At 63.8% G+C, this 57,231-nt stretch carries 51 protein-coding genes, 1 rRNA gene, 1 pseudogene and 1 riboswitch; of the genes and pseudogenes, 25 read left to right on the top strand and 28 right to left on the bottom strand.

What is annotated here, in order from left to right; genetic code table 11:
- Positions 1–282: 282 nt before the first annotated feature.
- From AC1DK4_RS29080 to AC1DK4_RS29070, 3 genes are all read right to left on the bottom strand, one after another.
- Complete coding sequence (locus tag AC1DK4_RS29080; RefSeq protein ID WP_441620859.1) at positions 283–1,281, bottom strand: AraC family transcriptional regulator; 999 nt, start codon at positions 1,279–1,281, stop codon at positions 283–285.
- A gap of 305 nt (positions 1,282–1,586) precedes the next feature.
- Complete coding sequence (locus AC1DK4_RS29075; protein WP_441620861.1) at positions 1,587–2,246, bottom strand: TetR/AcrR family transcriptional regulator; 660 nt, start codon at positions 2,244–2,246, stop codon at positions 1,587–1,589.
- Between the two features lie 61 nt (positions 2,247–2,307).
- Entirely contained in the window at positions 2,308–2,841 is a 534-nt protein-coding gene (locus AC1DK4_RS29070) for a lecithin retinol acyltransferase family protein (protein ID WP_441620863.1), read from the bottom strand.
- Between the two features lie 452 nt (positions 2,842–3,293).
- Positions 3,294–3,411, top strand: a riboswitch (guanidine-I (ykkC/yxkD leader).
- Positions 3,412–3,468: 57 nt separating this feature from the next.
- On the opposite strand from AC1DK4_RS29070, the gene AC1DK4_RS29065 reads away from it, so the two are divergent.
- The 14 genes from AC1DK4_RS29065 (at position 3,469) to AC1DK4_RS29000 (ending at position 20,086) form a co-directional block, all read left to right on the top strand.
- Complete coding sequence (locus AC1DK4_RS29065; RefSeq protein ID WP_441620865.1) at positions 3,469–4,482, top strand: ABC transporter substrate-binding protein; 1,014 nt, start codon at positions 3,469–3,471, stop codon at positions 4,480–4,482.
- Positions 4,483–4,489: 7 nt separating this feature from the next.
- Positions 4,490–5,392, top strand: a complete 903-nt coding sequence (locus AC1DK4_RS29060) for an ABC transporter permease (RefSeq protein WP_441620867.1) — start codon at positions 4,490–4,492, stop codon at positions 5,390–5,392.
- A 4-nt stretch (positions 5,393–5,396) separates the two neighbouring features.
- Positions 5,397–6,293, top strand: a complete 897-nt coding sequence (locus AC1DK4_RS29055; RefSeq protein ID WP_441620869.1) for an ABC transporter ATP-binding protein — start codon at positions 5,397–5,399, stop codon at positions 6,291–6,293.
- A 23-nt stretch (positions 6,294–6,316) separates the two neighbouring features.
- The gene (locus tag AC1DK4_RS29050; protein WP_441620871.1) at positions 6,317–7,123 is read left to right on the top strand and encodes an urea amidolyase associated protein UAAP1; all 807 of its coding nucleotides are present in this window, start codon (positions 6,317–6,319) and stop codon (positions 7,121–7,123) included.
- Positions 7,124–7,141: 18 nt separating this feature from the next.
- Positions 7,142–7,828: an urea amidolyase associated protein UAAP2 gene (locus tag AC1DK4_RS29045; RefSeq protein ID WP_441620873.1), complete on the top strand. Its 687-nt coding sequence runs from the start codon at positions 7,142–7,144 to the stop codon at positions 7,826–7,828.
- 113 nt (positions 7,829–7,941) lie between these two features.
- Entirely contained in the window at positions 7,942–11,610 is a 3,669-nt protein-coding gene (gene uca, locus AC1DK4_RS29040) for an urea carboxylase (RefSeq protein WP_441620875.1), read from the top strand.
- The gene (gene atzF, locus AC1DK4_RS29035) at positions 11,607–13,445 is read left to right on the top strand and encodes an allophanate hydrolase (protein ID WP_441620877.1); all 1,839 of its coding nucleotides are present in this window, start codon (positions 11,607–11,609) and stop codon (positions 13,443–13,445) included. The genes uca and atzF overlap by 4 nt, the downstream gene beginning before the upstream one ends.
- Positions 13,446–13,518: 73 nt before the next feature.
- Positions 13,519–14,505, top strand: coding sequence for a TorF family putative porin (locus AC1DK4_RS29030; RefSeq protein ID WP_441620879.1), 987 nt, complete (start codon positions 13,519–13,521; stop codon positions 14,503–14,505).
- A 388-nt stretch (positions 14,506–14,893) separates the two neighbouring features.
- A complete protein-coding gene (locus tag AC1DK4_RS29025) occupies positions 14,894–15,613 on the top strand; it encodes a c-type cytochrome (protein WP_441620881.1) in 720 nt (239 codons plus the stop codon).
- Between the two features lie 5 nt (positions 15,614–15,618).
- Positions 15,619–16,905 (top strand): c-type cytochrome, encoded by a 1,287-nt coding sequence (locus AC1DK4_RS29020; protein WP_441620883.1) that lies wholly within the window; start codon positions 15,619–15,621, stop codon positions 16,903–16,905.
- 8 nt (positions 16,906–16,913) lie between these two features.
- Positions 16,914–17,090 carry a hypothetical protein gene (locus AC1DK4_RS29015; RefSeq protein ID WP_441620885.1) on the top strand — a complete coding sequence of 59 codons (177 nt, stop codon included), beginning with the start codon at positions 16,914–16,916 and terminating at the stop codon, positions 17,088–17,090.
- Complete coding sequence (locus AC1DK4_RS29010) at positions 17,087–17,671, top strand: cupredoxin domain-containing protein (RefSeq protein ID WP_441620887.1); 585 nt, start codon at positions 17,087–17,089, stop codon at positions 17,669–17,671. Before AC1DK4_RS29015 ends, AC1DK4_RS29010 begins: the two co-directional genes overlap by 4 nt.
- On the top strand, positions 17,658–19,277 hold the full coding sequence (locus AC1DK4_RS29005) for a cbb3-type cytochrome c oxidase subunit I (RefSeq protein ID WP_441620889.1): 1,620 nt from the start codon (positions 17,658–17,660) through the stop codon (positions 19,275–19,277). Before AC1DK4_RS29010 ends, AC1DK4_RS29005 begins: the two co-directional genes overlap by 14 nt.
- Entirely contained in the window at positions 19,274–20,086 is an 813-nt protein-coding gene (locus AC1DK4_RS29000; protein ID WP_441620891.1) for a c-type cytochrome, read from the top strand. The genes AC1DK4_RS29005 and AC1DK4_RS29000 overlap by 4 nt, the downstream gene beginning before the upstream one ends.
- A gap of 157 nt (positions 20,087–20,243) precedes the next feature.
- Here the strand turns inward: AC1DK4_RS29000 and AC1DK4_RS28995 are convergent, their stop codons facing one another.
- Positions 20,244–20,366, bottom strand: a complete 123-nt coding sequence (locus AC1DK4_RS28995) for a cold-shock protein (protein ID WP_441620893.1) — start codon at positions 20,364–20,366, stop codon at positions 20,244–20,246.
- Positions 20,367–20,382: 16 nt separating this feature from the next.
- Positions 20,383–20,724 carry a hypothetical protein gene (locus tag AC1DK4_RS28990; protein WP_441620895.1) on the bottom strand — a complete coding sequence of 114 codons (342 nt, stop codon included), beginning with the start codon at positions 20,722–20,724 and terminating at the stop codon, positions 20,383–20,385.
- A gap of 620 nt (positions 20,725–21,344) precedes the next feature.
- Between AC1DK4_RS28990 and AC1DK4_RS28985 the strand changes: the two genes are divergently transcribed.
- On the top strand, positions 21,345–22,574 hold the full coding sequence (locus AC1DK4_RS28985; RefSeq protein ID WP_477131932.1) for a radical SAM protein: 1,230 nt from the start codon (positions 21,345–21,347) through the stop codon (positions 22,572–22,574).
- Between the two features lie 507 nt (positions 22,575–23,081).
- Here AC1DK4_RS28985 and AC1DK4_RS28980 read toward each other — a convergent pair.
- The 6 genes from AC1DK4_RS28980 to AC1DK4_RS28955 all read right to left on the bottom strand — a co-directional run bounded on the left by AC1DK4_RS28980 (position 23,082) and on the right by AC1DK4_RS28955 (position 30,529).
- Complete coding sequence (locus tag AC1DK4_RS28980) at positions 23,082–25,724, bottom strand: bifunctional diguanylate cyclase/phosphodiesterase (protein ID WP_441620899.1); 2,643 nt, start codon at positions 25,722–25,724, stop codon at positions 23,082–23,084.
- Positions 25,725–26,155: 431 nt separating this feature from the next.
- Positions 26,156–27,112 (bottom strand): 2-hydroxyacid dehydrogenase, encoded by a 957-nt coding sequence (locus AC1DK4_RS28975; RefSeq protein ID WP_441620901.1) that lies wholly within the window; start codon positions 27,110–27,112, stop codon positions 26,156–26,158.
- Positions 27,113–27,191: 79 nt separating this feature from the next.
- Positions 27,192–27,653: a type II 3-dehydroquinate dehydratase gene (locus AC1DK4_RS28970; RefSeq protein WP_441620903.1), complete on the bottom strand. Its 462-nt coding sequence runs from the start codon at positions 27,651–27,653 to the stop codon at positions 27,192–27,194.
- Positions 27,654–27,672: 19 nt separating this feature from the next.
- Positions 27,673–28,293, bottom strand: coding sequence for a glutathione S-transferase (locus AC1DK4_RS28965; RefSeq protein ID WP_441620905.1), 621 nt, complete (start codon positions 28,291–28,293; stop codon positions 27,673–27,675).
- A 16-nt stretch (positions 28,294–28,309) separates the two neighbouring features.
- The gene (locus AC1DK4_RS28960) at positions 28,310–29,308 is read right to left on the bottom strand and encodes an NAD(P)H-quinone oxidoreductase (RefSeq protein ID WP_441620907.1); all 999 of its coding nucleotides are present in this window, start codon (positions 29,306–29,308) and stop codon (positions 28,310–28,312) included.
- Positions 29,309–29,380: 72 nt separating this feature from the next.
- On the bottom strand, positions 29,381–30,529 hold the full coding sequence (locus AC1DK4_RS28955; RefSeq protein WP_441620909.1) for an ABC transporter ATP-binding protein: 1,149 nt from the start codon (positions 30,527–30,529) through the stop codon (positions 29,381–29,383).
- Positions 30,530–30,945: 416 nt separating this feature from the next.
- On the opposite strand from AC1DK4_RS28955, the gene AC1DK4_RS28950 reads away from it, so the two are divergent.
- Entirely contained in the window at positions 30,946–32,199 is a 1,254-nt protein-coding gene (locus AC1DK4_RS28950; RefSeq protein ID WP_441620911.1) for a flavin-containing monooxygenase, read from the top strand.
- Positions 32,200–32,307: 108 nt separating this feature from the next.
- Positions 32,308–33,450, top strand: a complete 1,143-nt coding sequence (locus AC1DK4_RS28945) for an alpha-hydroxy acid oxidase (RefSeq protein WP_441620913.1) — start codon at positions 32,308–32,310, stop codon at positions 33,448–33,450.
- Between the two features lie 163 nt (positions 33,451–33,613).
- On the opposite strand, the gene argE is transcribed toward AC1DK4_RS28945, so the two are convergent.
- From argE to AC1DK4_RS28925, 4 genes are all read right to left on the bottom strand, one after another.
- Positions 33,614–34,789 (bottom strand): acetylornithine deacetylase, encoded by a 1,176-nt coding sequence (argE, locus tag AC1DK4_RS28940; protein WP_441620915.1) that lies wholly within the window; start codon positions 34,787–34,789, stop codon positions 33,614–33,616.
- A gap of 83 nt (positions 34,790–34,872) precedes the next feature.
- Positions 34,873–35,832, bottom strand: coding sequence for a LysR family transcriptional regulator (locus AC1DK4_RS28935; protein WP_441620917.1), 960 nt, complete (start codon positions 35,830–35,832; stop codon positions 34,873–34,875).
- 110 nt (positions 35,833–35,942) lie between these two features.
- Positions 35,943–36,614 carry a DUF1028 domain-containing protein gene (locus AC1DK4_RS28930; protein WP_441620919.1) on the bottom strand — a complete coding sequence of 224 codons (672 nt, stop codon included), beginning with the start codon at positions 36,612–36,614 and terminating at the stop codon, positions 35,943–35,945.
- Between the two features lie 6 nt (positions 36,615–36,620).
- Positions 36,621–37,034, bottom strand: coding sequence for a RidA family protein (locus AC1DK4_RS28925; protein ID WP_441620921.1), 414 nt, complete (start codon positions 37,032–37,034; stop codon positions 36,621–36,623).
- A 519-nt stretch (positions 37,035–37,553) separates the two neighbouring features.
- Between AC1DK4_RS28925 and AC1DK4_RS28920 the strand changes: the two genes are divergently transcribed.
- The 3 genes from AC1DK4_RS28920 to AC1DK4_RS28910 all read left to right on the top strand — a co-directional run bounded on the left by AC1DK4_RS28920 (position 37,554) and on the right by AC1DK4_RS28910 (position 40,346).
- A complete protein-coding gene (locus AC1DK4_RS28920; protein ID WP_441620923.1) occupies positions 37,554–38,579 on the top strand; it encodes an ABC transporter substrate-binding protein in 1,026 nt (341 codons plus the stop codon).
- A 93-nt stretch (positions 38,580–38,672) separates the two neighbouring features.
- Positions 38,673–39,521 carry an ABC transporter permease gene (locus AC1DK4_RS28915; protein WP_441620925.1) on the top strand — a complete coding sequence of 283 codons (849 nt, stop codon included), beginning with the start codon at positions 38,673–38,675 and terminating at the stop codon, positions 39,519–39,521.
- A gap of 3 nt (positions 39,522–39,524) precedes the next feature.
- The gene (locus AC1DK4_RS28910; RefSeq protein WP_441620927.1) at positions 39,525–40,346 is read left to right on the top strand and encodes an ABC transporter permease; all 822 of its coding nucleotides are present in this window, start codon (positions 39,525–39,527) and stop codon (positions 40,344–40,346) included.
- Here the strand turns inward: AC1DK4_RS28910 and AC1DK4_RS28905 are convergent.
- The 10 genes and pseudogenes from AC1DK4_RS28905 to AC1DK4_RS28860 form a co-directional block, all read right to left on the bottom strand.
- Complete coding sequence (locus AC1DK4_RS28905; protein WP_441620929.1) at positions 40,298–40,579, bottom strand: hypothetical protein; 282 nt, start codon at positions 40,577–40,579, stop codon at positions 40,298–40,300. The genes AC1DK4_RS28910 and AC1DK4_RS28905 overlap by 49 nt on opposite strands.
- Positions 40,580–40,731: 152 nt before the next feature.
- Complete coding sequence (locus AC1DK4_RS28900) at positions 40,732–41,553, bottom strand: putative hydro-lyase (RefSeq protein ID WP_441620930.1); 822 nt, start codon at positions 41,551–41,553, stop codon at positions 40,732–40,734.
- Between the two features lie 26 nt (positions 41,554–41,579).
- A complete protein-coding gene (locus AC1DK4_RS28895) occupies positions 41,580–42,923 on the bottom strand; it encodes an MFS transporter (RefSeq protein WP_441620932.1) in 1,344 nt (447 codons plus the stop codon).
- 536 nt (positions 42,924–43,459) lie between these two features.
- Positions 43,460–43,699 (bottom strand): acyl-CoA carboxylase biotin carboxyl carrier protein subunit, encoded by a 240-nt coding sequence (locus AC1DK4_RS28890; RefSeq protein ID WP_441620934.1) that lies wholly within the window; start codon positions 43,697–43,699, stop codon positions 43,460–43,462.
- A gap of 17 nt (positions 43,700–43,716) precedes the next feature.
- Entirely contained in the window at positions 43,717–44,481 is a 765-nt protein-coding gene (locus tag AC1DK4_RS28885; protein ID WP_441620936.1) for a LamB/YcsF family protein, read from the bottom strand.
- A complete protein-coding gene (locus AC1DK4_RS28880) occupies positions 44,474–45,436 on the bottom strand; it encodes a 5-oxoprolinase subunit C family protein (protein WP_441620938.1) in 963 nt (320 codons plus the stop codon). The genes AC1DK4_RS28885 and AC1DK4_RS28880 overlap by 8 nt, the downstream gene beginning before the upstream one ends.
- A complete protein-coding gene (pxpB, locus tag AC1DK4_RS28875; protein WP_441620940.1) occupies positions 45,433–46,194 on the bottom strand; it encodes a 5-oxoprolinase subunit PxpB in 762 nt (253 codons plus the stop codon). The genes AC1DK4_RS28880 and pxpB overlap by 4 nt, the downstream gene beginning before the upstream one ends.
- Positions 46,191–46,556, bottom strand: coding sequence for a hypothetical protein (locus tag AC1DK4_RS28870; RefSeq protein WP_477117201.1), 366 nt, complete (start codon positions 46,554–46,556; stop codon positions 46,191–46,193). The genes pxpB and AC1DK4_RS28870 overlap by 4 nt, the downstream gene beginning before the upstream one ends.
- 147 nt (positions 46,557–46,703) lie before the next feature.
- Positions 46,704–47,602: pseudogene (locus AC1DK4_RS28865) on the bottom strand (ATP-binding protein); the annotation flags it as partial.
- A gap of 125 nt (positions 47,603–47,727) precedes the next feature.
- On the bottom strand, positions 47,728–48,162 hold the full coding sequence (locus tag AC1DK4_RS28860; RefSeq protein ID WP_253930999.1) for a VOC family protein: 435 nt from the start codon (positions 48,160–48,162) through the stop codon (positions 47,728–47,730).
- Between the two features lie 166 nt (positions 48,163–48,328).
- On the opposite strand from AC1DK4_RS28860, the gene AC1DK4_RS28855 reads away from it, so the two are divergent.
- Positions 48,329–49,207 carry a LysR family transcriptional regulator gene (locus AC1DK4_RS28855; protein WP_441620942.1) on the top strand — a complete coding sequence of 293 codons (879 nt, stop codon included), beginning with the start codon at positions 48,329–48,331 and terminating at the stop codon, positions 49,205–49,207.
- A gap of 594 nt (positions 49,208–49,801) precedes the next feature.
- Here the strand turns inward: AC1DK4_RS28855 and AC1DK4_RS28850 are convergent.
- Positions 49,802–50,719: a LysR family transcriptional regulator gene (locus tag AC1DK4_RS28850; RefSeq protein WP_441620944.1), complete on the bottom strand. Its 918-nt coding sequence runs from the start codon at positions 50,717–50,719 to the stop codon at positions 49,802–49,804.
- A gap of 168 nt (positions 50,720–50,887) precedes the next feature.
- On the opposite strand from AC1DK4_RS28850, the gene AC1DK4_RS28845 reads away from it, so the two are divergent.
- The 4 genes from AC1DK4_RS28845 to AC1DK4_RS28830 are packed head-to-tail and all read left to right on the top strand — an operon-like array spanning position 50,888 to position 54,892.
- Positions 50,888–51,853 carry a tripartite tricarboxylate transporter substrate binding protein gene (locus tag AC1DK4_RS28845; RefSeq protein WP_441620962.1) on the top strand — a complete coding sequence of 322 codons (966 nt, stop codon included), beginning with the start codon at positions 50,888–50,890 and terminating at the stop codon, positions 51,851–51,853.
- Positions 51,854–51,891: 38 nt separating this feature from the next.
- Positions 51,892–52,902, top strand: a complete 1,011-nt coding sequence (locus AC1DK4_RS28840; RefSeq protein WP_441620946.1) for a Bug family tripartite tricarboxylate transporter substrate binding protein — start codon at positions 51,892–51,894, stop codon at positions 52,900–52,902.
- Positions 52,903–52,956: 54 nt separating this feature from the next.
- Positions 52,957–54,018 (top strand): isocitrate/isopropylmalate dehydrogenase family protein, encoded by a 1,062-nt coding sequence (locus AC1DK4_RS28835; RefSeq protein WP_441620948.1) that lies wholly within the window; start codon positions 52,957–52,959, stop codon positions 54,016–54,018.
- A 4-nt stretch (positions 54,019–54,022) separates the two neighbouring features.
- Positions 54,023–54,892 (top strand): amidohydrolase family protein, encoded by an 870-nt coding sequence (locus AC1DK4_RS28830; RefSeq protein WP_477131931.1) that lies wholly within the window; start codon positions 54,023–54,025, stop codon positions 54,890–54,892.
- Positions 54,893–55,555: 663 nt separating this feature from the next.
- Here the strand turns inward: AC1DK4_RS28830 and AC1DK4_RS28825 are convergent.
- Both AC1DK4_RS28825 and rrf read right to left on the bottom strand, forming a co-directional pair.
- Positions 55,556–56,320, bottom strand: coding sequence for a flagellar brake protein (locus AC1DK4_RS28825; protein ID WP_441620952.1), 765 nt, complete (start codon positions 56,318–56,320; stop codon positions 55,556–55,558).
- A gap of 821 nt (positions 56,321–57,141) precedes the next feature.
- Positions 57,142–57,231: ribosomal RNA gene (rrf, locus tag AC1DK4_RS28820) — 5S ribosomal RNA — on the bottom strand; the annotation flags it as partial.

The raw sequence follows: 57,231 nt of genomic DNA, 5'->3' as shown, positions 1-57,231 counted from the left end.
CCGTCGGGGCCAGGCAACCGTACTTTGAAGATGGGAAGAATGGCGGCCGCGCGGACTCATCGAGTCGGGAAAGATATGCCGCGGGAAGTTGCTATTGCGCTGGAGCAGGGCCAGCTTGCTGTGTCGACCTGGAGCCCGATGCCGCGGGCGGGCTACGTTCTGTTGCCACGTACGGTGCTCGCCGTACTACTGCTGTTGTGACCCGTAGCCGCCGGCCGAGAATGACGTCAACTTTGTGTCCCCCCCAGCTAGCCTGTGGGGGATCAGATTCGGCATACCGAACTAGCGACGTATCTTCCTGCTGATGGTCTCAGACGGCGTTTCGGAGAATTCGCGCTTGTAGTCGGCGGAGAATCGGCCAAAGTGGTTGAACCCTACGCCCAAGGCGATGGAAGATACGTTCTGCCTGGAAAGATCAGACAGCAATTCCGTGCGTGCCTGTCGCAAACGAAAGTGCTTCAGATAGGCAATGGGGGTAAATCCAAAATACTTGCGGAAGCTCTCGAACAACTTTAGCCGCGATACACCGGCGACTGCTTCGATATCCTCGAGATGTATCGTCTCTCTGAAGTTGGTTTCGATAAAGATCTTGGCGCGCGCGACGTATCCCGGGATCCTTGCACCCAGGGCCCTTCCGATCTGATCCGAATAGTTGCTTGGCTGGGCGATCAGGAGGCCCTTCAGCAGGGCCATCTCGATATCTCGGCTAAAAGTGCCGCAGCCGTATAGCTCTCTCGCGCATTCGACCTCACTGATGTAATGCTTGACCATCCTCCACCAGGCGCCGGCACTTCCCTCATTGCCCTTGATGCATGGCTCAAAGACCAGCAGTGCTTCAGTATGCTGTCCGAGAATCTCTTCGAGCACCCTCTCCAATGACTCTCGGGATATCGTGACAAGGATCTTCTTGCAGTTCCCGGTAATGTCCATCTGCAATGGCTGTTCTGGCGATACCGCAACGCCGCAGTCGATGTTCGATAACAGCGAACCCTGGGGACCCCTCAACTCCTGCTCGCCGGAAACCGGGATGCTGATGCTGTACGTCTTGAGAATCTCCCTGGCGCCAACATCCACGGTGATGTCCGTACCGTGCTCGATATACCCAACCGTGGTCGACATGCCCTTTAGCACTTGTCCGCTGTAACGAAACCTGAAACGATCAGGTGTCGGGATATGAACCGAATGCGGCCCGCAAAGCGCTTCTGAGAACGACCATGCTGCCTTGAGGTCTAGCTCGGCAGCCAGGATGGTGTCGTCGGCATAAAACTGGCTTTCCATCATGAACTCTGTGTACTAAATCAGTGGCGCGAAGCATGGGATGGGTTCGGCTAACCGCAACGCAAGTTCCATTCCTTTCTTCCGGCCAGCTAACTGCGCAAATATGGACCCACCAAGGGATGCTCTGCATGGCTCGTGCGCCTCAACTGAGGCCGACCGCACTATCGGGTTGCCTGCATACACCCGCCACACCAAGTTGCAGCGGGCTCCGCACTCAGATATGGAATACTTTATGTATAAAGTATTAGCGTACCCACTCTGCAACTTCTGGAGCATCAGCGTTTACCCGTGTCGTGAACGCCGACAAATCACGTAGTGGCCTTGCTCATTGCCCTCCACAACACCTTCGTCGCCTGCCGCAACGCCTCCTGGTCCGGCAGCCCCGGCCCTCCTCGCCGGCAAAAGATCATCAATCCCTGAGCGTGCGCTTCTATCAGCGTCGCTCGAATGGCGCACTCTTCCGCCGGCAAGGACGGGTTGATCGCCGCGATCAGATCGTGCCAGATCTGCTGGAACTGTTTGTTCCCCTCCCCCACAAGTTCCTTCACCGAAGGGTCGTGCTCGGCAAGCGTCCAGCACTCGAGAACAAATGGCGTTACGTTGGAACTTGCGGCAAGAACCTCATCAAAGAATTCATCGATGATCGTATTCAACCGATCTTCAGGCGATTGCAGCTTATTGGAACTCAGCTTCGCGTAACGTTCGATGTAACGACCGTACATTTCGCGGATCGTTGCCGTCAGCAATTGTTCTCGTGTGGCGAAATAGTGCTGCAATGTACTAAGCCGGATTCCGACTTCCCCAGCTACCCGGTTGATGCTGTAACCGCCATACCCCTCTTCCGCAAATACCTTGATCGAAGCCTCAATCAACTCCGGAACGCGACTTGCGCGATTCCCTCGCAGTCTTGTCCGCGCTTCCGTTTTCTTCCCATAAATATCCGCTGAAGTAAACTCGATCTTTTTCACTTTATTTCGTCAAAATAGATTTCCATTTATCCATTCCACCCGGCCTTGCCTGCAGATCAGTTCAAACGGCCGAACGCCGGGTCATTTCCCCCGTCTCCGCAGGACGAGGGATTAGCCAGGTCCTGGCGAGAGCCTTGATCAAACCAATTCCAGTACGCAACGCAGCTCGGGGGTCACGCAAACAGTTCTCAACCTGTGAGCTACGGCTCTGGCCATAAATACACCATGTACAAAAGTGCTCACAATTGTTCGTAATCAGATTGTATTGATGCTCGCCAAGGCGGGAACAGGCTCGCTCTACGGTTTCCATCGGTGAAAAGGCTGGAAGCGCCTGGAATTCGATCTGGAGATCCTGACCGGACGCGAACTCGCCAACGCTTACTGCCTCCACCTGGCCACTGAGCCACTTCTCACAAAATCCAGAGTAATGAACGACTTTTCCACCACCGACATAAATGCCGTGATGCCGATAGCCGTCCCGAGTCGTGCTTACGTGAGCACCCGGGAACAGAATCGGGTTGCCTGAACATGCAGGCAATCCAACAAGGCGGTCGATACGATGGCCCGTGGTACATCTGGAAATATCGTAGCGCATAGGTCTCTCCCCGCCGCATCAGAGGAGCGACTATCGTGTGAATCACTGCAAGTCGCCTGCTTGCATAATAGGTTGACATACCTATAAATCAACGGTATTTACCCTATATATGTTACGTTTTAAGCATTTATATCTAATTTTATAGGTTATGCAACCCATTTTTCAATAGGCTAGCGAACCGATAGACTCCCAAATGCGCACAACCAGGCATCTTGCTCAGGCGGGGCCGTCGCAGCTTTCCCCCGCCGGATTGCGCCCTTGCACTGTAAGCGGCCCCACCCGCACCCAAGCAGTGCATGCCGTGCGCATTTCCGCACCAGGGCATGGCATCGCACGCCGCTGCGTGGCGCAACAAGGCGGTTGCGAATCACTTTCTCATCCCCGGTTCCGTTCCCAGGCACTGGCATGGCGTTTGCTTATTCTCGGTCAGGGAGGCGACCTAGCGTCGCTCACCGAAGGGTAGCTAGGGTTCCGGTCGTGCCATGCGCACGATGCCTGGTCCGAGAGCAACCGGCCTCAGGCGCGCTAGTTCGCGCCCAGGCTCCACGGCGGGACAAAAGCCCGGGAGGTTCACTTCGTTGAGAGGTGGCTTCCCTGCCATTTGTCACCGCCGATCGGAGCCGAACCATGCCTGCATTTCCTTTCTCACGTCCTTCGCGACGCCCGTTCCGGCGTACGTGCGCCGGCCTGCTGAGCGCTGCGCTGCTTGCCATTGGCCTCGCCGGTGCACGGCCGGCCATGGCCGAAATCAAGGTCGGTGTGTCCGACTGGCCGGGATGGGTTGCCTGGTACGTCGCCGAGCAAAAGGGCTTCTTCAAGAAGCATGGCGCGGACGTGAAGCTGGTCTGGTTCGCCAACTACACCGACTCGATCGCGGCGCTCTCCTCGGGGCAACTCGACGCCAACTCCCAGACCTGGTCGGACACCCTCGGGCCGCTGGCCAAGGGCCTGCCGCTCAAGGCCGTGCTGGTCAACGACAACTCCTCGGGCAACGATGCGCTGGTGGTCAGCGGCAAGATCAAGTCCTTCGCCGATCTCAAGGGCAAGACCGTTGCGCTGGAGCAGTACAGCATCTCGCACTTCGTGCTGGTCACGGCGCTGGCCAGGAACGGCCTCAAGCCCTCCGACGTCAAGATCACCAACCTCTCGGCCGGCGACGCTGCCGCAGCCTTCATGACCGGCCGCGTGGACGCGGCGGTGGTCTGGAACCCGTGGATCGACCAGATCACCCGCAGCGGCAAGGGCCGCGCGCTGTTCACCTCCAAGGACATGCCGGGCCTGATCCCGGACCTGCTGGTCGCGCAAGAGAAAGCGATCCGCGCCAAGCGCCGCGACCTGGTCGGCATGATCCGCGCCTGGTTCGACACCGAGAAGTTCATCCGCGAGCAACCCGCCGAGGCGGCGCGGATCATGGCCAAGGTGGTCAGCATGAAGCCCGATGAGTACAGCGTCTTCCTGCCCGGCACGAAGTTCTTCGATGTCGCCGCGAACCACGGCGCGCTGGACCCGGCGCAAGCCACCTCGTTGCAGGCCGTCACGCCGACCATTGCGGCATTCCTGCTGGAGAACAAGCTGATCGACGGCAAGCCGGACCCGGCGCGCGGCGTCGATGCCAGCCTGCTGGCCGATGCGCTGAAGTGAGACAGACATGAGCGAGAACACAGCACGCCTGCCCTCCACCGCGCGCGCGGCGCACGTACTGCCCCCATCGGCGGCCACGGCCAACGCCACGCCAGCCACGCCTTCATTCCACGCCAAGCGCCAGCCCTGGTGGGGCATACGCAGCGCCATCCCGGCGCACCGCACGGCGGCGCTGGTCAGCCTTGGCCTGCTGCTGCCGCTGGTGGCCTGGGCCTGGCTGGCCGCCAGCGGCTGGGTCGAGCCGGTCTTCATGCCCGGCCCTCTGCAGGTGCTGCAACGGCTGCACGGCTGGTATGCCGACGAGGGCCTGGCCGGCGACATCGGCATCAGCACGCTGCGCGTGCTCTCGGGCTGGGCCTTGTCCGCGGTGATCGCCCTGCCACTGGGCCTGGCGATCGGCACGTTCCGCAGCGTGCAGGCCTTGCTGGAGCCGCTGACCGATTTCGTGCGCTATATGCCGGCGGTGGCCTTTATCCCGCTGGTGATGGTGTGGGTTGGCATCGATGAGGGCGCCAAGATCGCCATCATCTTCATCGGCACGTTCTTCCAGATGGTGCTGATGGTGGCCGAGGACGTGCGCCGCGTGCCGATGGCGCAGATCGAAGCGGCCCAGACCATGGGCGCAAGCCGCGGCGAAGTGATCCGGCTGGTCATCGTCCCCGCCGCCAAGCCAGCCTTGCTCGATACGCTGCGCATCACCATGGGCTGGGCCTGGACCTACCTGGTTGTGGCCGAGCTGGTAGCGGCCAGCTCGGGCCTGGGCTTCTCGATCCTGAAGGCGCAGCGCTTCTTGCAGACCGACAAGATCTTCGCCGGCATCCTGCTGATCGGCGTGATCGGCCTGGCGATCGACCAGTTGCTGCGCTGGACGCACCGGCGCGCGTTTCCCTACCTGCACGCGAGGCGCTAAAGCCATGTCCATGACGCTCTCCCCCAAGCTGCGCGTGCGCGGCGTATGGAAATTCTTCGGCCGCGGCAAGACGCACGATGGCACGCCTGACAGCACGCCCCCGGCCGCATTGCAGGACATCCACCTGGATATCGCCAACAACGAGTTCGTCACGCTGGTGGGCGCATCCGGCTGCGGCAAGTCCACGCTGCTGCGCTCGCTCGCCGGCCTGGAGCCGCACAGCGCGGGCGAGCTGCTGTGCGACGGCAAGCCGATCGAAGGCCCGGGCCCGCAGCGCGCGATGGTGTTCCAGCACTACAGCCTCTACCCGTGGCTGACGGTGATCGAGAACATCCGCTTCTGCCGCGAGCTGAAGGTCAACACCAGCAGCCGGACCAGCGCCGATGTGGAAGCCGCCTCCGGGCGGGCCGATGCCTTGCTGCGCCTGATGGGGCTATGCCACGTCAAGGATGCCTACCCCGGCCAGCTGTCGGGCGGCATGCAGCAGCGCGTGGCCATTGCGCGTGCGCTGATGAGCCGCCCGCCGGTGCTGCTGATGGACGAGCCCTTCGGCGCACTGGATGCGCAAACCCGCGAGGTCATGCACGACCTGATCCTGCACGTGCACCGGCTGGAGCAAAGCACCATCGTGTTCGTCACGCACGATGTGGAAGAGGCGATCTACCTCGGGCAACGCGTGGTCCTGATGGCGCCGCGCCCCGGACGCATCGACACCGTCTACGAGGTGCCGCTGCCGGCCGCGCGCACGCAGGAGATGAAGCTCTCCTCCGAATTCCTGAACCTCAAGCGCGAGGTGCTCGCGCGCATCCGCGCCACCTCCGGCATGCAGACGGATTTCGAATTGCTCGAGCAGCTCTCGCATGCCGCATCCACCGACCTCGCACCCGAGCCGCAGGCCTGAGTTGCCACCCGGAGACCAACAGAATGGAAACCCCTGAACACGCCTTTGCGAACCCGTCCGTGCATGCCGCGGTGGATGTCATCGACCACTGGCGCCGCTTTGCCCCCGACCTGCCCGCCAGCCAGGTGGCCTGGAGCGAAGTCCTGCCCGGCGGCTGCCACTGGAGCTGGCGCTTGTCGCGCGGCATGGCCCTGCGCTTTGCCGCCCTGGACGCGCGCGCCAACTGCTCCGTGGTGCTCTACGCCGCGCATGACCGGCTGGAGCGCTACAGCATGCCCGACACCTGCAAGGCGCTGCACACCGCGCATTTCACGCGCGGCCATGTGCTGATGAGCGATATGGGCCGCGCCATGGCCTCGATCACGCACGACACACTGGGCTGGCACGACCCGTTCGGCGGCTTGCTGGACGCCGCGCGCCTGCATGAGAAGTACGGCGAGCAGCGTTTCGGGCAACACCGCAACGCCATGTACCGCGCGGGCCGCGATGGCCTGCTGATCGAAATCGGCAAGTACGGCCTCGGCGCGCGCGACCTGATCGCGCCGGTCAACCTGTTCAGCAAGATCGCCGTGGACGCGCACGGCAACTTCGCCTTCGATGCCAGCCTGGCGGTGCAAGGCAGCTCGGTGGAACTGCGCTGCGACATGGACCTGATCGTGGCCGTCTCCACCGCCCCGCATCCGCTGGACCCGCGCCCCGGCTACGCGCCCGGCAGGGTGGGCGTCGCGGCCTGGCGCAACGGCCCGGCCCCGGCCGACGACTTCTGCCGCGGCTACCGCCCCGAATGCGCGCGCGCCTTGCACAACGCCGATGTGTTCGCGCTGTCCTGAAGACCACGAGGAACCGATATGACCAACGCTGCCACCGCTACCCTGCGCACGAGTTCGCTGGACCCCGCGCACGCGACGCTGCGCCACCGCCAGCCGGCGGGTGAGCCCTGGCTCACCGAAATCCGCGCCGGGCAGACCGTGCGCATCGTCGACCTGGAAGGCAACCAGGCCGCCGACGTGCTGTTCTACAACCGGCATGACGTGGCCGAGCATTACAGCGCCACCGATACGCTGCTGCGCCAGGGCGGCATCTACCTCAGCAGTGGCTCGGTGCTGGTGTCAAGCGCTGGCCGGCCGATGCTGACCATCGTGGCCGACACCTGCGGGCGCCACGACACCCTGGGCGGCGCCTGCGCGGCCGAAAGCAACACCGTGCGCTACGCGCTGCAGAAGAAGTTCATGCACTCCTGCCGCGACAACTACCTGCTGGCGATGGCGCATGCCGACGTGGGCCTGAGCAAGCGCGACCTGGTGCCCAACATCAACTTCTTCATGAACGTGCCAGTCACGCCGGAAGGCGGCCTGTGCTTTGCCGATGGCATCTCCGGCCCGGGCAAGTATGTGGAGCTGCGCGCCGAGATGGACGTCTGGATGCTGGTGTCCAACTGCCCGCAGCTCAACAACCCGTGCAACGCGTACAACCCCACGCCGGTGGAGTTCATCGTGTGGGATGCCGCGATCACTGCCCGCGCGCGGATCGCGTAGCGCGCAGAACGTAGTACCAGCTTGCCCATTCCGCGCCCCAAGGGCGCCGCTGCGGGACGACCCGCAGCCGAGATGATTCCCGCAGGACGACCTGCCCCGAGGGAACCACCCGCATGTCCTCGCCATCTCAACGCTTCGACACCGTCCTGATCGCCAATCGCGGCGCCATCGCCTGCCGCATCATCCGTACCCTGCGCGCGCTTGGCCTGCGCTCGGTCGCCGTCTACTCCGAAGCCGACGTGGATTCGGCCCACGTTGCGCAAGCTGATGTGGCGGTCTGCATCGGCCCGGCGCCCGCGGCGCAGAGCTACCTCGATGCCGGGCGCATCCTGGCCGCCGCCCGCGAGACCGGCGCTGGCGCCATTCATCCCGGCTACGGCTTCCTGTCCGAGAACGCCGGCTTTGCCGAAGCCTGCGAAGCCGCCGGCATTGCCTTCATCGGCCCGACGCCCGCCCAGATGCGCGCATTTGGCCTCAAGCACACGGCCCGCGCGCTGGCCGAACAGCACCGCGTACCGTTGCTGCCGGGCAGCGGGCTGCTGCCCGGCCTGGCCGTCGCGCGTGCCGAAGCGCTGCGCATCGGCTATCCCGTCATGCTCAAGAGCACTGCCGGTGGTGGCGGCATCGGCATGCGGCTGATCCGCAGCGAGGCCGAGCTGGCGCCCGCCTTTGAAGCGGTGGAGCGCCTGGCGCGCGCCAACTTCAAGGATGCCGGGCTGTTCCTGGAGAAGTTTGTCGAGCGCGCCCGCCATATCGAGGTGCAGTTGTTCGGCGATGGCCAAGGCAAGGTGGTCACGCTCGGCGAGCGCGATTGCTCGGCGCAGCGCCGCAACCAGAAAGTCATCGAGGAAACACCCGCGCCAGGGCTGGATGCGGCCACGCGCAGCGCGCTGCTGGGCGCCGCCGAGCGGCTTGGCCAGGCGGTTGGCTACCGCTCCGCCGGCACGGTGGAATTCGTGCTCGACGCGGACACCGGCGCCTTTTACTTCCTGGAGGTCAACACGCGCCTGCAGGTGGAGCACGGCGTGACCGAACAGGTCACGGGCATCGACCTGGTCGCATGGATGGTGCGGCTGGCGCGTGGCGAGGACTTCGCGCTGGCAGCCCCCGCACCGCGCGGCGCCTCGATCCAGGTGCGCCTCTATGCAGAAGACCCCGCGCGCAACTTCCAGCCTAGCGCGGGCTTGCTGACTGAAGTGCGCTTTCCTGAAGACGCCCGGATCGACACCTGGATTGGCGCGGGCAGCGAGGTGCCGCCGCACTACGACCCCATGCTCGCCAAGCTGATCGTCACCGGCACCGACCGCGAAGACGCTGTGGCAAAGCTGCAGGCGGCGCTTGGCACGACGCGGCTGGCGGGCATCGAGACCAACCTGCGCTACCTGCGCGCGGTGGCAGCCAGCGACGAGTTCATCCACGGGCGCATCATCACGCGCTCGCTGGCGGATTTCACCTACCGGCCCAACGCGGTCGAAGTGCTGGACGGCGGCGTGCAGACCACGGTGCAGGACTGGCCTGGCCGCGCCGGCTACTGGGACGTGGGCGTGCCGCCGTCCGGCCCCATGGACGACCTGGCGTTCCGCCTGGCCAACCGCCTGGTCGGCAACCCAGGCACCGCCGCCGGGCTGGAATGCACGCTGAGCGGGCCGACGCTGCGCTTTCACCATGATGCGGTCATCGCGCTGTGCGGCGCGCCCATGCCAGCCACGCTGGATGGCGTGGCGCTGGCGCCCTGGCAATCGCACCGCGTGGCCGCGGGCAGCGTGCTGCGCCTGGGCGCGGTGGCCACCGGCGGCAGCCGCGCCTACCTGGCCGTGCGCGGCGGCATGGATGTGCCGCACTACCTCGGCAGCCGCTCCACCTTTACGCTGGGCCAGTTCGGCGGCCATGCCGGCCGTACACTGCGCACCGCCGACATGCTGCACATCGGCAGTGAAACCGCCGGCGAGCCGGTAGCAGCGCTGGCGCACGATCAGATCCCGGCCTATGCCGGCGGCAACCACGCCTGGGATATCGCGGTGCTGTACGGCCCGCACGGCGCACCGGACTTCTTCACCGGCGACGACATCGACGCGTTTTTCGGCACCGAATGGCAGGTGCACTACAACTCCAGCCGCACCGGCGTGCGCCTGATCGGCCCCAAGCCAATGTGGGCGCGCCGCGACGGCGGCGAGGCGGGGCTGCATCCCTCCAACATCCACGACAACGCCTACGCCATCGGCGCCATCGACTTCACCGGCGACATGCCGGTGATCCTCGGCCCGGATGGTCCCAGCCTGGGCGGCTTTGTCTGCCCGGCCGTGGTGATTGCCGCCGAGCGCTGGAAGCTCGGCCAGTTGCGCCCGGGCGACGCAGTGCGCTTTCATGGCGTGACGCAGGAGCAGGCCGCGCAGCGGCAGGCGGCGCAGGACCGCTGGGTGCGCGAGCTGAGCGCGCACCCGGCCTTCCTGCCCGACACAGGAGCCGGCGCCGGCGAACACGGCTCGCCGATCCTGCGCCAGCGCGCGGCCTCGGCCAGCCGCCCCGGCCTGGTCGTGCGCCAGGCGGGTGACCGCTACCTGCTGGTGGAGCTGGGCGAGCTGCAGCTCGACATTGCCTTGCGCATGCGCATCCATGCGCTGCATGCCGCGCTGCAAGCCCTGCGGCTCGACGGCGTGGTTGACCTGACACCAGGCATCCGCTCGCTGCAGGTGCATTTCGACCCGCGCCGGCTCGCGCGTGCCGCCCTGATCGACACCATCCTGGCCGCGGACGATGCGCTGGGCGATACCGACGACCTCGTCGTGCCATCGCGCACCGTGCATCTGCCGCTATCGTGGGACGACAGCGCCACGCGGCTGGCCATCGACAAATACATGCAATCGGTGCGCCCGGACGCGCCGTGGTGCCCTAGCAATATCGAGTTCATCCGCCGCATCAACGGGCTCGATTCGGTCGAGGCGGTGCAGCGCATCGTCTTCGATGCCAGCTACCTGGTGCTGGGGCTGGGCGACGTGTACCTGGGCGCGCCCGTGGCCACGCCGCTGGACCCGCGCCACCGGCTGGTCACCACCAAGTACAACCCGGCCCGCACCTGGACGCCGGAGAACGCGGTGGGCATCGGCGGCGCCTATATGTGCGTCTATGGCATGGAAGGGCCCGGCGGCTACCAGTTCGTTGGCCGCACGCTGCAGATGTGGAACCGCTGGCGCGACGCGCAAAGCGGCGCCGCCGACTTCGACGCGGGCAAGCCGTGGCTGCTGCGCTTCTTCGACCAGATCCGCTTCTATCCTGTCAGCGAAGACGATCTCACCAAGATCCGGCGCGACTTCCCCGCGGGTCGCTATCCGCTGCGCATCGAGCAAGGCACGTTTGGCATGCGCGACTACCGTCGCTTCCTGGACAAGCATGCAACGGATATCGCGGCGTTCAGGCAATGCCAGCAAGCCGCGTTCGGCGCGGAGCGGGAACGCTGGCGCGCGCTCGGGCAGGCCGAGTACGTGGACGAAACGCAGGCGCCCTCCGCCGCTGCGGCCCACGCCACCGAACTCCCGGAGCAAGCCCATGTGGTGTGCAGCCAGGTACCCGGCAGCGTGTGGCGCGTGCTGGTAAAGGAAGGCGACGCGGTGGCCGAGGGCGACACGCTGGCCATCGTGGAATCGATGAAGATGGAGTTTGCCATCACGGCGCCTTGCGCCGGCTACGCCTGGCGCGTGGCCTGCCGCGAAGGCGCGCCCGTGAGCGCCGGGCAGGAAGTCGTCATCGTGGTGCCGCAAAGCGTGGCAGCGAAGGAGGCAGCATGACGGTCCCCTTCTCGCTCGATATCGCCTCGCTGCAAGCGGCTTACCAACGCGGCGAACGCACGCCCACCGAGGTCATCGAAGCGGTGATTGCGGCGACAGAGCACGATCCGCATCACGCGTGGATCCATCGCCTCGACGCCACGGCCCTGCGTGCCCGGGCAAGGGAGCTGGAACAGAACGGGCCGGCCGGCCTGCCCTTGTACGGCATTCCGTTCGCGATCAAGGACAACATCGACCTGGCCGGCGTGCCGACCACGGCCGCCTGCCCGGACTACACCTATATGCCGGCCCGCAGTGCTTTCGTGGTGCAACGGCTGCTGGATGCCGGCGCCATTGCCGTGGGCAAGACCAACCTCGACCAGTTCGCCACCGGGCTCAACGGCACCCGCTCGCCCTATGGCGCCTGCCACAATGCCTTCGATCCCGAGCGCATCTCCGGCGGCTCCAGCTCCGGCTCCGCCGTGGCGGTGGCCCTGGGGCAGGTGAGCTTCGCGCTGGGCACCGACACGGCGGGCTCCGGCCGCGTGCCCGCCGCGTTCAATCACCTGGTGGGGCTCAAGCCGAGCTGCGGTCTGCTGTCGACCAGCGGCGTGGTGCCGGCCTGCCGCTCGCTCGATACGCCCTCGGTCTTCGCGCTGACCGCCGACGACGCGCACCGTGTGTTCGCGGTGGCGCAGGGCTTCGATGCCGACGACCCCTATGCGCGCCCGGTCCAGCCGCATGGTTTCGACTTCGGCGTCGCTGCTGCATTCCGCCTCGGCGTGCCGGCGCCGGGGCAGCTGCGCTTCTTCCAGCCAGGCTATGCCGACGCCTTCGCCCAAGCGTGCGCGCATGCCCGCGCGCTGGGCGCCGAGCTGGTCGAGATTGATTTCGCCCCGTTCCTCGAAGCCGCCCGGCTGCTGTACGAAGGCCCCTGGGTGGCCGAGCGCTACCAGGCCATCCGCGCCTTCGTCGATGCGCATCCGCATTCGCTGTACCCGGTCACGCAGCAGATCACGCTGGGCGGCGCCACACCGCTGGCCGCCGATGCCTTCGCCGCCATGTACCGGCTGCGCGCGCTGCAGCGCCAGAGCGAAGCCGCCTGGGCCCAGGCGGACGCCCTGCTGCTGCCCACCGTACCTGGGCATCCGACCATCGCCGCCATGCTGGCGGAGCCGGTCGCGCGCAACAGCGAGCTGGGCCTGTACACCAACTTCATGAACCTGCTGGACTGCGCCGGCATTGCCGTGCCCGCCGGCTTCCTCGCCGACGGTCTGCCCTTCGGCATCACGCTGGTCGCGCCGGCCCACCAGGACGTGCCGCTGCTGCATCTGGCGCGGCGCTGGCAATATGCCCTGCAAGGACGCGCGGCCACGATGGGCGCAACGGGCAGGACGTTGCCCGCCGCCGCCAGTGTGCCGCCCGCCGGGCGCAGCGGCCAGCTGCAAGTCGCCGTCTGCGGCGCCCACCTGCAAGGCCAGCCCCTGCACCACCAGCTGGCCGAGCGTGGCGCGCGCCTGCTGGCACGTACCCGCACGGCGCCGAGCTACCGCCTCTACGCGCTGGCCGGCGCCGGCGTGCAGCGGCCCGGCCTTGTACGCGTGGGGCAAGCCGAAGGTGCCGCCATCGAGGTCGAAGTATGGGAGATGCCCGAGGCCCGCTTCGGCAGCTTCGCCGCCGGCATTCCCGCGCCCCTCGGTATCGGCCGCACCGTACTGGCCGACGGCAGCAGCGTTCCAGGCTTTATCTGCGAACCGTGCGGCATAGCCGGCGCGACCGACATCACGGAATTTGGCGGYTGGCGGGCGTGGCGCGCCCACCAGGCAGCCATCGGCACGGAGCCGCCGCCGCACTGAGCCCCCCGCCGTTCTCTCCTGTTTGCCGTTTTTTGTTCCCATCCACCCACTGGTCCCAACCGTGAGTTCCACCATGTTCGCCCCTACTACAGGCACGCCCTCCCATCGTCCGTCGTCGCCGCGCGTGGTTCCCGCGTGGCTGGCCGCTTGCGCGCTGCTAGCCTGCGCAGCGCCGGTCACGGCCCAGGATAGCGGCCAAGCCGCCCAAGCCGCCGAGGCGAATGCGCCGGAAGCCGCACCTGCGGAGCCGGCCGGCCCTTACACGTTCACGGGCCATCTCGACGCCGTCTCCCGCTATGTCCTGCGCGGCGCCACCACCACCTACGGCAACGGCGCCCCACTGGGTAACGCCGGCGGCGACGCCCCGGAATCCTCGCGGCCAGCACTGCAATGGGGCGTGGACCTGGCGCATGAAAGCGGCTGGAGCATCGGCTACTGGGCGTCGATGATCAACTACTCGTACCAGCAACTGGGCAACTCCTACAGCGACCGCTCGATCACCAGCTTCCAGACCGCGAAGTCGATCGAGAACGATTTCTACGGGGCCTATAGCGGGAAGATCGTCGGGGACCTCGGCTACACGGTCGGGATGACGGCCTATTACTACATCAATGGCTCCCATGCCAATGCGCTGGAATCCAGGCTCGGCCTGAGCTATGGGCCGTTCAGCCTGAATGCGCAGACGCTGCTCAACGATGTGGTGTGGGGGAACAAGGGGGATACGTACTGGACGCTGGTCTATACCAAGACCTTGCCCTATGGCATTACCTTCACCGGCACGGTGGGGGCATACACGTACAAGAAGGAGGGAAAGTACCTTGGCACCACTGATACGCTCAGCGGGACTTCATGCGGGCCACATGGCGCGTTTGTCGTCAATGGATGCTTTGCGGGGAATACGCCGTACAGCGGAGCCTTCCGGCATCTCACACTGGCGCTTGCCGCGCCGATTCCCGGGACGCCGCTTAGCGCAGGGCTTCAGTGGATTATTGGGGGGTATAACCGGTTTGGGGTGCATCAGGAGAATCGGGTCTTGGCTTCGGTTAGTTATGGGTTTTGAGCGAATTGGGAAGCAGGACAACTGTCAAGTCGCAGTCAGTGCTTCTTTGGCTACCAAGTCTATCTACCGGGGGAGTGGGCTGAAGATACTTAGCGGCGCCGGTAGGCGGATTTCCCACCGACGTGAGGTTCCTGACGAAGGACGTCCCGGGAAGGGGGCTGTAAAGCCTCTCGGTCCCAAGACCAAGTTTGCCAGCGAGCCTGCGCTCCACGCGATAGGTCGCGAAGAGTACATTGACTTTAGCCATTGTGACCGCCTACGCTGTTAGCGCAGCAAACACAACGCAGCGCAACTCTCAGGCGGCAGGAATAGCTGGCGTGGCGGCGCCCGGCGCCCGCCTCTGCCAATGGTAGGTGTTTCGCCAAAGGGGTGACGACGTCACAATTCAATGCGAAGACCAAGACCGGCGGTTTTCCTCGCATGCCTGCTTTGCGCCCCCGGATGGGCGTTGGCACAGGCTACGGCCGAGGCTGTCCCTGCGTTCAAGCAGGTTGAGTCGCTGGAGGCCAGGGTGCAGGGATGCGTGACCTGTCATGGCCAGAGCGGACAAGGCACGAGCAACGGTTACTACCCACGTATCGCCGGAAAGCCCGCGGGCTATCTCTACAATCAACTGGTGGCCTTCCGGGACGGAACCCGCAAGTACCCGCCCATGAACTACCTGGTCGCATACCTGCCCGATGCCTACCTGCGGGAAATCGCCGACCACTTCGCCAAGCAAAGACCACCGTTCGCGGCCCAGGAGGCCGGAACCACGGATCCCGTCACGGTGGCACGAGGCCAGGCCCTGGTACGCACAGGCGATGCCAGCAAGAATGTCCCCGCGTGCGCGACGTGCCATGGGGCCGGGCTGACTGGCATGGAGCCGGGCATTCCAGGTTTGATCGGGCTACGCCCTACCTATATCGTGGCGCAGCTAACGCGCTGGCGCGTCGGCGACCGGCATGCCGCCGAGCCCGATTGCATGAAGCGCATTGCTACGCGGCTTTCCGATAGCGATATAACGGCGGTAGCAGCGTGGTTGTCGCAGCAGCCCGCGCCGAAGGATCTGTCTCCCGAGTCGTCCAACCTTGTGCGCATGCCTCTGGCGTGCGGCAGCCAGCGATAAGCCATATGCGAACGAGCGCGCGTATTGGGATCGGAGTTGCAGTCCTGCTGGCCGTAGCCGTGGTCGCCATGTACTGGTTCCGCCCCAGCAGGCTTCCTGAAAAAACGGACGCCCGGCCCATCAATGCGACAACTCAGATCATCGGCAGCGGAGAGTATCTCGCCCGCGCCGGCGACTGCGTGGCCTGCCATACGGCACCAAACGGCAAGCCGTTCGCGGGAGGCCGCGCGATGGCTACGCCTTTTGGCAGCCTCTATGTTCCTAACATTACGCCAGACGACGAAACCGGCATTGGCCAATGGACCGCCGACGACTTCTACCGGATGATGCACACCGGCGTCTCGCGTGACGGGGCGCTGTTGTATCCGGCCATGCCGTTCGCCTCCTATACCAAAGTGACACGGGCCGACTCGGATGCGATCTTCGCCTATCTTATGTCCGTCGCACCGGTAAAGCAGGCCAATCGCGCGCACGAGCTGCGCTTCCCCTTCAACAAGCGCGAACTTTTGATCGGCTGGAGAACGCTGTACTTCAAGGAGGGCGAGTACACCGCTGATTCCAAGCAATCCGCGCAATGGAACCGCGGCGCATATCTCGTACAGGGCCTGGGGCACTGCGCGATGTGCCATACGGCTATCAATATGTTGGGCGGTTCGAGCGAGTCGAAAGCATTCGAAGGCGGCATGATCCCCAACCAGAACTGGTATGCGCCTTCACTCACCTCCAACCAGGAGGCCGGGCTAGGAAACTGGTCCATCAAGGACATCACGGACCTCCTGCAAATTGGCGTTTCGCACCGGGCGACGGTGTATGGCCCGATGGCCGAGGTCGTCTACAACAGCCTTCAGTATCTTAGCGATGCCGACGTCGAGGCGATGGCGGTCTATCTCAAGGCATTGCCGCAACGGGATGCCGAACCGCCTCCCACCAGCCAGGCGCGCCTGGTCGATCCGGCTGTGATGGAACTGGGCCGCAAGGTGTACGCACTGCAATGCGCTGTCTGCCACGGCGCGGAAGGCAAAGGGCAGCCGCCGGCATTTCCCCCACTGGCGGGCAATCAGTCCCTCACCATGTTGTCGCCCGTCAATTCCATTCGCATGGTGCTCAACGGCGGCTATGCGCCCGGTACCGCGAAGAACCCGCGGCCTCATGGCATGCCCCCCTTCTCGCATATCCTGAACGATCAAGAGGCGTCTGCCGTAGTCACGTATATCCGTGTTGCTTGGGGCAATAGCGGTACGCCCGTGACACCGGCCCAGGCCAACGATCTTCGTACGCTGCTTCCTGAGTGAGGAAAGTGATGGCCGATCCCATTGAGAGTGAGGAAGCGAGACAACTGGACGTGGAAGTCGCTCGGATCGTCAGCCGCGGCCCGTCGGGGACGTTTGCGATAGCCGGCGTCGCGACCGCCATCGTGATTGCCATCTATTTCGGCTTCTATCTGTTTGTCTATCTGCCGCGAGGCGTGGTTCAGTGAGCGCCGATACCAACTCCCCGGCAAACGACGGCAGCCACCACGCGGAATTTGTCGCCGTCGCGGCAGAACGCCGCTGGGCCATCGTCGTTGGGATCATCATCGCCTCCCTGGTGGCAGTGATGATCATCACCAGCCTTCACTGGGCGGCCATGCCGCCGTCCAGGGTAGAGACCATCGACGTGAAGACCTTGCACATCCGGGGCGAATTCGTTGAAAGCAACTTGGGCACCGCAATGGACAATGACGGCAAGGTGATCGTCCGCGTCGTAGCCCAGCAGTACTCTTTCGTGCCGCAATGCATCGTCGTACCCGCAGACGTGCCCATTACCTTCCGTGCCACCAGCACCGACGTCGTACACGGCTTTATCGTCGGAACAACCAATGCCAACACGATGCTGATCCCGGGTTTCGTGTCGACGTTCACCACCAGGTTTCGCACTACGGGCGAGCAATTGATGCCGTGCCATGAATACTGCGGCACCGGACATGAAGCCATGTGGGGTCGCGTACAAGTGCTAGCGCGCGACGAGTTTCTCGCCAAGACGCGTACAGAAGAAAGGCTGACCTGTGTTCCTCGCTAGAAGACTCGTGCTGGCCCATTTCTGGGTCGCCTTCGTCGCCTTCCTCGGCGCGATCCTGCTTGGCGAATGGCAGATGTACATTCGCAGCCCGCTGCATGCGTGGATCAACAACCCGGAGCACTACTATCGATCGGTGACGGCACACGGCACCGTGATGGCTTACGTGCTGCCCACACTGGTAGCCATGGGCTTCGGCTATGCCATCACGGAACTTGCGCTGAAAAGGCCATTGATCGGCGTGCGATGGGCCTGGGGCGGCTTTTGGCTGGTGGTGGGCGGCACCGCGATGGCAGCCGTCACCATGGCGATTGGCAAGGCGTCGATCCTGTACACGTTCTACCCGCCCATGATTGGAAGCCCGTTCTACTATCTTGGCGTCGTGCTGGTGGTCGTGGGCTCCTGGATCTGGGTTGCGCTGATGGCCATCAACCTGAGGGCGTGGAAGAAAGACAATCCCGGCGCAACTGTTCCGCTGGCGATGTTTGGTAACGTCGCGGGTGCCTACCTGTGGGCCTGGACGTCGCTGGGCGCCGCCATCGAAGTGCTCGTGCTAATCCTTCCCGCATCGCTTGGCCTGACCGACACCATCAACGCGGGCCTGGCGCGGGTCTTTTTCTCGTGGACCCTGCATGCCATCGTCTACTTCTGGCTGATGCCGGCGTATATCGCGTTCTATACGATCGTGCCACGTGCGATTGGAGGAAGGCTGTATAGCGATACGATGGCGCGCGTCGCATTCGTCCTCTTCCTGGTGTTCTCGATGCCCATCGGTATCCACCATCTGTTCGCCGACCCACAAGTGGGTGCCGGGTTCAAGTTTGTGCACGCGGCGATGACCGCCATGGTGTCCGTGCCGACGCTGTTGACCGTGTTCACCATCGTCGCGTCGGTCGAGATTGCCGGAAGGCTGCGTGGCGGCAAAGGGCCGTTCGGCTGGGTCAAGGCGCTGCCTTGGGACAACCCCGTGATGTTGGCGGTGACCTTCTCCTTCATCATGCTTGGCTTCGGCGGTGCGGGGGGCCTGATCAACATGAGCTACCAGCTCAACGAGACCATCCACAACACGCAGTGGGTCACCGGCCACTTTCATCTCATCTTTGCCGGGGCAATCGTCATCATGTACATGGTGGTCGCGTATGACCTATGGCCACAACTGACGCAATGCGAACCGCTGTCAACAGGAATCATGAAGTTGCAACTGTGGCTATGGTTCGTTGGCATGCTAGTGTTGTCGCTGCCATGGCACCTGGTGGGGCTGCTTGGCATGCCGCGACGCATGGCTTACTACGACTACACGCATCCGGCTATCCACCCGCAAGCGTGGACAGTGACAGCATCGGCAGCGGGTGGCTTGTTGCTTGTCATTTCCGCATTTCTCTTTATCTTCGTCCTGGCGCGCGCGCGCAAAGGCACGGCAGGTCCCGCGCCCTATAGCTTCAGCGAGCCTGTCCACGCAGGCGCTCCGGCGCCGGTGGCATTGAACGGATTTGGCCTGTGGGTGGCGATGATGATCAGCCTCACCGTCGTCAACTACGGATACCCCATCGTGCAACTGGCGTCCCTGAAGGAAGCATCCGTGCCGGTGGTACCAATCGGGAGCCGATGATGCACGAAGGCGGCATGTATGCATGGCGCAACCCGTGGTTCCGTTGGAGCGTGGTGTTCCTTTCGGCCTTGACCGTCCTGTCGATACTCGTAGGCTTCGTGTGGCTGCCGTCCGTCCATGGCGACTTCACCGCCCAGGGAATCTGGGCCAGCATTTGCCGCGCGGCCGGCGTACCCGCCGCCTGGAGCAGCGGAGCAGCCGTGAAGGACGGACCCGGCTCGTCCAATGTCGTGCTCGAGCGCGACATGGCGCGGGCCGCCCCCAGCGATTCGATCGGCCGGGGCGCAACGCTCGCACTCAACTGCACCATGTGCCATGGCGCGCAAGGCATGAGCATCTCGAACGCGCCCAATCTTGCCGGGCAGTATCCCGAGGTGGTCATCAAGCAATTGCATGACTACAAGAGCGGCAAGCGCGCAAGTCCGATCATGGAGGCTCTGGCAACGCGTCTGCCCGACAAGGACATCGAAGACCTGGCCGCTTACTTTGCTTCCCTGCCCAAGGCAAGAACCTCCCCGACTACCTACGACGAGTCGCTCCCGTCGCTGGTCCGCGTCGGGGACCCGATGCGCAATATAGCGCCATGCATTTCCTGCCACGGCGGCGTCGACCAGAAGCTGGGCGCCCCGTGGCTGGAAGGCATGCCAAAGGAATACCTGGTAGGGCAACTCAAGGCCTTCGCGCAAGGCAATCGCCACAACGATCCAGAAGCACAGATGCGTAACATGGTGCGGGGGATGAGCGCGCAGGAGATGGAAGAGGTGTCGGCCTTTTACGCCCGCAAAGCAAGTCCGGTGGAAGGAAGATAGCTAGGCAGCTAGAGCCGAGGCGACGATCGTGAGCAGGGCCAGCAAACCCCTGAGGGATTCCGCTGCGAGTTGCCGTGCTACCCTACTCCAGACCCACAGCGGACCACGCATGGGCCCGATCTCTGCCCTGACAGGATGCGTTTGCGGCGCGGAAAATTCACGGCGGTTTGATGTTCGCTGCCTGTTTCCCCTTGGGACCTTGCTTGACTTCAAAACTGACCTTCTGGACCTCCTGAAGCGATTTGAAGCCGTTTCCCTGAACCTCGGAGACGAATACCATGACGCGATGAGCGCGCTTACGGGTTCACGTCCAGCGATACGCCGGCGCAGCGAATCACGCGCAGGTAGGCGACCGTATCCCCGACTGCGGCGGTGGCCTGCTCCGCAAGCGTCCATATGCGCGCAGACTTTTCGGCGCACGCCATCATCGTCTCGAGAGCATCCGAATCTGCAAACCCGTGAGCTGCCGCTGCCCCGAGTACGGCATCGAGAACGCGTCGGGCCGCAACTCGGGCAGCGATCGGCGCCATGGGAGCCCGATACGCAAGAAAGCCTGCCATCAGCAAAAATTCGGCCGGGCTAATGTGCTGGCCATTGCCAACAGGAACACCGTCCGTATCGACTCGATCTTGCGTCATGCATCGCCTCCCTCTTTGGAGCACTTAGCGCTGTGATCGCGCGGATCCGTGCATTCCGTAGCGGATTCGACGATGTGCCCGGTGCTGCACGCGGCTCCGGACGCCGCTTGATGCCTGAGGTGACGCCGCGGGCCGCGCAGAGTTAGTCTAGTACAGGATGAATCGCCAATGCCGGCAAACGCGGCGTCCGATCGCCGCGGGTGTTGCCTCTTAGGTGTGTGTTTCGGTAAGCTGGGCATCGACAGGCATCGACACCGGGTTTATACGACCTTCCACCTTCAACGTGATCGCGCTTTAACGACCGACGGTGAAAAGGCCAATTTTTCGCCATGCCGAGACCCCAAGTCGTAGTATTCTTGATCCGCCTCCTGCTCCCCAGCGATAGCCGCTGCCTCGCTACCCGGGTGAACTGTCGTGCTGCTCTGAAACGATGATGATGAGGCGAATCGCTGCGCTCCCGTTCCCATAGGCCCACAGGAGAGGACGACGTCCAAAGCAACTATCCAGTAATTGTCATCTTTTTGAAGGCTTCGAAACACTTCGCGAACATCGCCGATGCCTGGCGAGTCCGTGCGGGTGACTGATCCCGGCCACGCCGACTATTCTCTTCGAGGGCATTAATGAAAACGCTGTTTCTCCAGGCACCTTCATTTGAAGGCTTCGATGGCGGAGCGGGCTCACGCTTCCAGACGAAGCGCGAGATTCGATCATTCTGGTATCCGACGTGGCTCGTCCAGCCCGCTGCGCTGGTCGAGGATAGCCGCGTCGTGGATGCTCCCGCAGATGGCCTGTCGCTGGACACGACACTCGACATTGCTCAGGAATACGAACTGATCATCATTCACACGAGCTCTCCATCGTTCCAGAGTGACGTTCAATTCGCAGAGCACTTAAAACGGCGCAAGCCCCCGATCCTCATTGGGATGATCGGGGCAAAAGTCGCCGTCGATCCTCACGGCTCACTGACCGCGAGCGACGCACTCGACTTCGTGTGCCGTGAAGAATTCGACTTCACTTGTCGCGAGATCGCGCAGGGCCTCCCGTTCGAATCGATTCTAGGTCTGAGCTATCGTCTGCCCGACGGCGGGATCATGCACAACGACGCCCGACCCATTCTCGAAGACATGGACCAGTTACCGTTCGTTTCGCCCATCTATAAGCGCGACCTGACACCGGAGAACTACTTCAGCGGCTACCTCAAACATCCGTATCTGTCGCTCTACACGGGGCGAGGCTGCAAATCCAGGTGCACCTTTTGCCTCTGGTCGTGCAACGCAAAGGCGAACGTGCCCTATTCAACACTTAAGGTGATGAAAGAAAATGGGTTGCGGCTCTTGCTGGTCGGGTACGAATCCGGCGACGACCAGATTCTCGTGAACGTCAAGAAGGGCCTGCGGACCGATATGGCCCGCCGATTCAGTGACGATTGCCGCAAGCTCGGCATCAAGATCCACGGCACGTTCATTCTTGGGCTTCCCGGCGAGACGCACGAAACAATCCAGAAGACGATCAAATACGCGAAAGAGATCAATCCCCACACGATCCAGGTGTCACTCGCTGCGCCCTATCCGGGTACCGTCCTTCATAAGCAAGCGGTCGAAAACGGATGGTTGAATGAAGGCAAGGTCATCGCCCTCATCAATTCGGCAGGCACCCAGGCTTCCACTATCGGCTATCCGCACCTGTCGCGCGAAGAGATCTACCTTGGCGTTGAGGAGTTCTACAAGCGCTTTTATTTCAGACCAACCAAGATCTGGGAAATCGTCCGCGAAATGCTGGTGAGTTGGGAGATGATGAAACGGCGCCTGCAGGAAGGCGTAGAGTTCTTCAGATATCTCCGTGCGCGCTAGGCATGAGGCCCGGTGCACCTTTCATCACAACGGCGTCGCGCGCCCCCATGGGCCTCGACTCTGGCGAGTCAGCACTCAGGGCTATCGCAACAACGATCGAGGTACATATAAAAATACGACGGCTACCGGCTGCTGGCCGCCACCGGCACGACGGCGCTCCAGGGATCAGCCGAAGGCATGACGCCCCGGCCTTAGGCGCGCCGACACCTACCGAAGGTGCTCAGTCAAACGGCCAATAGCGACGCTTCGTACACTCCATTACCATCCCATCTGCATGACTTTGATGGACGGCCCCGCCGCTGCCGTTCCCCCACATCCTGCACCAAGCAGCGGCGGTCTTTTTGCTTGCGGGAATCATCAACTACTTCTCATCGACGCTGCTCCTGACCTCGTGCTCGAGATCGGCCAGCCGCTCCCTGCTCCGCCGTGCGCTCAAGGGCAGGCCACCACCGCCGCCTCCAGCCTGATGCAGGCCCCCGACCAAGGCACCGAAGGACACCGCTCGCCTCAGGTCACGGCGCTCACGAAGGCCTCGAACGCGCTGGCCTCCACCGGCGGACAGAAGAAGTGGCCTTGCCCGTAGTCGCAGCCGGCAGCCAGCAGGATGTCGCGCTGCGACTCGGTCTCGACGCCCTCGGCAATCACGCGGATGCGCAGAGCATGCGCCATGCTGATGATGGCGCGGCACAAGGCCACGTCGTCCGGGCCGCGCGTCAGCGAGCGAATGAAGGACTGGTCGATCTTGATGTAGTCAATGTCCAAGCGCCGAAGGTACGACAAGGACGAGTAGCCGGTGCCGAAGTCGTCGAGCGCGATCTCCATGCCGGCTGCCTGGAAGCGGGAGAGCTGGTCCATGACATCGGCGTTCTGCTCCATCAGCGAGCCTTCGGTGATCTCGATGACGAGGCTGCCCACCGGCACGTTCCTGCGCTCGATCATGCTGGACCAGGACTCGGGCCCGCTCGCGGGCGCGCAGAACTCCACTGGTGATTTATTGACCGAGATCTGGAAGCCCTTGCCCAGCAGCACCTGCCAGCGCGCAAGCTGGTCCAGCGCTTCCGTCAGCACCCAGCGGCCGATGTCGATGATGAGGCCGGATTCCTCCGCAACGGCAATGAAATCGGCCGGGCGGATCGGCCCGCGCACCGGATGGTCCCAGCGGATCAGGGCCTCGGCCTTGCAGACCTTGCCCGTGCGCAGATTGACAATGGGCTGGTAGTGCAGCGCGAACTGCCCGGACACCAGGGCCGTGCGCAGGTCCTGCGTGATGCGCAGGCGCTCCCTCTCCGCCTGCAGCAGCGCCTGGGTGAAGACCTTCCAGCGATTGCGGCCCTCCTGCTTGGCGGCAAACATCGCCCGGTCGGCGCACACCAGCATGGCCTCGGCGTTATCGGCGTCCTTGGGGTAGGTCGCCACGCCGATGCTGGCAGACACCACCACCAGCTCGCCGGCCAGGCGGTAAGGCGCGGCAATCCCCTCCAGGATCGCCTGGGCAATATCCCCGACAACGCCGGCATCGCCCACCGCGGGCAGGATCACGGTGAACTCGTCGCCGGCCAGCCGCGCCACGGTATCCGACGCGCGCACCGATGCCGCAATGCGCCGCGCCGCCTCCAGCAGCAACAGGTCGCCCTGGTCGTGGCCGAGGGTATCGTTCACCTCCTTGAAGCGATCCAGGTCGATGAACAGCAGCGCCAGCACATCCTGCGTGCCGCGCGAACGCTCGATTTCCTGCTCCAGCCGGTCGAAGAACAGGCGGCGGTTGGGCAGATCCGTGAGCGCATCGAAATTCGCCTGGTGTCGGATGACTTCCTCCGCCTGGCGCTTCTCGGTCATGTCATGGATCAGCGCAACGCGGCGGCGCTCGCCGTACGCGTGGGCCAGGTAGGTATCCACGGTCAGGTAGGCGGGAAACTCGCTGCCGTCCTTGCGGCGGATCGAGAATTCGCCGCTCCATTTGCCCTTGGCTGCCACGGTGGCCCGCAGGCGTTCGACCAGCCCTGCCGCATTGCCTGCCCCGCCGACGCTATGGCCCGAGCGGCCCTTGATCTCCTCGACTGTAAAGCCGGTGGCGGCGGCAAAGGCCGGATTCACGTCGATGATGGTGCCATCGAGCGACGTCACCACCATGGCCTCGCTGCTGGACGAATAGACCAGCGAAGCCAGCCGCATCTCCTCCATATGGCGCCGCCGCTCCGCCATGGAGCGGCGCAGGCTGTAGTACAACAGGCCAAGCAGCAGCGTGGAAGCAATGGCACCGGCCAAGGCAACGCGGCGATAGACCTCGTAGGGCGCCAGCACCAGGCCGACCGACTCGCCCACCACGAAACTGAGCCCGAACTCCGGCACACGGTAATAGCCGAAGACCCGCTCCACGCCTTCGGAGCCCGACACCGCCCGATAACTACCAGACTGGGGCGACTCGCTGGCGAGGTACGGCCTGTTGCTGACCGCCCGTGCCAGCGTGCCCTCCAGGGCCGGCACGCGCGCAATGACCTGGCCGGAAGTCTTGATGACCGACGCCACCTCTCCATCGCGGTTAGTGAACGTCTGCGCAAAGCTGGCGAACTGTTCCGGACTGACCGAGACCACGATGACCCCGTCGAAGTTGCCCGCGCGCAGGATGGGGCGCGTGAACTGGATCGACCATTTGCGCGAGACCTTGCCCTTCACCGGGTCGCTGATGAACAGCATGTCGCGCCCGCCCGCGTTGTGATGGACCTGGAAATGCTCGCGCCCGCTCAGGTCGACCTTCTCGCCGGGCGCGGGCGGGGCGATGGACGAGTAGATGAGCCGGCCATGCTTGTCGATCACTGCCACCTGGAACGACAGGTCTACCACCAGGTTCTCCCGCTCACGCACCATGTCGATGAAGCCCGGCTGGCCGACCAGCCAACTGGCGCGCAGGTCGAGGAGGAACTCGGACAGCCGCAGGATGCTGGATTTCGAGTACGCGCCGAACGCCTGGGCCTGCGCCTGGGTACGCTCCGCGGCGTCGTGCAGCAAGCGGTCCCGCTCGCTCACGAGCTGAAACGCCGCGAACGCCCATGTTGCAATCAGCCACGCCGCTGCCCCCAGGTTCAACGGGGAAAAGACCTGGCGCAGGCGCTGCAGCGCCTTGCCATATCGGGTGGTCGAGCGTTCTGGCATCAAATGGGTATCGCAGCGCAGCGAAGAGTCGACATCGATAGCAGGCTAATCGAGGTCAGCGAACCCGACAAGTAGCAAGCACTCTAGTCCCGTGCTCACTGCGTGGAGACGAGCCGGCACGTGCCTAAAACGTCACGTCGTGGTCATGCCCCGCTCGACTCGCGGGTGGCCGGGCCGCGCTGGCGCCCCCCCCTGCTCGTCGTCCCGTTCTTGGCGCGGCCCTCCGCTTCCCTCCCACTACCGCGTCAGCGGTTTAGTACAAAGCAAATATCTGAAGCCTAAGATATTTACGAATCCCGGCCATCCCTCAATTCGGCTCGCGATCCGAGTTCCCTGCTTCGCCGTCTAGCCAGAACCGATTCGCTTTATTTTGATCGCGTCTCTCGTCCGTTCCACGCGTCCGGCGCATTGCGCCGGACGTAGTCCATACCTCAATATCCGCGTGCTGGATCGATGATGTTGTCCGGCGATTCGTCGGCGGAAACGCGAATAATATTCTCCGCAATCTGTCTTGCCGCGGATGACGGAATCGCCACCGAAGCCAGGTGGGGGGTGATCAGTACATTGGGCATGCTCCACAGCGGATCCCCGGCAGGCAAAGGTTCGCGCTCGAAAACGTCCAGGGTTGCCCCGCCGATGTGGCCGCTTTGGAGCAGGTCCGTGAGCGCCGCCTGATCGACCAGTGCGCCCCGCGCAACGTTGATGAAGGCCGCGCCTCGCGGCAGCCGCTCGAGTCGCGCCCGATCCAGGATGCCAGCCGTCTGCGGCGTGAGCGGCAGCATCACGACGACAATGTCCGCCTGTCCGAGCACGGTGTCGAGCGTTTCCAGTCCGGCAAAGCACTCCACGCCTTCGATCTGCGCCGGGCTGCGCGACCAGCCGATCACCTTGAACCCCTGGCGCTGCAGTTCGTGGGCCGCTTTCGCGCCCAGCTGACCGAGCCCCAGAACCGCCACGCGGATGTCTTCCGGAGAACGGGGATGACGGTAGGCCCACTCACCCCGCCGCTGCGCCTGCTCGAAGTACGGGATGTCCCGGGCGTGCCGCAGCACAGAGAACAGCACGTACCCCGCCATCATGCGAGCCATCTGCGGGTCCGTGAGCCGTGTGATCGGAATGCCTGGGGGAAGATCCTGCCGCTGGACCAGTGAATCCACCCCCGCCCCCAGATTGACGATCAGGCGCAGGTTCGTCATCCCGGCAAAAAAATTCTCCGGCGGCTTCCAGGCGAGCGCGTAGTGAATGTCGGCCGGCCGCGTGATGTCGCTGGAGTGAATGACTTTCAGATTCGGCAGCTGGGCCTGGAGCGCGCGCTTCCACGTGTCGAAATCGTCGAATGCGCTGTAGAAGGCCAGCGCGCCCGAGGGGGTGTCTTCAGAAATTGGCATCTTGGCAACTGCATTGAGGAAAATGGCAAGGACGGCAGCGAGAGTACACCTTGCTGCCGCTCCGCGTGCGCGTGGGAAATCAGACCGCTGCTCTGCCCTTCTGTACCAGCCGCGTGACGGCCTCGATGGCAAATTCGTAGCCGTCGCCGCCCAGCCCGGCGATCACGCCATCCGCAGCCTTGGAGATGTAGGAATGGTGGCGGAACGGCTCGCGCTTCCAGATGTTGCTCATATGGGTTTCGATGATCGGACCGGGGAAAGACAGCAAGGCATCGAGGATCGGAACCGACGAGTAGGTCAGGCCGGCCGCATTGATGATGATGCCGTCCGCCACGCCGCGCGCTTCCTGGATCCAGTCGACCAGTTGTCCCTCGTAGTTCGACTGCAAAAAGCGCAGGTCGGCATTCAGGGACTCGGCCTTTTGCTCGCATCGTGACTGCAGCACCGGAAAGCTGTCGCTGCCGTACGTCTTGTTGGCGTCCAGGCCATAAAGATTGGCATTGGGGCCGTTCAGGAACCAGATGGTGACCTTTTTGCTCATGTTCAAAGACCTCTGTATCTCAACCTTCGTGGGGGCGCGTGGCCTGCATGGCGGGCAGGCTTTGGAAAGTCTCATTCCAGCGTGCCGCGTTGCCGTATTGGGCGCGCCAATCGAATTCGGGAAACCGGAAGTCCAGATACCCCAGCGCGCAGCCGATGGTGATTTCACCGATAGTGGGCTGTTCTTCCACCAGGTCCGCTGCGATGGCGTCGATTGACTCGAGGCAGGCGCTGACTTTCGTCAGCAGCGCTTCGCGCCACGTGGGCCACTGGACTTCCTCGGGGCGCGCCGTCCGTTCGTAGCGTGCGAGCAGCGCGGCGTCGAGCAGGCCATCGCCGAGCGCCTGGCGGGTCAGGGCCGTCCACCGCGCGGGGCCGGAGGCGGGAAAGATGTCCGCGGCGCCTGCCCGGCTGGCCAGGTACTCGCAAATCACCCGACTGTCATAGATGGACCGGCCATTTTCCAGGATCAGCGTCGGGACCTTTGCGAGCGGGTTGTGGGCCGCGATGCGCGGGTCGCGCCGCACCGGATGGGCGGCGCTGTCCAGCAGCTCGATGTATTCGGCCTGCCCCGTCAGGTGTGCGCAGACCATGACCTTGCGCACGAATGGCGAGGTCGGAGCGAAAAGAAGTTTCAGCATGCTTTATTGACAGGCTCTAGGGGATCAGGACCAGCTTGCCGAAGACCTTGCCGCTCTCCAGCATCTGGTGGGACGCGACCGCCTCCGCGAGCGGAAAGGTGGCGTGGATGCGCGGCTTGACCCGTCCGCTCTTCAGCAGCGGGATGACATGGCGGGCAATGCTCTGAGCCATCCGGGTTTTCTCGTAATGGCTCTGGGGGCGCATGGTGGACGAGTGCAGGCTCACCTGGCGCTGCATCAGCGTCAGCAGTTCGACATTGACCGCCGAACCCTGCATGAAGGACAGGCTGACATGGCGGCCGCCGAAGGCCATGGCGGCAAGATTGCGGCGGACATAGTCGCCGCCTACGATATCGATTACCACGTCGACCCCGCGCCCCTCGGTGTACTTCAGGCAGGCCTCGGTGAAATCGGTAGTGGGCCAGCAGACCGTCGCATCGGCGCCCATGGCGCGCAATTCTGGAAAGCGGCTTTCGTCGTTGTCCGTGACGATGACGGTTGCGCCGGCGGCGTGCGCCATGCGGATTGCGAGCGTGCCGATACCGCCGGCTGCACCGTGGACCAGGACGGTTTCGCCCATGGCCAGGCGGCCCAACTCGAACAGGTTGTGCCACACGGTGAACAGCCCCTCGGGCAAGGCGGCTGCCTCGGCATCGGAAAGCGTGCCGGGCACGATGAAGGACTGATCGACCGGCGCCGTACACCACGGCGCATAGCCGCCGCCGGGCACCAGGCTCATCAGCCGCCGACCCATCAGCTGACTGTCCACACCGGGACCGCAGGCCACCACTTCGCCGCAGACTTCCAGGCCGAGCACGTCGGTGATGCCGGGCGCCGGCTTCGCGATACCTTGACGCTGCATGATGTCGGGCCGGTTGACGCCGGCGGCGAGCACGCGCAGCAGGACTTCGCCAGCACCGGGCTCGGGCATGGGGCGCTCGGCCAGCGTCAACACACTGGCGTCGCCGGGTTCACGGGCGATGATGGCTTGCATCGAGCGGGGGAGACTGGTCATGGGTGTGTTTTCTCAGGCTGCGTTGTCTGACGCGTTGTGTCATGCCTTCGCGGTGCGATCTTGCATCTATGCTTACGTCCGCTTCTGCGGACTGAAAATGCTGACGCCCTCGTCAGGCAGCGCAAGTCCCGCGACCGAGCCGATGGGCCATTGCTGCATGGCGCTCAGGCCCGCACTGCGCACCGTGACGACCTGACGCGCCGTCATCGGAATGTCCACGTCGATGAACGTATTGATGTGATCGCCCTGGTAGACGTGATTGATCACCGTGCCGCTCAACACCGATTCGGAATGCAGATTCTCAAGCTTGATGTGCTCCGGGCGCACGTACACGTCCAGCCTTTCCCCGTCGTGCGATGCGTCGGCCAGGCGGGCATGCGGGATGCTGATGAGCCCCGAGCCCAGGCGCAGTTGCACATCCGTTGCCGTCTGGCCGTGATAATGCCCCGGCAGGATGTTCACGTCGCCCAGGAAGGACGCCACGAACGGGTCTTTCGGGTTCTGATATAGATCGGCCGGCGACGCGATCTGCCGAATGATGCCGTTCGACATCACCGCGATCCGGTCGGACATGGCCAGCGCCTCGCCCTGGTCGTGGGTGACGAATACCGTGGTCAGGCCCAAGCGACGCTGGATTTCCCGGATCTCGACCTGCATGGAGCCGCGCAGGTTCTTGTCCAGGGCCGAGAAGGGCTCGTCCAGCAGCAGTACCTTGGGCTGGATCACCAGCGCCCGCGCCAGCGCCACGCGCTGCTGCTGGCCGCCCGAGAGTTCACGGGGCTTGCGGTGCCCGAGGCCGTCGAGCTTCACCAGGTCCATCACCTGCTTCACACGCTGTGCGATTTCGTCCTTGCCTACGCCCCGCATGCGCAGGCCATAGCCGATATTGCGCTCCACGGTCATGTGGGGAAAGAGCGCGTAGTTCTGGAAGACGATGCCGATCTGCCGCATGTGCGGCGGCTCGCAGGTCACCGGCTGACCATCGATGAAGATCTCGCCGGTGTCGGCTTCCGCAAAGCCGGCGATGAGGTTGAGGAGCGTCGTCTTGCCGCAGCCGGACGGGCCCAGCAGGGTGAGGAATTCCCCGCGTCGTATCTTCAGCGAGAGCTCATGCAGCACGGTGTGGTCGTGATACTTCTTGACCACCCGTTCCAGCCCGACGGCGGTATCGGGCTGAGCGTGGTGTTGCTGTGCGGCAGGCTCGGAGTTGGCTACGTTCATGGTTGTCCGGAGATTGAGGAGTATGCCGTGCTCCAGGCTTGGGTCCGACGACAGACATCGAGGCCGAGCTGGGACTGTTAAGCAGAATAAGGCAAACAGTAAGAATCGGGACTTTGCCGAAACTGATGCGGCGCCTCGGAAAAAACGAAATGCCCGTTTTCAGGCGCAGGCGGCGCGGATGCGATGGCCCGGAACGCCTTGTGGTGCGCGGGTGTGGTGCGGCGGTGCGGAACCCTTCGGCCGGCGCTTTACTTTTTCCTAAGTCATGAGTTTGAAAAACGTGATTTTCAAACGATGCGGGCTTCATCAAACTGGCCACTGTCGATGAGCGATGTCTCCAGGGCGCCAGTACGCCTTTCTGTCGATGCTTCCGTGCCGGGGCGACTGACCGGAGCGATTATTTTTAGGAAATTCAAATGTCAGTGGAAAAAATCAACACCGTGGTGGTCGGTGCTGGCCAGGCGGGCATCGCGATGAGTGAGCATCTCGCGCACATGGGTGTGCAGCATGTCGTGCTGGAACGCAGCCGAATCGCAGAGCGCTGGCGCTCGGAGCGTTGGGATTCTCTGGTCGCGAATGGACCAGCCTGGCATGACCGTTTTCCCGGGATGAAATTCGATGGCATTTCGCCGGAGACCTTTCCGCCGAAAGAGCGCATGGCCCAGTATTTCGAGAGCTACGCCGCCATGCTGAAGGCGCCGGTCCGTACCGGCGTGGAAGTCATGCGGGTAGAACGGCATCAAGGGCGTCCCGGCTTCAGGGTGACGACTTCCGATGGCACCATCGAGGCAGAAAACGTCGTTGCCGCAACCGGCCCGTTCCAGACGCCGGCCTATCCGAAGATCGTGCCTGAGAGCGAAAAAATCCAGCAACTGCATTCCTCGACCTACAAGAATCCGGGTCAATTGGCGAAAGGCGCGGTGCTCGTTGTGGGCGCGGGCGCTTCTGGCTCGCAGATCGCCGAAGAGCTGCGCCAGGCCGGCAGGACGGTTTATCTCTCGGTCGGCGAGCATTACCGCCCGCCGCGCGCGTACCGGGGACGTGACTACTGCTGGTGGCTGGGCGCCCTCGGGCTGTGGGATGAAGTGAGGATCCGGCCCAAGAAGGCGCACGTCGCTTTCGCCGTGAGCGGCTATGAAGGTGGCAAGACCGTCGATTTCCGCCGCCTCGCGCACGCAGGCATCAACCTGGTCGGTCTGACCCAATCCTACAAGGATGGCGTCATGACGTTCGAGCCAGGACTGCCCGAAAACGTCGCCGAAGGCGACCGCGCCTACTTCGACGTGCTGCGCGAAGCGGATGCCTATATCGAAGAGAATGGCCTGCCGTTTCCGCCGGAACCTGACGCCTGGGAGCTGCTGCCGGACCCGGATTGCCTCAAGAACCCGATCCTCGGCCTCGACCTGGCTGAAGCCGGCATCACCACGATTCTCTGGGCGACCGGTTTCAAGTTTGATTTCAACTGGCTGAACGTGAAGAATGCCTTCGACGACAAGGGCGATCCGTTCCACAAGCGCGGTATCTCCGCAGAAGGCGGCATCTATTTCCTGGGCCTGCCGAATCTGGTCAACCGGGCCTCGTCCTTCATCTATGGCGTCTGGCACGATGCGAAATACATCGCTGACCATATCGTGCTCCAGAACGGCTATATGACGTATGGGCGGTCTTGAGCCTGTTCTTGAGGCTGCACGGTGACCCGTCATTTGTAACGAGGTTGCACAGACGAGCTGCCGGATCGGGTGATCCGGCGGCTTTTTGTTTTTTTCAAGGGAGTTCCCATGGCCGAGATGACGTGCATTGAAGATCTGCGCAACCTGGCGAGAAAGCGCGTGCCGCGCATGTTCTATGACTATGTCGACGGCGGCTCATGGACCGAATATACCTACCGTGCCAACGAGGCGGATTTTCAGCGTATCGAATTCCGCCAGCGCGTGGCGATCGACATTACCGAGCGCAGCACCGCCAGCACCATGGTGGGTCAGCCGGTCAGCATGCCGGTGGCGATCGCGCCCACCGGATTGACCGGCATGCAGCACGCCAATGGAGAAATCCTGGCCGCGCGCGCGGCGAAGCAGCACGGCATCCCATTCACCTTGTCCACCATGAGCATCTGCTCGATTGAGGCGGTGGCGGAAGCCACCGGGCGCCATCCGTTCTGGTTCCAGCTGTATGTGCTGCGCGACCGGACATTTGTCGAAAGCCTGATCGACCGTGCCAAGAATGCCAATTGTTCGGCGCTCGTGGTCACGATGGACCTGCAGGTCTTCGGCCAGCGCCACAAGGACAAGAAAAACGGTCTGTCCACGCCGCCCAGGCCGACCCTGCGCAACCTTGTGAACATGGCGAGCAAGCCGCGCTGGTGCATGGGCATGCTGGGTACCGAACACCGTCAGTTCGGCAATATCGTCGGGCATGCCAAGGGCGTCGACAATATCGGGTCGCTGGTGGAGTGGACTCAGGCGCAGTTCGATCCGCGTCTGTCCTGGCAGGATGTCGAATGGATCAAGAAGCGGTGGGATGGGAAGCTGATCGTCAAGGGCATCCAGGACCCCGAGGATGCGCGACTGGCGGTGGAAAGCGGCGCCGATGCCATCATCGTGTCGAACCATGGCGGGCGCCAGCTGGACGGCGCCGCGTCATCGATCTCCACATTACCGCGCATCGTGGAAGCCGTCGGGGATCGGGTGGAAGTCCATATGGATGGCGGCATCCGCTCGGGCCAGGATGTGCTCAAGGCCGTCGCGCTCGGGGCGCGTGGCACGTATATCGGTCGCGCCATGATGTATGGCCTGGGCGCCCTCGGCGAGCAAGGCGTGAGCACGGCCTTGAACATCATTCAGAACGAGCTCGATCTCTCCATGGCGTTTTGCGGCAAGACGGATATCCAGTCGGTCGACCGCAGCATCCTGCTGACGAAGTAAGAGACGCTTTCAAAAAGACTCTGGCGTTCGGCTTTGCGTCATTGGGGTGGCCTTGCGGTACTACATGTACTGTCTGCTGCCGCGTGCCTAGCCAGAACCGCTTCGCTTTATTTTGATAGCGTCTCCGAGGCGTCTGGGCCGAAGCTGGCCTGGACGCCAGGACTCATTGACAGAGAAACTCGACGAGGCCGGCCAGCATGCGGTCGCAGGCTTCGATCTGCGCCAGCTCCACATACTCGTCGGCCTTGTGTGCGACTTCAATGCTCCCGGGCCCGCAGATCAGCACTGGCGTTTCGTTCCAGCTCCGCTGGAACAATCCACCCTCGCTGCCATAGTCCACCTTGGCGCATGGGGTGCCCGGAGGGAGCAGCGAGGCGAGCAGGCCGACAGCGGGCGAATCCTCGCGGGTGTTCAGGCTGGGATAGCTGTTCGTCATCTGGATGTCTGGCAAGGGCGCCGCAGGATCCAGCGCCTCATTCTTGACGCGCTCGGCCAGGCGTTCCAGGACGCGCTTCAGGATCAGATCGGGTCTATCTTCCGAGACGTTGCGAATCTCGAAGCTGACTTCGCATTCGCTGGGCACGATGTTCAGGGCGCGGCCGCCGTGGATGACGCCGGCGTGGACCGTGCTGTAGGGCACGCCGTAGCCCTCGTCGCGCGGGCCGCTTTCCGCCAGCTCACGCTGCACGTCCCGCAGGGATGCGACGAGGTCGCTGGCCATGTGGATGGCGTTGAAGAACCTGGGCGCCAGGCCTGAGTGGCCGGCCTGGCCGCAGCAGACTGCCCGGTAGGCAGCCTTGCCCTTGTGACCGGTGCCGATCCGCATCAGGGTCGGCTCGCCGACAATGCACAGGTAGGGTGCGGGGAGGCTGTTCTCCAGGCGGCGCAGCAGGTGGCGCACGCCAACGCAGCCGATTTCCTCATCGAAGGACAGCGCTAGCTGCAAGGGGCGCCGGAGCGGCTGCCGAGCGGCTGCCACCATGGCGGTGACGGCGCAGGCCACGAAGCCTTTCATGTCGGCTGTGCCGCGTCCGTAGATGCGGCCATCCCGGTGCGTTGCCTCAAAAGGGGGCGAAGTCCAGGGCTGGCCGTCCACCGGCACCACATCGGTATGGCCGGAGAGCAGGACGCCCGGAATGCCCACCGGACCGACCGTCGCAAACAGATTGGATCGGCTGGGGTCTTGCGGGTCGGGCGCGAGCATCGATTCGATGCCGGCTTCCGCCAGGATGTCCTGGACCTTGTGGATGAGCGCGATGTTTGGCGTCAGGGAAACCGATGCGAAAGAAATGAGCGTCTCCAGGAGCGAGACGCTTGCGGAAGAGGTGTGATTTTCCATCTCTGGCGTTTTTGATGGGGTATTGCCGAATGCGGCATGACCGATGAAGATGGCGCTTCTGGACGCCGACTCAGGACGCCGATTCAGGGCGCTGCTATATGGGGATCGAAGAAACTTGGAGCGCTCATTCCGGGAATGTATTGGTCGGAGATATAAGCGCGGCAGCGTTCCATGAAGACTCTCGTCAACCTTGACTGTTTCATCGGCTTGTAGGTCGCCAGGCCGAGCAGCATGGGCCGATGGGTACCGGCAAGGCGAACCCGCACCATGCGTTTTCCATCGAGCGACTGATTGGATTTGGGGCGCACATTGAAGAGCGCATAGCCAATTCCGTTGGCGACCAAGGCCCGGACTGCTTCCGTAGACTGCGAACGCGCAGCGATGTTCGGCGTCACGCCGGCCTCTTCAAACAGGGAGGCGAAATAGTCCCGGCTCATCGGTATATCGAGCAGGACGTAGGGTTCGGGCGCCAGCTCTTCGAAGGAGACGACTTTCTGCTGCGCCAGCGGATGGACCTCACTCACCAGGACATAGGGCGGCATGGTCGCCAGGCTCTCGAACTGGATGTCATCGCCAAGGTGCAGGTCGTAAGTGATTGCCAGGTCGATCTCGAGCGCATGGAGCTTGTTCATCAAGACCTCCTGGTCGCCTTCGACCATCTGCAGCTCGATTTTCTTGAAGGCGCGCGAAAAACCGAAGATGACCTCGGGCGCAATCATGGGCGTGAGCGACTGAAAGCTTCCCACCCGCAAGGTGCCCTGGATGACGTCGCTCGAGTCGGAGGCGATTTCATAGAGTCGGGACGACCGTCCGAGCATATCTTCGCAGTGTTGCAGGACCAGCGTGCCGACGGGGGTCAGTCCAATGCCCTTGGAAGGATGGCGCACGAACAGCTGCGCGCCCAGTTCGGCCTCGATATGGGCGATGGCTGCGGAGATCGAGGGAGAAGAGATATGGATTTGCGTCGACGCAGCGGAAATGCTGCCATGCTTCGCCGTTGCGACGAAATACTCCATCTGGCGCAGGGAAATGCGATTGAGCATGTCGGGATCAAGAAAAGGTGAACGGTCCAGTGTACTGGAGAAAGTTTGCCCTTTCGAGCGCCGGCCGCCTGGCCGGCGCTGTCACGCTGTCATTCGATGCATCGGTCAGGTCAGAGGTTTCCAGGAACGCCGAAGCTGGGCGCCGCACGGGGATCGAGCGCCCGCTTGACATAGTCCTTCAGCTGCGGCGCGTAAACCTGCCAGACGGCATAGAGGGCCTCGACCGGATTGTTGTCCACCCAGTCCAGGCGCAGATCCACGACAGGCCAGTTTTGCGCATCGTACACCAGCAGGCCTGCCGAGTGCACCGGGCCTTCCTCGCCGCCGGCGGCCTGGCCGGCGAGCATGGCCTGCATCAGCCGTTCCGCCAGCGCGCCTTCGGTCTGCTCGAAGGCCGACAGCATGGCCTGGGGCACGTCACGCGTCGCCAGCATGTTGCCTGCGCATGCGGCATGGGTGCCGACCACGCTTGCCAGGGTGCCAAGCGCCTTGGCACCCGTGAAAACCCTCGGCGGGTTGTGCGCGTCGATGGCCATGAGCTGGCGGTACTCGATATGCGGGCGCTTCTGCAACTCGGCGAGAGCGCCTTCCGGCGTAAGGCCGCTGGCCATCAGGTCCAGGGCTAGGGGGCCCAGATCCGGGTCGGTAATGTTCTGGCTCGCGGCTGCGCCCACCCCTTTGCGGCCGCGGATGCAGCGCGAGGCAACTGCCGGTGACGAGGACGCCACGGCGGCGCCGAACTGGCCGGTGGCGGGGCACCGCGCGATGATGGAAAAGGTCATGGCAGCTCAGCCAGGGATGACAGCGGTGGCGTCGATCTCGACCAGCCACTCGGGGCGGGCCAGAGCCGATACGACGATGCCGGTCGAGACCGGAAAGACACCCTTCAGCCAGCGGCCCACGACACGATAGACCGCTTCGCGGTAGCGCGGGTCGATAATGTAGATCGTGATCTTGCAGATGTCCTCGAGCTCGCCGCCGGCTTCCTTGAGCAGCATCGCGATGTTGGCCATGGCCTGCTCCGCCTGTCCTGCGACGTCCCCGATGCACACGCTCTCCGAGGTGTCGAGGTTCTGGCCGATCTGCCCTCGCAGAAAAACGGTACTGCCTCGCGCGACCACGGCTTGGCAAAGGTCGTTGTCCAGATTCTGTTCAGGGTAGGTGACCTTCGTGTTGAAGGTGCGGATGCGGGTATGCTTCATAGTCGATTCAGGTCCATTCAGCAGGTGGCGGGAGGTTGGGGGCGATGCACCCGAGTGCATGGTCATGCGCAGCCGCTGGCGGCGCCATTTGTATTTTCCGGCTGGCCGTTTAGGAATTTCCGAATACCACCGAACCTCAGACGGCCGCTAACCTGTTCCAGACGGCGGAACAATCCACAACCCCATCGGGAAATGTGAGGCACCCCTACGAAAAAGCCGACTTGGCCGCATGGTACGACTTTCACATCATAGGCTCGGTAATTCGAAGTCATTGCGTCGAAGTCATTGCGTCAAGGTCGTTGCCTCAGCGCAATTGCGCCGGCGTCGTTGCATGGCCTTGCTGTACTACGTTTACTGTCCGCGGCCACGTGCTTGCAGGGTGCGCCTGCGCTGATCACGCATGCCTTACGCCTCCCTGGCCAGCAACGTTTCGCTGCATTGTGATTGCGTTTCTCGGTAGCACGTTTCAGCGTATTTCCAGTTCTATCAGATGTTTATCTTTTCGATTGGGGGAAGTAAATGACGATTCGCAAGATTTTGACCCTTTGCGCACTCGCCGCCACGCTTGGCAGTACGGCGGCATGGGCGCAGGAAGCCTTGGTGGTGAGCACATGGGGCGGCAGTTTCCGCGACCTCATCGATGAAAGCATCGGCAAGGAATTCACGCGGCAAACCGGGGTGCCGGTCAAGTACATCACAGGCGGCACCATCGACCGCCTGAACAAGGCAAAGCTTGCCTCCAAGCCCGAGAGCGACGTTACCTTCACGACTTCCCACGTCGGCTGGCTCTACGCCAACGGCAATCTCTTTGAAAAGCTGGATACGAGCAAGATTCCGAATTACACGCATATGGTCGATCGCGCCAAGATCAGCCCGTATCACATCGGCAGCTGGGCCTATGTCTATACCATCGGCTATCGCGCTGACCTGGTGCCGCCCAGCATCAAGTTCGAGAGCTGGAACGACCTGTGGAATCCGGCCCTGAAAGGCAAGATTGGCGTGCCTGACTTCGATCCGAGCCATGTGGTCGCGGTTTCGGCCATGCTGTCGGGAGGCGATGCGAAAAGCTGGGAAAAGGGCCAGGACAAGCTCAAGGCGCTCAAGCCCAACTTCAAGGCGTTCTATACCAATGACGCCAATGCGCAGCAGTTGATCGCCTCCGGCGAAACGCCCGTGCAGGTCATCCTGTCGATCAACGCCTATCACATGATCAGTCAGGGTGTGCCCATCAAGTTGGTCACGCCGAAGGAAGGCGCTGTGCTCGGCATCGATACCATGGCCATCACCAAGGGCTCGACCAAGGCCGATCTGGCTTACAAGTTCATGAACATCGCCTTGTCCCCGGACGTCCAGTCGAAGATCGTGGCCTTGAAGAAGGCGAGCCCCGTCATCGACGACGCCAAGGTTTCGCCTGAAGACGCCAAGCTGCCCGGCGTGTTCACGACGAAGGAACAGTGGGAAACGGCCATCGTCGTAGACCACAAACTTCGCGCCGAGAAGACTGCGGAATGGCGGAAGTGGTTCACTGAGAACGTCATGAACTGAACCCGATATTAAGGGTATGGAGGGAGGGGCGCCGCGGCCATGCACCGCACCGAGCCTCCCTCGCCGATTGAGCATCTGGAATAAGGCTTAAGAATGCGCTCCGATCCTCGAGCCTGGCTGGTCTCCCCAGCCGTACTTGTCGCGCTGTGCATCGCAATTTCGTTGATTGCGGTCCTGCAGTTCAGCTTCCGGGCGTATGTGCCCGGCTCCCTGGATGTCGGCGGATTCACGTTCGCCAACTTCAGCGGCTTGACCAAGTCGATTTATCTCGACGCGTTCTCCAACACCTTGCGGCTGAGCGTGGAGACGACCGTCTTTTCGCTGCTAGTTGCGTACCCGCTGGCCTATGCACTGGTGCGCGTCAGGAGCCGAGCGCTCAAGTCCTTCATCCTCGTGGTGTCCATCACGCCCCTGTTTCTGGGGGAAATCGTCCGGACCTACTCCTGGATCGCCGTCCTGGGCAGCAATGGCTTCATCAATGGCACGCTGCGAAAGCTCGGCTTGATCGACTGGCCACTGGAACTGATGTTCACACACCTGGGCGTGCTGGTCGCGCTGGTGCACGTGACGATTCCCGTCGTGGTCCTGATGCTTGCCACGGCGATTTCGCATATCGACCGGGACTACGAGAAAGCCGCCCAGAGCCTAGGTGCCGGCCCGGTCAGGACCTTCCTCACGGTCACGCTTCCGCTTTCAATGCCGGGCATTCTGGCTGGCATCACAACTGCGTTCGCCTGGACCTTCAGCGCCTTTGCGACGCCTCAGATGATTGGCGGAGGCCGCGTGCCGACGGTTTCGACGCTGGTGTACCAGCTTGGCTTCGCTTCCATGAACTTCCCGCTTGCGGCCAGCCTGAGTGTCATGGGCTTGCTGCTGACCGCCGCGGCGCTCTTTTCCCTGGGGCTGTTCACCAAGCGACTGAAAGCCGTTGGAGGACACTAAAAAATGAGAATCAAAAGCGCTTTGCCTTTGCCGCTGCGTATCGCGGGTCCGCTGCTCATCGCCATCCTGCTTGCATTCGTGCTGTTGCCGGTCGTGGTGGTGACGATCGCCGCCTTCAACGAAAAGGCGATCATCACTTTCCCGCCTGAATCCTATTCGCTGACATGGTTTGCACGTGTCTTCAGTTATCCGGATTTTCGGGATGGATTCCGCGCCAGCCTCGTCATCACCGGATGGTCCTCGTTCATTGCGCTGGTGATCGGGACCTGCCTGTCGATTGTCGTCAAACGGCTGGAATTCCCCGGCAAGCAGACGCTGCTGGCCATCCTGCACTCTCCGCTCGTGGTGCCGCACTTCACGCTGGGGCTGGGCCTGCTCATCCTGGTGTCACAAGCCTCCATACACCGCTCATATGGCGTCGTCATCCTGTGTCACGTGATGCTGGTGCTGCCGTTTGTGCTGAAGAGCGTCTATGTTTCCATGGAGAACCTGGACGCAAGGCTTGAACAGGCGGCAGCAAGCCTCGGTGGGTCGCCGCTGAAGGTGCTTTTCACGATTACGATTCCGCTGCTCGCGCCGGGGCTGTTTGGCGGCTGGTTGTTTGCGGCGATCATGTCGTTCAGTGAATTCACCGCATCGCTTTTCGTCACAACGCAAGACACGCAGACACTGCCGGTTTCCATGTACAACTATGTACGGGAGTTTGCCGATCCGACGCTGGCCGCACTGTCAGTCGTCTATATTGCCGTGACGGCTAGCGTGCTTGCCTTCGCGAACTATTTTCTGGGCTTGGGGAAAATCCTCAATATCGAGGAAGGGCATTGACCGGCGGCACGCCGCAGTGCCGTTTCCAGTTGCGCGCGCAGCTCGATGGCGCTGGCGCGCACCTGCGCAATGGCCACCTGCACGCGGATGCGTTCCAGCTCCGTCGAGAATTGGGTACGCAGCTCCAGCAGCTGCCGCTCGAGCGCCTCGACCTGGCGTATGCCCTCCTCCTGCCCTGTGACCTTCGCGCGCCCTGTCGCGGCCGCGAGGGGCATCGAGACGGTGATCGTCAATGGCGCCATCGCGTGGCGCGGCGGAGAGAGCACCGGCGCCCGTGCCTGGGCGGTGATCCGCCGCAACGATGCCGCCCGAGCTTAGCGCATGCAGTTGCGGCGGTTCCCGGTAGCTCCGGTGCCATCCTTCATTACACTTTATCTTCCCGCGCTCACAGTAACCTCAACCCATCGGCAGGCACGTCGCATACCAGCATGTGCCCCGGCGCATGGGTGATGCACAGCGGCGGACGCGCCATCATGGCCGCCGCCTGCGGCGTCACCCCGCACCCCCAGAACACGGGAACCTCCCCGGCCAGGATCACGGTCGGCTCGCCTTCGTCCGGGCGGCCGATGTCCGCGATGCCGATCGCGGCGGGGTCGCCCATATGAACCGGCGCCCCGTGCGCCCCCGGCAACCGGGCGCACACGGCCCAGGCGATGGCCGCCTCGTCCGGCGTGTAGGGCCGCATCGACACCACCATTGGCCCATGGAAGGCACCCACGCGCGTGGTCCGGATGCTGGTGCGGTACATCGGCACGATCTTGCCTTCGTCGACGTGCCGCACGCGCAAGCCGGCGCGCTCCAGCGCGTCCTCGAACGACAGCGAGCAGCCCAGCACAAAGCCCACGAAATCGTCCTGCCAGAGCGCGCTGATATCGTCGCGCTCCTCCACCAGTTCGCCATGGCGCCACACACGGTAGCGCGGCACGTCGGTGCGAAGGTCGATATCGCCGCCCAGCATCGGCACCGCGGGGCTGCCCGCTTCGGTCATGCCGATCAGCGGGCATGGCACCGGGTTGGCCCGGCAGTACCCGAGGAAATCCCCGGCCCAGGCCTTGGGCAGGATCATCAGGTTGCCCTGGCCATGGCCGGGCGCCATGCCGCTGGTATTGCCGTTGTACCGGCCACTGCGGATGCCGGCGCGGGCGCCAGTCGGCGTGGCGGCCCAGCCGGGCGCAAGCCCGGCCGCGGCGTGGATACCTGCGTCCATCTCCAAGCTCCGGTTGCGGTCCGTCATCAGTCGAGGGCCTGGCGGGCGGTTTCCTTCACGCCCAGCAGGGCCAGCAGGCTGACTGCCGCGCCGCCCATGAGCAGGTAGGCCGGACTGAGCAGGTTGCCAGTGCTGCCGATCAGCGCGGTGGCCACGTACGGCGTGAGCCCGCCGCCAAGGATGGCGCCGATGTTGAAGCTGAACGCCATGCCGGTGTAGCGCACGCGGGTCGGGAACTGCTCGGCATAGGTCGGATAGCCGACGGACTGCACGATGGGCATGGGCAGCGCCACCACCATCATGGCGAGAAAGGCCAGGCCGATGCTGTGGTTGTCCATCAGCATCATCATCGGCAATACCAGCACCATGTAGGCGCAAAAGCCGATGGCAAGCACCTTGCGCCGGCCGAGCCGGTCGGACAGTCCGCCCCACAGCGGCATCAGCATGGCCATGGTCAGGCTGACGAACGCCATGATCCAGTACACCGTTGCCTTGTCGTACTTGAGATAAGTGGTCATGTAGATGTTCATGAACACCAGCCCCACCCAGTAGCCCACGTTCTGGCCGAAGGACAGCAGCATCACCTTGACCACGGCGGGCATGTGCGAGGTGAAGACTTCCTTGAGCGGCGCCTTGGGCGGCTCACTGTGTTCCTGGAACTGCTTGAAGGCCACGGACTCTTCCACGCGCTTGCGCACCATCGACGAGATCACCACCATCGGGATCGCCATCAGGAACGGAATGCGCCAGCCCCACGCCTGCATCTGCACGGGCTCCAGCAAGCCGGTGGTGATGCCGCACACGGTCGCGGCCAGCGCGCCGCCCACGGCCACGCCCACCGGCGTGAAGGCGCCGTAGAAGCCGCGCCTGCCCTTGGGGGCGGACTCGGCCACATAGGCCGCCGCGCCGGTGACTTCGCCGCCGGCGAAGAAGCCCTGCGCAAGGCGGATGGCCAGCAGCAGCAGCGGCGCCACGATGCCCGCGCTGGCAGCCACCGGCAGCAGGCCGATGATGCCGGTGGCAATGCCCATGCCGATCACGGTGACCAGCAGCACGGCGCGGCGGCCGACGCGGTCGCCCAGGCGCCCAAGCACGATGCCGCCGATCGGGCGCATCAGGAAGGCGCTGCCGAACACGGCCAGGATGGCCAGCAGCGAAGCCGTGGCGTTGTCGCTAGGGAAGAACAGCGGGCCAATGGTGGAGGCCATATAGCCGTACACGCCGAACTCGTAATACTCGATGGCGGTACCGGCCGCGGCGGCCATGGCGGCTTTGCGGGCGACGGTATTGCCGGTTGCCGGCGCCGTGGCAGGGGTGGATGCCGGCGCCGCGTCGGGCATCGGCAGGGATGAGGTGGGGGCGTTGGACATGTTGTCAGTTTCCAGGATGCAACGGGGTAGAAAATCCAGTCCAGGCGTGGTGAAACCCCTGGATGAACCAGCGCTGAAGCACGAACACCTGCCACGATGGCCGTCCTGTGCCTGAAACTTCCTGGTGCACAGGCCGGGCTCGCGTCTTGTTTTTATTTCCGGAGAGCTAACCACCTGCCGGGAATCGCGGGCCTTTAAAAGCCACCGGGATTCATGCTTCATCGATTACACCGGATACTTTGCAACAAGCATGCCAGCGGCGATTTCGTTAAAAACACGGAATTCCGGGCGTTACGATTCCTGACTGAGAAAAGCCATATGATTCGGGGATTTAATGCGCCCCGCCGCACCACAACAATGAACCTGTCGTCCCGCCCTGGGGCAGTAAACGCACCGAAACCGGTATCGTCCGCAGCCAGCTGGTGATTCATTTCCCAACCCACGGGATCATTGAGAAAACGGCCAGACCGTACGGCCCGGCCGACGCCACCAAATCTATGTCAGCGGCGAATTTACAGCTTTATCAACAGCGTGCTTCAAGCAGCAGGAATAAAGCTGCCCAATACCTGGCCTTCTTCCACCATTTCACCTTCGGCCACGCAATACGATTCGATATAACCTGCCGATCCGGCCTCAATCGGTATTTCCATTTTCATGGATTCGATAATCAGAAGCGTGGCATCCTTTACCTGCATCTCGCCGGGCTGCGCCACGAGTTTCCAGAGGGTGCCAGCGGTGTCTGCCACGATGGATATGGGGGATTTTGTGTGGGGCATATTCTGTTTGTCCGTAGCTATCGTGATTGCGGTGCGCGCACCGTGATGCCCTCCGCCTCCAGCGCGGCGCGGATGCGGCGGGCAAACCCGGCCGCGCCCGGCTGGTCGCCGTGGATGCAGAGCGTGTCCGCCCGGACCGGCACGTCCACGCCGCCCAGCGAGCGCACCACACCGTCGCGCACCATGCGCAATACCTGCGCGATGGAAGCCTCCACATCGGTGATCATGGCGCCGGGATGGCTGCGCGGGGTCAGCGAGCCATCGTCCTGATACGTGCGGTCGGCAAATACCTCCTGCGCCACCGCGAGTCCGGCCTCGCGCGCGGCCGTGACCAGCGCGGAGCCGGCCAGGCCGTAGAACACCAGCGACGGATCCACATCGCGCACCGCCTCGCACAGCGCGCGCGCCATGACGCCATCGCGCGCGGCCTGGTTGTACAGCGCGCCGTGCGGCTTCACATGCGCGAGCCGGCTGCCGGCCGCGGCGGCGAACGCCTGCAGGGCGCCAACCTGGCAGACCGTGATGTTGTAGATCTCCTCGCGGCCGAGCTGCATGGCGCGCCGTCCAAAACCCTGCAGATCCGGAAAGCCCGGATGCGCGCCGAGCGAGACACCGAGCGCAGTGGCGGCGCGCACGGTGGCTGCCATGGTCTGCGCATCGCCCGCGTGAAAACCGCAGGCAATATTGGCGGAGGTGACATGCGGCAGCACGGCCGCATCGTCACCAAGCCGGTAGATACCGAAGCTCTCGCCCATATCGCTGTTGAAATCGATCTCAGCCATGCGCGTGCTCCCCTGCCGTTGCCGTATCCATGGCTTCGAATATTGCGTCCTGCAGCAAGGCAAGGCGCTGGGCTTCCCGCAGATCGATCAAGGCAAAGCGCACCGCCTCGCTCGGCATCTTCTGCGCCAGGCGCGGCAGGTCCACCGCGCACACATGGGCAATCTTGGGATAGCCGCCGGTGGTCTGGCGGTCCGCCATCAGCACGATGGGCTGGCCATCGGGCGGCACCTGGATCGTGCCGAAGGCCACGGCCTCGGACAGCATCTCGGCAGGTGCGGCCAGCGCGAGCGGCGTGCCTTCCAGGCGATACCCCATGCGGTCCGATTGCGCGCCAATGCGAAACGGCTCGCTGACGAGCGCATGCCTGGCCGCATCCGAGAAACACGCCCATTCGCGTCCGGCGACGACGCGCACGGGCAGATCGGGCGCGGTGAGGACATCGGCCGGAAACGCCGGGGAACCGGCATCGCGGACCGGTGCGGCCACGCCGCCGCGCAAGGCAATGTGGTCGCCCTTGCGCAACGGCTTGCCGGCCGCGCCGCCATAGCCGCCGCGCACAAAGGTGCTGCAACTGCCCATGACCGGCGTCAGCGCAAAGCCGCCGTGCACCGCAAGGTAAGCGCGCAAGCCGCTGCGGCGCTTGCCGAAGGCCAGCACCGCGCCCGCGGCGACGGGCACCGCACGGTTCAGCGGCACGGGCGCGCCGTCGAGCGTGGCATCCAGATCCGCGCCGCACACGGCAATCACGGCCGGCTCATGGAACAGCAGCGTGGGGCCCATCAGCGTGATCTCCAGCGTGGCTTCTGCCGCGGCGTTGCCGGCCAGCGCGTTCGCCAGCCGGTGGGCGCGCTCGTCCATGGCGCCGTTGGCCGGCACGCCGAGTTGCTGGTAGCCGTCGCGGCCGAGATCCTGGAAGGTGCTCAACGCACCAGGCTTGATCACTTCGATGCTCATGGCTGCACGCCTCCGTCCGCCTGCATGGATTCGAATACGTCGGAAGAGATCGGCACGAAGCGCACACGATCGCCGGCGGCCAGCAGGCACGGCGACGCGCGATGCGGGTCAAACAGCGCCACGGGCGTGCGCCCGATCAGGTTCCAGCCGCCGGGTAAGGTCATGGGATAGATCACGGTCTGCCGATTGGCAAGGCCAATCGAGCCCGCCGCCACCGCGGTACGCGGCGTGCTCCGGCGCGGCGGCGAAAGGCGCGCGTCGAAGCGGCCCACATAGGGATGCCCCGGCGCGAAGCCCAGCATCAGCACATCGACCGGCTCGGCGCTATGCAGCGCGATGACCTGGTCGGGCGACAGGCCACAGGTGGCTGCCACATCGTCCAGGTCGGGACCATGCTCGCCGCCATAGCAGACGGGAATATCGATCACCAGTGGCGCGCCCGCGCTTGACGAAAGCCCTTCGCGCAGGAGTTCGCCGATCATGGCCGAGAGCACCTCGAACAGGGCGCTGGTACCCGTCGCGCGGGCCACGGCGATCGGCTTGTAGTGCACGCCCACGGTGGTCAGGGCGGGCACGATGTCGGTCACGCCGGGCAGGGCCGCGGCGGCGATCCGCGCCGCTGCCGCGCACGCCTGGCGGTTGATGGCGATATCCGCCACCGTGCCGAACTCCACAATCAGGCAGCGATCGCCGGACGGCGCGATCCGCCAGGACGTTTGCGCGGCCGGCGCGGCCTGTTCCACGTCCTGCGCGATCATGCCCGCACCTCCACGGCGGATGGCGCAGGCACAGCCACCGGCGCGGCGGACTCGCCCACCAGCACCGCCAGCTCGCGCTCCACAAAACCGGTATCGACGCGCCCGGCACGGAAGTCCGCATGGTCCAGCACGCGGCCAAGGAACACGGCGTTGTGCCGGATGCCTTCGATCACGGTTGCGCCGAGCGCCGCCTGCATGGTGGCGATGGCGGTTTCGCGGTCGGTGCCAAAGGCAATCAGCTTGGCGATCATCGGATCGTAGAACGGCGTGATGGCATCGCCCTCGCGCACGCCGGTGTCCACGCGCAGCCCGGCCATGCCCGCCGGCAGGCAAAAGCGCGCCAGCTTGCCCGGCGATGGCATGAAATGGCGCGCCGGGTTCTCGGCATACAGCCGGCACTCGATGGCCGCGCCGGCCCGTCGGATATCTTGCTGCGCGCAGGGTGCGAGCGTGCCGGCGGCGAGCCGGATCTGCGCCTGTACCAGGTCCCAGCCTGTGATGGCCTCGGTCACGCCGTGCTCCACCTGGATGCGCGTGTTCATCTCCAGGAAGAAGTACTCGCCGCTGTCCGCGTCGAGGATGAACTCGACCGTGCCCGCGCCGCCGTAGCGCTGGTGCGCGGCCAGCGCCACCGCCGCCGCGCTCATGCTGGCCAGCACGGCGGCCGGCACATTGGGCGCCGGGCTTTCTTCAATGATCTTCTGGAAACGGCGCTGCACCGAGCATTCGCGCTCGAACAGATGCACCGCCGTGCCATCACCGAAGCCAAACACCTGCACCTCGATATGGCGGGCGCGCGGGACATAGCGCTCCAGGTAGATGCTGGCGTCGCCAAAGGCCTTCAGGGCCAGTGCCTGGGTGGACGCCACCGTGGCCGCCAGCGTGTCTGGCCCGTCAACGCGCTTCATGCCGATGCCGCCACCGCCGCCGGCGGCTTTGACCAGCACGGGATAGCCAACGCGCTGGGCCTCGGCGTGCAAGCGCGACAGGTCTTCGGGCAGGAAGCGGATACTGCCGGGCAGCACCGGCACGCCGCACGCGGCGGCAATATCGCGGGCGCGGTTCTTGTCGCCCATGTTCTCGATCGACTCGACGGACGGGCCGATCCACTGCATGCCTTGCGCTTGCGCCGCACGGGCAAACACGGTGTTCTCGGAGAGGAAACCATAGCCCGGGTGCACCCATCGGCGCCGTGCGCCGTGCCAGCGGCGAGCACCGCTTCCACATTCAGGTAGCTCTGCGCCGCCGGCGCGGGACCTACCGCAACGGCAATGTCGGCCATCTCGCAGTGCAACGCGCCGGCATCGGCGGCGGAATGCACAGCTACGGTTTCCATGCCGAGCGCCTGCGCGGCGCGGATGATACGGCAGGCAATCTCGCCACGGTTGGCAACCAGGATTCTTCGCATATCGACTAACTCTTGCAGCTACTGCGTGGGGGCGATGCACGCGGGGCGGGCAAGCCCTGCCCCGCGTGCGGCGGCCGGCCTTGTGGCCGGTCTCACTCTGGTCTGACGTGGGTCCGACGTTGGTGTTACTTGGCGAACAGCGAAGCGATATTGGCAAAGGCCTTGAGCTCCAGCGCGTTGCCCGACGGGTCAAGGAAGAACATCGTGGCCTGCTCGCCTACCTCGCCCTTGAAGCGGATATGCGGCTCGATGATGAACGACAGGTTGGCGGCCTTGAGCTTGTCGGCGGCGACATGCCACTGGTCCATCGGCAGCACCACGCCAAAGTGACGCACCGGCACGGCATCGCCATCGACGGCGCTGGTGTGGCGGTGGCCCGCTTCTTCCGGCGCGAGGTGGGCCACGATCTGGTGGCCGTAGAAGTTGAAGTCGACCCAGTCCGGCGCGCTGCGCCCTTCGGGGCAGCCCAGCAGGTCGCCGTAGAACTCGCGCGCGGCGGCGATGCTGTGGACGGGGAAGGCAAGGTGGAACGGGGCGAGGACGGGAGTGATTTCGCTCATGGCGCTTGGGGATTGAAGTGTTCGAAGTGTTGTGGGGGTCGGGTCTTGGCACGCCGCCGGCAACGTTCCGGCCGCTGCACCAATGAGGGAAAGTCTAGGCATGGCAACCAATTAAAAAAAGCGATATATTTTTGACCTTAGCTACACGAAAATTGATGAAACGATCATGCTGCGCGAATTCAAGACCTTTATCGCCGTAGCCCGGCACGGCACCTTTGCCAGCGCGGGCGCGCGCATCGGGCTGACCCAGTCGGCTGTCAGCGCACAGATCCACCGCCTGGAGCAAGAGCTTGGCTTCATCCTGTTCGACCGCACGGGCCGCTCGGCGCGGCTGAACGCCGCCGGCCGGGAAACCCTGGCGCTGGCGGAGGAACTGATGGCGCTCTACGCGCGCATCGGCGAGCACGGCGGCGCCACGGAGCGCAGCGGCATGGTGCGGGTGGGCTCGATCGCCTCGGCACAGGTGTCATACCTGATCGACGCCATGGCCGCCTTCCGCGCCGAGCTGCCCGGCTGCAGGATCCGCGTTGTGCCGGGCGTGTCCCTGAACCTGCTTGGCCAGGTGGATGCGGGCGAGATCGATATCGCGGTGATGATCCGGCCGCCCTTTGCGCTGCCGTCGGAGCTGGAGTGGCGCACGCTGGTGATGGAGCCGTTCGTGCTGCTGGCGCCGGCCGCCATGGCAGGCCAGGCGTGGAGCGACGCGCTGGAATCCGCGCCCTTTATCCGCTATGACCGCAGCTCGTTCGGTGGCCGGCTGGTCGACCAGTTCCTGCGACAGTCGCGGCTGGCGGTGCAGGACGCCATCGAGCTGGACGAGCTGCAGGGCATTGTGCAGCTGGTAGCGCGCGGCCTTGGCGTGGCGCTGATCCCGCAAACGGCGGCGCAAGGCCCTTGGCCGCATGGCGTGACTGCCCTGCCACTTGGCGACGATACCTTTCACCGCGAGATCGGGCTGGTGGAGCGGCCGCGCCATAGTCGTCAGCCGGTGGCAAGCCGGCTCGCCGAGTACATCAGCGAGGCGGCGTCAGACTACAAGGTGTAGGCAGCCCACATCCCGCCCGCCGCCTTGCACGACGTCGCCCCCTTCAGCGCGTCCCGCGGTTGCCTGACACGCGCGTCGGAAGGTTGTCTCCTTGGTAGGAGACCGCGCCAAACCGGGGGCGAGCGACCGGACCACAACTCCTGCTTCCGGAATCGACATTCGCGCATTCCTTCATTTGCTCTTCGCAAAGGAAGGCGATGCTTGACAGCCGCCTGTGAGCATGCTTTCTCCGGCCAAGGCCGGCGCACATAGCCCGTCTGGTTGATGTCATGCGCAACGCCGATCCCGCCTTCTGGTTCGCTCGGTCACGATCCCGCAACGGCAGGTCACGTTCGTCCGAAATACGCATCTTGTGCCTTCTGGAGGCGATCGACGCGCCTATTTGAACTTCAGGCGGGACAAGAGGAACGCGGCCCGGCCAGCGTGCGTGAGAGATGCCATCGAGAGAGATGGATAAGTATTTCTTTTGGGGTAATTGCTTCGGCGCGCTCGCTACTCCAGCGCGCGACCACCAGCCACGGCATCGCTTGAGGCCGCCCAACGCCGGACGGCTGGGCGTCGGGGATGCCTGGTTGTAAGGTCTCTCCGACAATACTATTTCTTCCTCCGAGTTTTCTGCGCGGGTCCACCGTAGGAGGCCACCAGCAGATCGTGGAACGCCTGTGCGGCTGGAGCCAGCGGTCGGCCTCGAAGCTTGATGATACCGATAGTACGAACGATCTCCGGCTCGACCAGCGGGACGCTGACCAGGCCGGCCGGATGGTTGGCAGGCACGGCGTAGGCCGGCACGGCACCTATGCCGATGCCCGCTTCGATCAGGCTCACCAGCGCCGGTACATGACGGACTTCGCAGGTCCACGCCGGACGTGCTGCGACCGCCGATAAGCCTTGATCGATCAGCATGCGATTGCCGCTTCCCGGTGCGAGCGTCACGCATTCGTACTCTGCCAACTCGGTCCAGGTGACCTGACGCCTCTGCGCCAGAGGATGCTCCGGCCGGCACGCAAGGACGAAGTGCTCCTCAAGCAGCGGCTTGAACTCCAGATCCGGCTCTTGGGTTCCCAGGTAACTGACGCCAAAGTCCGCCTCCGAGCGCCCCACAGCCAGCAATATCTCCGAGGCGGTCTCGTCCAGCAGACGCACGTGGATACGGGGGTACGCCTGGTGGAATTTCCTGACCACATCCGCCAGGAAGCTACCGATGGCGGAAGGAATGCAGGCCACGGAAACCTGCCCACGAAGGCGGTCAGACAAGTCCGTCATGCCGAGCAACGCACTCTCAAGCTCGTTCAGGACGTGCCGGGCCTTGGGTATGAAGTTCCTGCCCATCGCGTTGAGTTCCACCTTGCGGGTGGTGCGCTCAAGCAGGCGGAATCCCAGCGCTTGCTCCAGTTTGTCGACCCTGCGTGAGAGGGCCGGCTGGGAAATATGCAGCGTCGCCGAGGCCGCCCGGAAGCTGCAAAGGTCCGCAACAGTCACAAATGCGCGCAAATCTGCGAGATCAAAATTCACTCGATTTCGGCATCAATCGATAGGATATTTGCACTTTACAGCAAATTCCATCCACCCGATCATTGCCGCTCAGTCATGCGTGCGGTCCGTGGGAGTACCCGCGCAGACCACGCTACCGGTGGCAACGATCCATGGCTGGCACGCAACCAAAATAACGGAGACACACGCATGTCCATTTCCATTCGCGGTGTGCTGGCCGCGCTGGCGGCATTCCCGCTGCTGGCGGGGGCCGAGCCCGCCTATCCTTCCCGGCCGATTACGCTGGTCGTCCCGTTCGCGGCAGGCGGCGGCACCGACAGCATCGCGCGTGACATCGCGAAGAACATGTCGGATCGCCTTCACCAGCCGGTGATCATCGATAACCGTGGCGGCGCTGGCGGTGCGCTGGGTGCTGACATCGTGGCCAAGGCCAGACCGGACGGCTACACGCTGCTGTTCGCCACGTCGACCTTCGCTACCAGCGCGGCCGTCGAACCCAGGCTCCCGTATGACCCGGTCAAGTCCTTCACTCCGGTCGCCATGATCGGCCGCGGGCCGCTACTGGTCGTGACCTCGAAGCAACTTGGGGTGCAGAACATGGCGCAGTTGATTTCGGCTGCGAAGGCACGACCCGCTGGCTTGAATTTCTGCTCGGCCGGCAATGGCAGCATCAACCATCTGGCAGGCGAAATGTTCCGCCAGAAAGCTGGCCTGACGATGACGCATGTGCCCTTCAAGGGCAGTGGTCCGGCCACGGTCGAATTGCTGGCCGGGCGCATCGATCTTTTCTTCGCCACGGTGCCAACCATCCTGCCCTACGTGCGTGGTGGCAAGGTGTCAGTGCTGGCGGTCACCAGCACGAAGCGCTCGCCGCTGTTCCCCAATGTGCCGACGATTGCCGAGGCAGGCGTCGCGGGTCTCGACATCACCACCTGGTGGGGCGTGCTCGCGCCAGCCCGAACGCCGGCACCCGTCATCGAAGCACTCAATCGCGCGGTCAATGAAGCCGCCGCTGCCGATCCGGTCAAGGCGCGGCTGGTGCAGGAAGGTGCCGATTCCGCCCGGCTCACGCCAGCCGCCTTTGGTCAGGCGTTGAACAAGGAACTCGCACTGTGGCGCGGCGTGGCAAGCCACCCGGGCATGCAATGGCAATGAGGAGGCTCCCCGCTTCGGTTCGATCAAGGAGACATGGATTGGAAACGGCCATCACAGACGCGCGGGCATTCACGGGCCGCAGACGATTCCTGCGCACTGGCGTTGCCGCCGCGGCCAGCGGGCTGCTCGGCACCGCGTGGGCAAGCAAGGACTATCCGGCAAAGCCCATCACCGTCATCGTGCCCTATGCCCCTGGCGGGCAAGGCGATGTCTTTGCCCGGTTGATCGGTGAACGGCTCGCCCGTGCACTGGGGCAACCGGTGGTTGTCGACAACCGGCCCGGCGCAAGCGGGGCACTGGGCAGCCGGTTAGTGGCCAGGGCCCCGGGCGACGGCTATACGCTGCTGTTAGGGCAAACCGGTGAGATTGCGATCAACGGATCCGCCATGAAAGCGCCCGGCTATGACACGCTGAAGGACTTCCGGGCCGTCGCGCTGGTCGGCAACGCGCCGCTGGTGTTGGCCGCACCCGCCAGCGCGCCTTTCAGCGGCCTGGGCGAGTTGCTGCAGATGGCGCGCAGCAAACCGGGCAGCGTGTCCTACGCGTCGTCCGGCACGGCCACGCCGGGCCACCTGGCAGCGGCCGCCCTGGCCATCGGAACCCGGACCGAGATGGTCCACATTCCGTACAAGGGCGCCGGACAGGCGATCACCGACCTGATGGGCGGGCAGGTGCAGTTCTTCTTTTCCAGCGCCTCCGCCATCATGCCTCACCTCAAGGGCGGCAAGATCAAGCCGCTGGCCGTATCCACCCCCCGCCGGGTGCCAGCGCTGCCCCAAGTGCCTACGGTAGCGGAGTTGGCCGTGCCGGGTTTCGATTTCAGTCTCTGGGGCGGCTACTTTGCGCCACGCGAAACGCCCGAGGCCATCGTCACGCTGCTCAATGCCGAGATCAACAGAATCATTGCCGAGCCTGCCATCCGTGCGCGCTTCGAGGCAGACGGCAGCGCCGTCGAGCCGGTTACGCCAGCGCGATTCGATGCATTCGTGCGCGCCGAACGCCAGAAGTTCGCGCAACTCGTCAAGGCAGCGGGTGCTTACGTTGAATGACCGTGTGCCCGCATATCGCTTTGCTCTTTCCCCTCGCACAATCAAGGACCAAACATGAAAATCGTCGTGCTTCCCGGTGATGGCATCGGCCCCGAAACAATGGCTGCCACGCTCGAGGTGCTGCGTGCCGTATCGTCGCGCTTCCGGCTCAACCTTGAATTCGACCTGGATGTATCCGGCCATGAGAGCCTGCGCCTCCACGGGGCCACCGTGACGCCGGCGTTGCTGCAGAAAGTGAAGTCCGCCGATGGCCTGATGCTCGGACCGATGGCCACCTATGACTTCAAGGATGAAGCCAGGGGCGAGATCAATCCCTCGAAATTCTTCCGCAAGGAACTGGACCTGTACGCCAACGTGAGGCCATCCCGCACCTATCCGGGCCTGCAGCACCGGGCTGGCGAGTTCGACCTCGTCGTCGTGCGCGAAAATACCGAGGGTTTCTATGCCGACCGCAATATCGAGTCTGGCGGCAGCGAGATGCTGATCACGCCGGATGTTGTCATCTCGTTGCGTCGCATTACGCGCCAATGCTGCGAGCGCATTGCACGCTCGGCGTTCGAGCTGGCCATGACACGCCGCAGGCATGTCAGCATCGTGCACAAGGCCAATGTGCTGAAGATCGGCGATGGCATGTTCATCGACATCTGCCACCAGGTGGCGCGCGAGTTCCCGGAAGTACAGGTCGACGACTTCATTGTCGACGCAATGATGGCACACGTGGTGCGCGCCCCGCAGCGATTCGACGTCATCGTCACGACCAACATGTTTGGTGACATCCTGTCCGACCTGACTGCCGAATTGTCCGGCAGCCTGGGCCTGGGCGGCTCGCTGAACGCCGGCAAGGACCATGCAATGGGCCAGGCGGCACACGGATCGGCGCCGGACATTGCCGGCCAGGACATTGCCAATCCTTTCTCGCTGATTGTGTCCGCCGGACAACTGCTTGGCTGGCATGGCCAGCGCAGCAACCTGCCCGCCTTCCTGGCTGCTGCGCGCGCCATCGACGAAGCGATGATCGCGGCGATCCAGTCGGGCGAGGCCACGCGCGACGTCGGCGGCCGCCTGGGCACCGCTGAAACGGGCCGCGCCTTCGCCCGACGCCTATTGGAAGCATAACGACATGCGCGACACTCCTGCGCTACCGGCAGGCGCCTGGGACTGCCACACCCACGTCATCGGCGCGCGCACCGACTATCCCATGGTCGCCCAGCGGCACTACACACCAGGACCGGCATCGCTTGAGGACCTGTTTGCGCACCTGTCGCGGCATGGCCTGYAACGCGTAGTGATCGTGCAGCCCAGCATCTATGGCACGGACAACCGGTGCATGCTCGACAGCCTCGACCGCCTGCAGGGCGCGGGCCGCGGCGTGGCCGTGCTGGACGAGGACGTGGACAACGAGGCCTTGCGTGCCATGCGTGCACGCGGCGTGCGTGGGCTGCGCCTCAACCTGGAAAGCAGCGGCCTGTGCGACGCCGGCGCCGCGCAGGCGGAGCTCGCACGCTGGGCCGGCCGCATCGCCATGTTCGACTGGCACCTGCAACTCTATGCCGACCTGGATGTCATCCTGGCCATGGCTGGCCAGCTTGCGAAACTGCCAGTTCCGGTCGTGCTGGACCATTTCGCCATGGTGCCTACCACACTGGCCCATGACGACGCGCGCGCGATCGCCTTGCTGACGCTGCTGCGCTCCGGCAACGTCTACATCAAATTCTCCGCGCCGTACCGGCTCGCGTCGGCTGGCATGCCGCCGGACGACGCAGCCAGTGCGTGGGCCGCGCTGTTCCTGCGGACTGCGCCACGACACGTGCTGTGGGGTAGTGACTGGCCACACACCGCACGGGATCCGCGCAGGTCACGGCATGAGGTCTCCGCCTACCGGACGCTGCCGGAGGGAGCGCTCGCGCGCTCCATCCGAAACTGGCTGCCCACGCAGGAGCTTAGGCAGCAGGTCCTGGTGGAAAACCCGGCTCGCCTCTACGCGCCGTGATGAGAAAGCTGTGAGGAGAGGTCGTGGCGCGGCCGCCGTGCCCATCTTCAAGGCGGGATGTGGCCGCCTTGTCCAGAAGCCAGGTAATCGCTTGCGCGCTAGATTTCGATCGACGTGGGTTAGGTGAAGAGATTTGGGGCGGCGCCGGATCCGGCGCTGTGCCGTCTGGTGGGAGCGTTGGACTTCAGGGTTGTTCCAGGTGGTGGTTGCTGTGAGCTCCTCAGCGCCGGCCACGGCGGCGTCCTGCGCCCTCGCCTGCACCGCCGTCAGYTCGGCGCGCAGGTCCGCCGCCTGCTCGGCCTTCTGCCGCAGCGTGCGCTCCTGGTCGATCTCGCGCAGCGCGCGGCGCTCGGTGGCCGCAGCCCGTTCCTGCCCCACGGCCACCTGCTCGCGGGTGCGTCCCAGCTCCGTCGAGAATTGGGTACGTAGCTCCAGCAGCTGCCGCTCGAGCGCCTCCACCTGGCGTACGCCCTCCTCCTGACGCGCCCGCGCGGCCGCGTGAGCGTTCCTTCGTGCGCGTCTGTGGGGCAGGCTTGGCAGCCGCCCCTTTAACGCTGACTCCAGGAACGAGATGTCATTATTGCGATGTTGCGATACCAAGCAGCAACAGGGGCCACTACAGGCGCAGAGGGGCTGCCGGATTGACCTGGCAGGGCTTCCCAGTCATTCGCGACCCGCCAGCTCAATCTGGTAGACCATGCGCTGGAGGAAAGTTTGCTGGCCGGGGGCGAGTGAAACAAAGGCGCAGCCAATGTGATGCATATCACGGCGGCCGTGTTGGACTAGCCCTTGCCCCACCACTTGTAGATCGACCTCCAGTTTGCCCAGGTCGCCAAAATCGAGGCTGCACTTCTTCAAAATCGTGCCGACCGACAACTGGCCAGCGCTAACAGCCTTCGAGCGCAGGCCCACTCCGGACAGCGACAAATCGGCGATGTCCAGCGTCAGAATTCGCTCGTCGGAGGTGCGCAGCTCGCAGTTATAAGCCATGTTAACGAGCGCGGACGCACGGGGATGAGAGCGGCGCTCAAAATGGTACAGCTGAGATGGGAAGGCTGCAGCGCAGGCCGGCTCGCCCCGATACTTGACTGGATATGGCCGTCCGACGGTGAAGTCAATTTCTACACCACGTAGCGTAGTGGAGAAAACAATCTCGTCCGAAGCCAGTAACAAATCCCGCTCGGCATCGGTGCGGCAACCGTCGAAGATGAAGGTACCGTTTGCGGGGTCGACCTTCAGCAACGTGGAAGCAATCTCGTATTTGTCGAGGGTGCGGATTCTGACCTCGCACCCTAGCCAAGCGAGATCTAGGAACACAGCACTGATTTGTACGTGCTGGGTCAGTCGGTAGCGGTCATCCAACATGCGAAGGCTTGGCGGTAGCGAGCGATTGACATGTTGCTTGTCGTTGGTGCTGTTGATGTTCATGAAATCGTCCAACAGAGAGGTTTCGACGAGGGCTACTCAAAGAATCCTTGCCGAGGTCGCACCAGCGGATGCCGGTCACACCGCGATGCCATGGAAGCAGGCCGCTGTGTAGCCAAATTCCCTGGCGRCCATCGTCATCGCTCCTGCTGTGAGCACGACCCAAAGCAGGAACATAAGGAAGATGCCGACCCACGACTTTCGTGCGAGCTCGTTCAGTCGAATCGCACCTTGGTTATCTCGAAGTTTGGAGGCCATTTCTGTTCCCGTTTCTTGGCGGATGGGGGCGGATCGCGTTCCGAGCCGCTTAGTCCCATCCTACCGACGCCAGCGCGAAGTCAAGTGCGCGCCGAGGTCCCGACAAAGGACTGCAGAATTACAAGGCATCCGATCTTGGGTAAACGGCAGGAAAGTTGCTTCGCTGAAGCCCTACGTTAGAAGGGGGAGTCGAATGGAAGGGACTTCTTTTGGTGCGAATCTGGCGGTAGCCAGCCGGAGAGGCGCTTGCAGTAAGGCTTCGTGGCCGCCCGCACTTTGTGCGGGCGGCGTTCTTGTAATCCATTGATCTGTATGAATTTTTGGTGCCAAACCGCCAGATTTCGCACCCAAAGTACGATCAGCCCTGTAACGGGTTCGGTCAACTGAGTCACTGTGCCCACGCTCCTCTCGTGGACACAGTCGGTCATGCGTGTCCATCGCGAACGATGTTGGCATTCCGTTCGCCCGACGGCCAGATGGTACGAGTCACACGCTTACAGACATTGCTCGGCCGCCCCAAAAGCAAAACCCCCCAGTACTTGCGTACTGAGGGGTTTCAAGGGAGAGCCTGGCGATTACCTACTTTCACACGGGTAATCCGCACTATCATCGGCGTGGAGTCGTTTCACGGTCCTGTTCGGGATGGGAAGGGGTGG

The organism is Cupriavidus sp. 05N38, assembly GCF_056397345.1.
Note: the sequence above shows the minus strand (reverse complement) of the source record. Positions and strands in the feature narration are given on the sequence as shown.

Excerpts from the sequence above, each read along its gene's own strand:
- AC1DK4_RS28945 (WP_441620913.1), top strand. The coding sequence starts at position 32,308 with ATGGCCGAGATGACGTGCATTGAAGATCTGCGCAACCTGGCGAGAAAG.
- AC1DK4_RS28835 (WP_441620948.1), top strand. The coding sequence starts at position 52,957 with ATGAAAATCGTCGTGCTTCCCGGTGATGGCATCGGCCCCGAAACAATG.
- AC1DK4_RS28925 (WP_441620921.1), bottom strand. The coding sequence starts at position 37,034 with ATGAAGCATACCCGCATCCGCACCTTCAACACGAAGGTCACCTACCCT.
- uca (WP_441620875.1), top strand. The coding sequence starts at position 7,942 with ATGTCCTCGCCATCTCAACGCTTCGACACCGTCCTGATCGCCAATCGC.
- AC1DK4_RS29060 (WP_441620867.1), top strand. The coding sequence starts at position 4,490 with ATGAGCGAGAACACAGCACGCCTGCCCTCCACCGCGCGCGCGGCGCAC.
- AC1DK4_RS28910 (WP_441620927.1), top strand. The coding sequence starts at position 39,525 with ATGAGAATCAAAAGCGCTTTGCCTTTGCCGCTGCGTATCGCGGGTCCG.
- AC1DK4_RS28895 (WP_441620932.1), bottom strand. The coding sequence starts at position 42,923 with ATGTCCAACGCCCCCACCTCATCCCTGCCGATGCCCGACGCGGCGCCG.
- AC1DK4_RS28890 (WP_441620934.1), bottom strand. The coding sequence starts at position 43,699 with ATGCCCCACACAAAATCCCCCATATCCATCGTGGCAGACACCGCTGGC.
- AC1DK4_RS28855 (WP_441620942.1), top strand. The coding sequence starts at position 48,329 with ATGCTGCGCGAATTCAAGACCTTTATCGCCGTAGCCCGGCACGGCACC.
- AC1DK4_RS29030 (WP_441620879.1), top strand. The coding sequence starts at position 13,519 with ATGTTCGCCCCTACTACAGGCACGCCCTCCCATCGTCCGTCGTCGCCG.
- AC1DK4_RS28920 (WP_441620923.1), top strand. The coding sequence starts at position 37,554 with ATGACGATTCGCAAGATTTTGACCCTTTGCGCACTCGCCGCCACGCTT.
- AC1DK4_RS28845 (WP_441620962.1), top strand. The coding sequence starts at position 50,888 with ATGTCCATTTCCATTCGCGGTGTGCTGGCCGCGCTGGCGGCATTCCCG.
- AC1DK4_RS28960 (WP_441620907.1), bottom strand. The coding sequence starts at position 29,308 with ATGACCAGTCTCCCCCGCTCGATGCAAGCCATCATCGCCCGTGAACCC.
- AC1DK4_RS29025 (WP_441620881.1), top strand. The coding sequence starts at position 14,894 with ATGCGAAGACCAAGACCGGCGGTTTTCCTCGCATGCCTGCTTTGCGCC.
- AC1DK4_RS29050 (WP_441620871.1), top strand. The coding sequence starts at position 6,317 with ATGGAAACCCCTGAACACGCCTTTGCGAACCCGTCCGTGCATGCCGCG.
- AC1DK4_RS29020 (WP_441620883.1), top strand. The coding sequence starts at position 15,619 with ATGCGAACGAGCGCGCGTATTGGGATCGGAGTTGCAGTCCTGCTGGCC.
- AC1DK4_RS28955 (WP_441620909.1), bottom strand. The coding sequence starts at position 30,529 with ATGAACGTAGCCAACTCCGAGCCTGCCGCACAGCAACACCACGCTCAG.
- AC1DK4_RS29015 (WP_441620885.1), top strand. The coding sequence starts at position 16,914 with ATGGCCGATCCCATTGAGAGTGAGGAAGCGAGACAACTGGACGTGGAA.
- AC1DK4_RS28985 (WP_477131932.1), top strand. The coding sequence starts at position 21,345 with ATGAAAACGCTGTTTCTCCAGGCACCTTCATTTGAAGGCTTCGATGGC.
- AC1DK4_RS28975 (WP_441620901.1), bottom strand. The coding sequence starts at position 27,112 with ATGCCAATTTCTGAAGACACCCCCTCGGGCGCGCTGGCCTTCTACAGC.
- AC1DK4_RS28930 (WP_441620919.1), bottom strand. The coding sequence starts at position 36,614 with ATGACCTTTTCCATCATCGCGCGGTGCCCCGCCACCGGCCAGTTCGGC.
- AC1DK4_RS28965 (WP_441620905.1), bottom strand. The coding sequence starts at position 28,293 with ATGCTGAAACTTCTTTTCGCTCCGACCTCGCCATTCGTGCGCAAGGTC.
- AC1DK4_RS28950 (WP_441620911.1), top strand. The coding sequence starts at position 30,946 with ATGTCAGTGGAAAAAATCAACACCGTGGTGGTCGGTGCTGGCCAGGCG.
- AC1DK4_RS29065 (WP_441620865.1), top strand. The coding sequence starts at position 3,469 with ATGCCTGCATTTCCTTTCTCACGTCCTTCGCGACGCCCGTTCCGGCGT.
- AC1DK4_RS28970 (WP_441620903.1), bottom strand. The coding sequence starts at position 27,653 with ATGAGCAAAAAGGTCACCATCTGGTTCCTGAACGGCCCCAATGCCAAT.
- AC1DK4_RS29070 (WP_441620863.1), bottom strand. The coding sequence starts at position 2,841 with ATGCGCTACGATATTTCCAGATGTACCACGGGCCATCGTATCGACCGC.
- argE (WP_441620915.1), bottom strand. The coding sequence starts at position 34,789 with ATGGAAAATCACACCTCTTCCGCAAGCGTCTCGCTCCTGGAGACGCTC.
- AC1DK4_RS28880 (WP_441620938.1), bottom strand. The coding sequence starts at position 45,436 with ATGAGCATCGAAGTGATCAAGCCTGGTGCGTTGAGCACCTTCCAGGAT.
- AC1DK4_RS28935 (WP_441620917.1), bottom strand. The coding sequence starts at position 35,832 with ATGCTCAATCGCATTTCCCTGCGCCAGATGGAGTATTTCGTCGCAACG.
- AC1DK4_RS29080 (WP_441620859.1), bottom strand. The coding sequence starts at position 1,281 with ATGATGGAAAGCCAGTTTTATGCCGACGACACCATCCTGGCTGCCGAG.
- AC1DK4_RS28885 (WP_441620936.1), bottom strand. The coding sequence starts at position 44,481 with ATGGCTGAGATCGATTTCAACAGCGATATGGGCGAGAGCTTCGGTATC.
- pxpB (WP_441620940.1), bottom strand. The coding sequence starts at position 46,194 with ATGATCGCGCAGGACGTGGAACAGGCCGCGCCGGCCGCGCAAACGTCC.
- AC1DK4_RS28870 (WP_477117201.1), bottom strand. The coding sequence starts at position 46,556 with ATGCCATCGCCGGGCAAGCTGGCGCGCTTTTGCCTGCCGGCGGGCATG.
- AC1DK4_RS28995 (WP_441620893.1), bottom strand. The coding sequence starts at position 20,366 with ATGGTATTCGTCTCCGAGGTTCAGGGAAACGGCTTCAAATCGCTTCAG.
- AC1DK4_RS28860 (WP_253930999.1), bottom strand. The coding sequence starts at position 48,162 with ATGAGCGAAATCACTCCCGTCCTCGCCCCGTTCCACCTTGCCTTCCCC.
- AC1DK4_RS28980 (WP_441620899.1), bottom strand. The coding sequence starts at position 25,724 with ATGCCAGAACGCTCGACCACCCGATATGGCAAGGCGCTGCAGCGCCTG.
- AC1DK4_RS29000 (WP_441620891.1), top strand. The coding sequence starts at position 19,274 with ATGATGCACGAAGGCGGCATGTATGCATGGCGCAACCCGTGGTTCCGT.
- AC1DK4_RS28990 (WP_441620895.1), bottom strand. The coding sequence starts at position 20,724 with ATGACGCAAGATCGAGTCGATACGGACGGTGTTCCTGTTGGCAATGGC.
- AC1DK4_RS29055 (WP_441620869.1), top strand. The coding sequence starts at position 5,397 with ATGTCCATGACGCTCTCCCCCAAGCTGCGCGTGCGCGGCGTATGGAAA.
- AC1DK4_RS28900 (WP_441620930.1), bottom strand. The coding sequence starts at position 41,553 with ATGGACGCAGGTATCCACGCCGCGGCCGGGCTTGCGCCCGGCTGGGCC.
- AC1DK4_RS29045 (WP_441620873.1), top strand. The coding sequence starts at position 7,142 with ATGACCAACGCTGCCACCGCTACCCTGCGCACGAGTTCGCTGGACCCC.
- AC1DK4_RS28915 (WP_441620925.1), top strand. The coding sequence starts at position 38,673 with ATGCGCTCCGATCCTCGAGCCTGGCTGGTCTCCCCAGCCGTACTTGTC.
- AC1DK4_RS28825 (WP_441620952.1), bottom strand. The coding sequence starts at position 56,320 with ATGAACATCAACAGCACCAACGACAAGCAACATGTCAATCGCTCGCTA.